The organism is candidate division WOR-3 bacterium (genome assembly GCA_016867815.1).
GTDB lineage: Bacteria > Hydrothermota > Tepidihabitantia > Tepidihabitantales > Tepidihabitantaceae > UBA2258.
In genome coordinates, this window is the sequence record VGIR01000009.1 from 1 (window position 1) to 55,831 (window position 55,831).

The 55,831-nt window shown below is 63.1% G+C and carries 44 protein-coding genes and 1 pseudogene; 24 read left to right on the forward strand and 21 right to left on the reverse strand.

Annotated elements, in window-relative coordinates; all coding sequences use genetic code 11:
- The first annotated feature begins 1,423 nt into the window (after positions 1-1,423).
- The 8 genes from FJY68_02500 to FJY68_02535 all read left to right on the forward strand — a co-directional run bounded on the left by FJY68_02500 (position 1,424) and on the right by FJY68_02535 (position 14,475).
- The gene (locus FJY68_02500) at positions 1,424-1,729 is read left to right on the forward strand and encodes a hypothetical protein (protein MBM3330706.1); all 306 of its coding nucleotides are present in this window, start codon (positions 1,424-1,426) and stop codon (positions 1,727-1,729) included.
- Between the two features lie 61 nt (positions 1,730-1,790).
- Positions 1,791-2,840 (forward strand): hypothetical protein, encoded by a 1,050-nt coding sequence (locus tag FJY68_02505; GenBank protein MBM3330707.1) that lies wholly within the window; start codon positions 1,791-1,793, stop codon positions 2,838-2,840.
- A 21-nt stretch (positions 2,841-2,861) separates the two neighbouring features.
- A complete protein-coding gene (locus FJY68_02510; protein MBM3330708.1) occupies positions 2,862-3,956 on the forward strand; it encodes a hypothetical protein in 1,095 nt (364 codons plus the stop codon).
- Between the two features lie 377 nt (positions 3,957-4,333).
- On the forward strand, positions 4,334-5,416 hold the full coding sequence (locus tag FJY68_02515) for a hypothetical protein (GenBank protein ID MBM3330709.1): 1,083 nt from the start codon (positions 4,334-4,336) through the stop codon (positions 5,414-5,416).
- Between the two features lie 15 nt (positions 5,417-5,431).
- Positions 5,432-8,326: a TonB-dependent receptor gene (locus FJY68_02520; GenBank protein MBM3330710.1), complete on the forward strand. Its 2,895-nt coding sequence runs from the start codon at positions 5,432-5,434 to the stop codon at positions 8,324-8,326.
- Between the two features lie 9 nt (positions 8,327-8,335).
- A complete protein-coding gene (locus FJY68_02525; protein ID MBM3330711.1) occupies positions 8,336-11,239 on the forward strand; it encodes a hypothetical protein in 2,904 nt (967 codons plus the stop codon).
- 10 nt (positions 11,240-11,249) lie between these two features.
- The gene (locus tag FJY68_02530; GenBank protein MBM3330712.1) at positions 11,250-12,314 is read left to right on the forward strand and encodes a UPF0164 family protein; all 1,065 of its coding nucleotides are present in this window, start codon (positions 11,250-11,252) and stop codon (positions 12,312-12,314) included.
- Positions 12,315-12,354: 40 nt separating this feature from the next.
- Positions 12,355-14,475: a hypothetical protein gene (locus tag FJY68_02535; GenBank protein ID MBM3330713.1), complete on the forward strand. Its 2,121-nt coding sequence runs from the start codon at positions 12,355-12,357 to the stop codon at positions 14,473-14,475.
- Here the strand turns inward: FJY68_02535 and FJY68_02540 are convergent.
- From FJY68_02540 to FJY68_02585, 10 genes are all read right to left on the reverse strand, one after another.
- The gene (locus tag FJY68_02540; protein MBM3330714.1) at positions 14,472-15,881 is read right to left on the reverse strand and encodes an FAD-binding oxidoreductase; all 1,410 of its coding nucleotides are present in this window, start codon (positions 15,879-15,881) and stop codon (positions 14,472-14,474) included. The two genes, FJY68_02535 and FJY68_02540, sit on opposite strands and share 4 nt — an antisense overlap.
- A gap of 106 nt (positions 15,882-15,987) precedes the next feature.
- The gene (gene trxA, locus FJY68_02545) at positions 15,988-16,314 is read right to left on the reverse strand and encodes a thioredoxin (protein MBM3330715.1); all 327 of its coding nucleotides are present in this window, start codon (positions 16,312-16,314) and stop codon (positions 15,988-15,990) included.
- Between the two features lie 8 nt (positions 16,315-16,322).
- Positions 16,323-16,661 carry a winged helix-turn-helix transcriptional regulator gene (locus tag FJY68_02550; GenBank protein ID MBM3330716.1) on the reverse strand — a complete coding sequence of 113 codons (339 nt, stop codon included), beginning with the start codon at positions 16,659-16,661 and terminating at the stop codon, positions 16,323-16,325.
- Position 16,662: 1 nt separating this feature from the next.
- Positions 16,663-17,475, reverse strand: coding sequence for a DUF4097 domain-containing protein (locus FJY68_02555; protein MBM3330717.1), 813 nt, complete (start codon positions 17,473-17,475; stop codon positions 16,663-16,665).
- Between the two features lie 10 nt (positions 17,476-17,485).
- Positions 17,486-18,190: a hypothetical protein gene (locus FJY68_02560; protein MBM3330718.1), complete on the reverse strand. Its 705-nt coding sequence runs from the start codon at positions 18,188-18,190 to the stop codon at positions 17,486-17,488.
- Positions 18,191-18,350: 160 nt separating this feature from the next.
- On the reverse strand, positions 18,351-19,022 hold the full coding sequence (locus tag FJY68_02565; protein MBM3330719.1) for a hypothetical protein: 672 nt from the start codon (positions 19,020-19,022) through the stop codon (positions 18,351-18,353).
- Positions 19,023-19,207: 185 nt separating this feature from the next.
- Positions 19,208-20,212, reverse strand: coding sequence for a hypothetical protein (locus FJY68_02570; GenBank protein ID MBM3330720.1), 1,005 nt, complete (start codon positions 20,210-20,212; stop codon positions 19,208-19,210).
- A gap of 12 nt (positions 20,213-20,224) precedes the next feature.
- The gene (locus FJY68_02575; GenBank protein MBM3330721.1) at positions 20,225-20,710 is read right to left on the reverse strand and encodes a GNAT family N-acetyltransferase; all 486 of its coding nucleotides are present in this window, start codon (positions 20,708-20,710) and stop codon (positions 20,225-20,227) included.
- 5 nt (positions 20,711-20,715) lie between these two features.
- On the reverse strand, positions 20,716-21,282 hold the full coding sequence (locus FJY68_02580) for a flavin reductase family protein (protein ID MBM3330722.1): 567 nt from the start codon (positions 21,280-21,282) through the stop codon (positions 20,716-20,718).
- A gap of 13 nt (positions 21,283-21,295) precedes the next feature.
- Positions 21,296-22,060, reverse strand: coding sequence for a creatininase family protein (locus FJY68_02585; protein ID MBM3330723.1), 765 nt, complete (start codon positions 22,058-22,060; stop codon positions 21,296-21,298).
- 423 nt (positions 22,061-22,483) lie between these two features.
- On the opposite strand from FJY68_02585, the gene FJY68_02590 reads away from it, so the two are divergent.
- From FJY68_02590 to alaS, 5 genes are all read left to right on the forward strand, one after another.
- Positions 22,484-23,335 (forward strand): transporter, encoded by an 852-nt coding sequence (locus FJY68_02590; GenBank protein ID MBM3330724.1) that lies wholly within the window; start codon positions 22,484-22,486, stop codon positions 23,333-23,335.
- A gap of 283 nt (positions 23,336-23,618) precedes the next feature.
- On the forward strand, positions 23,619-24,074 hold the full coding sequence (locus FJY68_02595) for a thiamine-phosphate pyrophosphorylase (protein ID MBM3330725.1): 456 nt from the start codon (positions 23,619-23,621) through the stop codon (positions 24,072-24,074).
- Positions 24,075-24,227: 153 nt separating this feature from the next.
- Positions 24,228-25,325 carry a recombinase RecA gene (gene recA, locus FJY68_02600; protein MBM3330726.1) on the forward strand — a complete coding sequence of 366 codons (1,098 nt, stop codon included), beginning with the start codon at positions 24,228-24,230 and terminating at the stop codon, positions 25,323-25,325.
- A gap of 9 nt (positions 25,326-25,334) precedes the next feature.
- On the forward strand, positions 25,335-26,018 hold the full coding sequence (locus FJY68_02605) for a hypothetical protein (protein ID MBM3330727.1): 684 nt from the start codon (positions 25,335-25,337) through the stop codon (positions 26,016-26,018).
- Positions 26,019-26,071: 53 nt separating this feature from the next.
- Positions 26,072-28,693, forward strand: coding sequence for an alanine--tRNA ligase (gene alaS / locus FJY68_02610; protein MBM3330728.1), 2,622 nt, complete (start codon positions 26,072-26,074; stop codon positions 28,691-28,693).
- A gap of 92 nt (positions 28,694-28,785) precedes the next feature.
- Here alaS and FJY68_02615 read toward each other — a convergent pair whose 3' ends face one another.
- The 3 genes from FJY68_02615 to der form a co-directional block, all read right to left on the reverse strand.
- Entirely contained in the window at positions 28,786-30,219 is a 1,434-nt protein-coding gene (locus tag FJY68_02615) for a hypothetical protein (protein ID MBM3330729.1), read from the reverse strand.
- 172 nt (positions 30,220-30,391) lie between these two features.
- Positions 30,392-31,549: a hypothetical protein gene (locus FJY68_02620; protein ID MBM3330730.1), complete on the reverse strand. Its 1,158-nt coding sequence runs from the start codon at positions 31,547-31,549 to the stop codon at positions 30,392-30,394.
- A gap of 107 nt (positions 31,550-31,656) precedes the next feature.
- Positions 31,657-33,018, reverse strand: a complete 1,362-nt coding sequence (gene der, locus FJY68_02625) for a ribosome biogenesis GTPase Der (GenBank protein MBM3330731.1) — start codon at positions 33,016-33,018, stop codon at positions 31,657-31,659.
- A 153-nt stretch (positions 33,019-33,171) separates the two neighbouring features.
- On the opposite strand from der, the gene FJY68_02630 reads away from it, so the two are divergent.
- From FJY68_02630 to FJY68_02655, 6 genes are all read left to right on the forward strand, one after another.
- The gene (locus FJY68_02630) at positions 33,172-33,864 is read left to right on the forward strand and encodes a hypothetical protein (protein ID MBM3330732.1); all 693 of its coding nucleotides are present in this window, start codon (positions 33,172-33,174) and stop codon (positions 33,862-33,864) included.
- Positions 33,865-34,090: 226 nt separating this feature from the next.
- The gene (locus tag FJY68_02635; protein MBM3330733.1) at positions 34,091-35,536 is read left to right on the forward strand and encodes a CpaF family protein; all 1,446 of its coding nucleotides are present in this window, start codon (positions 34,091-34,093) and stop codon (positions 35,534-35,536) included.
- Between the two features lie 9 nt (positions 35,537-35,545).
- Entirely contained in the window at positions 35,546-36,172 is a 627-nt protein-coding gene (locus tag FJY68_02640) for a hypothetical protein (GenBank protein ID MBM3330734.1), read from the forward strand.
- Positions 36,173-37,052: 880 nt separating this feature from the next.
- The gene (locus FJY68_02645) at positions 37,053-38,255 is read left to right on the forward strand and encodes an alpha/beta hydrolase (protein MBM3330735.1); all 1,203 of its coding nucleotides are present in this window, start codon (positions 37,053-37,055) and stop codon (positions 38,253-38,255) included.
- Entirely contained in the window at positions 38,249-39,055 is an 807-nt protein-coding gene (locus tag FJY68_02650; protein ID MBM3330736.1) for a hypothetical protein, read from the forward strand. The genes FJY68_02645 and FJY68_02650 overlap by 7 nt, the downstream gene beginning before the upstream one ends.
- A 111-nt stretch (positions 39,056-39,166) precedes the next feature.
- On the forward strand, positions 39,167-40,444 hold the full coding sequence (locus FJY68_02655) for a diaminopimelate decarboxylase (protein ID MBM3330737.1): 1,278 nt from the start codon (positions 39,167-39,169) through the stop codon (positions 40,442-40,444).
- A 202-nt stretch (positions 40,445-40,646) separates the two neighbouring features.
- Here FJY68_02655 and FJY68_02660 read toward each other — a convergent pair whose 3' ends face one another.
- Positions 40,647-42,098: a hypothetical protein gene (locus FJY68_02660; GenBank protein ID MBM3330738.1), complete on the reverse strand. Its 1,452-nt coding sequence runs from the start codon at positions 42,096-42,098 to the stop codon at positions 40,647-40,649.
- Positions 42,099-42,187: 89 nt separating this feature from the next.
- On the opposite strand from FJY68_02660, the gene nikR reads away from it, so the two are divergent.
- The 5 genes and pseudogenes from nikR to FJY68_02685 all read left to right on the forward strand — a co-directional run bounded on the left by nikR (position 42,188) and on the right by FJY68_02685 (position 46,873).
- Positions 42,188-42,646 (forward strand): nickel-responsive transcriptional regulator NikR, encoded by a 459-nt coding sequence (gene nikR, locus FJY68_02665; GenBank protein ID MBM3330739.1) that lies wholly within the window; start codon positions 42,188-42,190, stop codon positions 42,644-42,646.
- Between the two features lie 12 nt (positions 42,647-42,658).
- Positions 42,659-43,123: pseudogene (locus tag FJY68_02670) on the forward strand (TonB-dependent receptor).
- Positions 43,124-44,461: 1,338 nt separating this feature from the next.
- Positions 44,462-45,268 carry a hypothetical protein gene (locus FJY68_02675; protein MBM3330740.1) on the forward strand — a complete coding sequence of 269 codons (807 nt, stop codon included), beginning with the start codon at positions 44,462-44,464 and terminating at the stop codon, positions 45,266-45,268.
- Positions 45,265-46,059 carry an ATP-binding cassette domain-containing protein gene (locus FJY68_02680; GenBank protein MBM3330741.1) on the forward strand — a complete coding sequence of 265 codons (795 nt, stop codon included), beginning with the start codon at positions 45,265-45,267 and terminating at the stop codon, positions 46,057-46,059. The genes FJY68_02675 and FJY68_02680 overlap by 4 nt, the downstream gene beginning before the upstream one ends.
- Positions 46,049-46,873 carry a metal ABC transporter permease gene (locus FJY68_02685; protein ID MBM3330742.1) on the forward strand — a complete coding sequence of 275 codons (825 nt, stop codon included), beginning with the start codon at positions 46,049-46,051 and terminating at the stop codon, positions 46,871-46,873. Before FJY68_02680 ends, FJY68_02685 begins: the two co-directional genes overlap by 11 nt.
- Here the strand turns inward: FJY68_02685 and FJY68_02690 are convergent.
- The 7 genes from FJY68_02690 to FJY68_02720 all read right to left on the reverse strand — a co-directional run bounded on the left by FJY68_02690 (position 46,870) and on the right by FJY68_02720 (position 55,617).
- The gene (locus tag FJY68_02690) at positions 46,870-47,262 is read right to left on the reverse strand and encodes a four helix bundle protein (GenBank protein MBM3330743.1); all 393 of its coding nucleotides are present in this window, start codon (positions 47,260-47,262) and stop codon (positions 46,870-46,872) included. The two genes, FJY68_02685 and FJY68_02690, sit on opposite strands and share 4 nt — an antisense overlap.
- Positions 47,263-47,310: 48 nt before the next feature.
- Positions 47,311-48,966 carry a phosphoenolpyruvate carboxykinase (ATP) gene (locus tag FJY68_02695; protein MBM3330744.1) on the reverse strand — a complete coding sequence of 552 codons (1,656 nt, stop codon included), beginning with the start codon at positions 48,964-48,966 and terminating at the stop codon, positions 47,311-47,313.
- Positions 48,967-49,094: 128 nt separating this feature from the next.
- A complete protein-coding gene (locus tag FJY68_02700) occupies positions 49,095-51,833 on the reverse strand; it encodes a pyruvate, phosphate dikinase (GenBank protein ID MBM3330745.1) in 2,739 nt (912 codons plus the stop codon).
- A 90-nt stretch (positions 51,834-51,923) separates the two neighbouring features.
- Positions 51,924-52,172 carry a DUF2007 domain-containing protein gene (locus tag FJY68_02705; protein MBM3330746.1) on the reverse strand — a complete coding sequence of 83 codons (249 nt, stop codon included), beginning with the start codon at positions 52,170-52,172 and terminating at the stop codon, positions 51,924-51,926.
- 123 nt (positions 52,173-52,295) lie between these two features.
- Positions 52,296-53,465 (reverse strand): saccharopine dehydrogenase, encoded by a 1,170-nt coding sequence (locus tag FJY68_02710; protein ID MBM3330747.1) that lies wholly within the window; start codon positions 53,463-53,465, stop codon positions 52,296-52,298.
- A 957-nt stretch (positions 53,466-54,422) separates the two neighbouring features.
- Positions 54,423-55,073, reverse strand: a complete 651-nt coding sequence (locus FJY68_02715) for a DUF2225 domain-containing protein (protein ID MBM3330748.1) — start codon at positions 55,071-55,073, stop codon at positions 54,423-54,425.
- Positions 55,074-55,194: 121 nt separating this feature from the next.
- On the reverse strand, positions 55,195-55,617 hold the full coding sequence (locus FJY68_02720) for a hypothetical protein (GenBank protein ID MBM3330749.1): 423 nt from the start codon (positions 55,615-55,617) through the stop codon (positions 55,195-55,197).
- Positions 55,618-55,831: the final 214 nt, after the last annotated feature.

Consider the following 55,831-nt stretch of genomic DNA (forward strand, 5'->3'; position numbering starts at 1 on the left):
CGATTCAGGCCTATCTCACGGCGGCGGTGATGAACTTGAAGTGCCTGGCGGCACTCCTTCTCATGCTCCTCAGTTGGTTCTTCAGGCCGAGGCCAACATCAGACCAGCCGATACCAGCATCGTCACCAATCTAAGGGTGGTTTCTCAACAGCCCCAGTATCCCTGATTCGCCCGAGGAAGGTCGCTCGGTTGCCAGCACCGCACCTCCGATGTGCTTGTGCACGAGTGAGAACATTAGACCGGTAGCCCGCTTAGTCAAGCTGGTTTGTCAGACGCGTGTGCGTAGGACGGCGATTCTACAACGCTGTAGGATGGCGCGGAAGCCGAGAATCGGTCTTAAGTTCAGCACTCTCAATTCACTATTCGCTGCTGCCCCGAGATGACTCCCCCGCCCCCCGGACAGTATACAGGATTCAGTAGACAGGAGTCAGGGAGGCTGTCTCGGACATTGTCTGGCGGACTCCTTCGTCCTCTGTCCGGAGAGGAGTCTGGAGAAGAGCCTGACCGGGAGTTCCGGAGTCTGTGTGCCAAGCAGCAGGGGATGCAACTCGCCGGTCTGCAGTCCGGGTTCTTCTCCACTGAGTCCGGCCGCTTGTGGCCCGAACAGCAGTCGAGGCAGCAGTCCGGGTTGCGTGCGGGTCAATCTCCGGACTTGCCTGCCGGTCTGTTTCCCGTTCAGTCTTGTTCGCCGGCCCGCCAACGCGGGTGGATCGACTGCCGTGTGTGCCGTGAGACGTGCTGGTTTCGGGAGTAATGCGACTTCGTCCATATGTAGTGGTTTAACCGTTTCTGACACAATTCTGCCGTGGGGGGGATGACCCGGAGGCTGCCTGGTGAGCTGCAGTCGCCGACGCAGTGCCGGATGCACTGACTCATGGAATCACCGGTGCCTTGGCCCGAGAAATGACCCAAGCAATGACGCGAGCTTTTGCTGGTGCAATGACGCGAGCGATTTCGTGAGCTTTGACTTGTGCAATGTCGCGCGCAATGAACGATGGAGGTTGAGGTCGAGGTTAAGGTCGAGTGCAGGACGGAATCGCCGATGCAGTTGAGTACGCGGTGAACGATGGGTCTGCCGGTGCTTCGACCCATGCTTCGCCGTGTGCCTAGCGAGGTTCAATCGCGCTTGCGGCGCGAGCTTTCCAGTTTCCGGCCGATTCTGATGGAATCTCAGGTGTTTGCTCCGAACAACAGAGGTCGGCTCGCGCGCCAGGCGTGCCGGGCGACATCGGTCCTGTAGTGTCCTGATTCACCGCTACTTAGCCGCGTCGGCGGCTCGTATTGACACGGTGATGCCGGGTACTAAAATGTACATGGGAGTGGCGGTTCGCCGCCTTTCCAAGCGGTAAGCATATATCTATGTATGAAACCGGTCATGCTTATACCAAATCGCGCCTCAGCGCATAACCACAGAGGAGGAACTGTGCGCAAGTTCAAGAGGCTCTTTCCCGTCTTTCTGGTCACAATTCTGCTGGCAGGTTGGACTATGGCTCAAGCCGCGGGAGCGGCCGGAGTCGTCCAGTGCCAGGGCGCAGGGATATCGAAGACGCAGCCAATTCCCGGCTACAGCCACGCCCCTGGCCCGCTACGGCTCGACTTCGGGACCGTGGTCAGGGACACCGCAGACGAGCATAGCATTGAGCCGGGCAAATGGGAGGCCCCGCGCTACGGCTCCCTGTGGAACTCGGTCTTCACCTGGAGCTGGTTCAGTCTGCTGATTTCGCGATAGGATTCGACCCGTGGCCTGAGAAGGTGCCATGAAACCATCCAGCAGCACAGGAGGCACGGCGATGTCGCCGCTTCTGGCTGAGATGGAACGAGTGATAACCGGGATCGCCGACCTGAACCGGCGCAGCGCCTACGCCGCGCTTGAATCCGCCTTCGGCGGCTTGAAGGCGGCGTCCGCGAGGTTGAGCGAAGCCGAGACTTCGGAGTTCATCGAGATGGTCCACCTGGTCCTGCTGCAGTTCGCGCGCGGCGAGACCATCCGTGTCTCCGGTCCCCGGCAGGCCCGAGAGTTAGACGTCTGCCTGAAGTATGACGATGTCTACGAGGCCGCCCTGTACCGGGCGATGGAATTCCCGGCCCGCAATCTGTTCGACCACCTGGAGGAGTACACGCCCCACCAGTACCTGCATGCCGCCCTGCGGGTCATGGGCAAGGAGTACTACCGGGTACTCAAGGATTCTTACCACACCGACAGCATCCTCGAGGAGGCGGTGGCGATGAGAGATGACGAGCCGGGCGCCCCGGCATTCGCGGGACCTGAGGAAGCCGCGGGCCGAGCCGACGGCGACTGCTCTCCGGAGGCACTGACTGTAGTCGGGCCGGAAGAGGAGATACCGACTGCGCACCTGCCCGAGGACCTGTCCGGGCAGTCAGCCGACGAGGAGCTGTTCTACAACTGGCATGACGGGAACCTGTCGCGCCTGGAATTGACGCGGTTCTACGGTCTGACCATGGAGCGGGTGAACCAGGCACTGCTGCGCGTCGCGCTCATGCACGAGAACGGCCGGCACTACGGTATGGTCAAGTGGCTGATAGAGATGGGCGAGGACGGTGACATTATCTGGCTTCTGTCCAAGGGTATGACGGCCGCGGACGTCGGACAGAAGGTACACCGGAACCAGTGGGTCGTGTACAAGCACCGGGACGCGGTGCTGAGGCGTTTCAAGGTGCTGCGGCTGGCGGGCGCGGAGGGGAGGGCCTTCTGCGCCAGGCTGTTCGGTCTGCACGCCGGTGCGGACCCCGGGAAACACGTCCCCCCGGCTTCCCGCGACTGGGCGGTGAAGATGGGCCTGATGGCATCAGGAACCGAGGCCACGGCCCCACCGGGCTAGGCGCACGCTGAGAGGATATGTGTGTCCGCGGACCCGGTGATTCGCCCCCAGAACTGCAGCCTGGTCCGGACGCTGATTGCCGACTGGGCAAAAACCAAAGGCAAGCCATTTCCCTACCTGCAGGTCGGTGAGCACCTGGCGCAGTGTCCCGCCTGCCTGTCGTGGGCTACTGCCATCGCCTATCAACCCACCGACCATTACGTCCGCGCCCTGCGCCTGCGGCTCTCCTGGGTAATCAGCATACTCGGTCAGTCGGTCCTCCGCGCCTGGTCCAATAACCAGGACCTGAAGTTCGACCTCGTGCGCGCGCAGGACCCCGCAGGGGTGCGGGACAGGGTCGGCCGACGCCTGTCCCAGTGCGAGAGTTTCAATCCCGAGATGAAGGAGCAGGTGTCCCAGATCCGCGAGTTGATGCCCGATCTCGCCACCGGCGCGCCGCCCGGCGGGCTGGAGCCGTACGCGCTGGCGCGCTACTTCCTTGAAACCGCGCTGGCGATGGCGCCGCAATCCGAGCAGCGCCTGAAGCTCCTGGATCAGCTCGGTATCGTCGAGTTCACGCGGGCGGTGGGCGAACAGCGGGCGGGTAGCAAGGAGAAGGCAGACCGTCATTTCCAGCAGGCCAAGGAGCGCTACCAACAAGTCCTGGCGGCAGACGTCGGGGATGGCACGCAGGCCAGGGAGCTGAAGGTCGGCGAGAAGATCGACCGGGTCTCGGCCCGTCTCAGCCTCGCCCAGGTTGAGTATGTACAGGGCGACCACTCCCCGGCTGCCCTGCAGAAGGCGATCGAGCACTGCATCGGTGCGCAACGGCTGGTCTCCGAGCTGGGTCTGGCCGAGGAGGAGTTCACCCGCATACAGAGCAATCTGCTGATCTGCTACCTGCGGCTGTTCCTCGACCACGACCAAACCGAAGGGTACGCCCAGGCGCAGCGGCTGGCCAGGGAAACGTGCGCCGAACCCGACGTCGCGCGAGTTTTCCTGAAGCGATGGGTAGCAGACGGCGAAGATCCGGAACTGGCGCAGCTGCTTTCGTCCCCGCGGGCAAGAGACCTGTCAGATTATCTGCGGGCCGAGGCGCAGCGAGTCCTGCGCGCCGAAGCAGTCGCGGCGAGCTGAGAGCGATGGCACAATCGGCGATTCCCGGCGCGGTCGGGCGGCCGCCCGGAACCGGTGCTCTGCTTGACACTCGGGTTTTCCGGCCTAAAGTTCTCCCTGACCCGGGCCTTGGCTGGCCCGAGTCGGTGGCCGGTATCGCGATCGGGCTCATGGAGATGAGCCGGCGCGGTTTGGCCGGTTGACAGCCTGACGGTTGCCAACCGGACTGTCCGTTGAGGGATCCCGGCGGACGCGAGGCGCTCCAGAGCGAGGCCGAGCTGCCGGGCTCCAAGTGAATGGTGTATAGTTAAAGTTGCCGCACAGCCGGTAAAGGGAAAGTTCCCGGTAGGGGACTCGTCCCGGGACGGCGACGCGGCGAGTGAGCAAAGGGAGGCAGAATGAGTCTGTGGTGTGTACAGAGCGGGCGCCATCGGCGGCAGCGGCTGGCCGGGGCGGCGCTGTGCGCGCTGCTGGCCGTAGCTTTTTTCGGCTGCGGCCGGACCGCGCCGGAGGGATTCTGGGAGCCGACCAAGGACGACACGGCCGGAATAAAGGCGGTGATCGAGGCGAACAAGGGCTACTTCCGGACCGGGCTGGCGGAACTGGCCATGATGATGTGCGACACCGCTCTGCCGGGCACGACGCGTATGATCCTCGGCGACGAGCTGCTGGGCAACCGGTTCAAGGGCAGGTACCGGCTGGATGCGATGGAGCACGTGCTCGACTCGCAGGCATTCAAGTACACGTTCATCGCCGGGCTGAACCTCGACAGCCTGATGCGGGTTGACTCCCTGCGGAACCCCTGGGAGACGACCTGGGTCGAACCCGGTTCCGAGACCACGTGCACCGTGACCATGGCCGAGACGATCTTCGGAACGCTGGTCACCCACGCGTGGAAAAAGACCACCTATCTGTATGATTCGCAGATCGTCATCTCGCCGACGGAGACGCTGCGTCTCCCGTTCTACTCGGCCGTGATGGATTCTTGCGACACCACCATCACCAAGCCGATAGCCGGCGCCTCATTTGAGGGCTGCGTGCTGAAGAAGGAGGACGGCGAGTGGACGCTCTGGAAGATGGCCGGCGGCGGGCGGTTCTATGCGCCCGGTCCGGACGACGCGCCCTACATCGTCCGTTTCGCCCTCAAGACCGCGGATAACCGGGTGGACACGGTGAACCTGCGGCCGGACACCACCCATTACGGGATCCAGCGGTTCTACTCCGTCGACGACCAGCTACTGACTTATTCCGTCGGCGACCGGGTGACGGTGACAAGCCTGTTCACGAACATGGGCGACGCCTTTGACTACCTCTACTTCAACGGGAAGCGGTACGAGTTCCGTGATACCTTGAAGTTCGATTCGCTGAGCCCCGGCAGCATCTACCGGTTGTCGCTGGAGCATATTCCCGCGCCCGTGCTCTGGGACGTGGACGGCGACTACAGCGCCACCACCTGGGGCATACCGATCCGGATTCAGTAGGAGAGGAGGCTGGAGATGAAAAGCTTAAGACTTCGTACTTCGTTCCTGGTCCTGGCCGTGCTGGCTATCGCCGGCATCGCCCTGGCCGCCAACACCGGGACTGTCGCCGGCCGGGTGACTGACAGGCAGACCGGCGAGCCGCTGATCGGTGCCAGCGTAGTGGTCGACGGCACCGAACTCGGGAACGCCACCGACCTCAACGGTCAGTACCAGATCATCAACATACCGCCCGGCACGTACAGCTTGACGGCGTCCTACACCGGCTACAACGATCTCAAGTCCACGGGCGTGCTCGTCGTCCAGGACAACGCCACGACCGTCGACTTCAAGTTGTCGGTGACGGTGATCGAGCTCAAGAAGGTGATCGAGGTCGTCGCCAAGAAGAAGGAACTGGTGACACGTTCCGCCGTGTCGGTGGAAAGAGTCATCACTTCCGAGGACTTCAAGCGGCTGCCGGTGACGAGCCTTTCCGACCTGGTCGGGATGCAGGCGGGCGTCTCCCAGTCCAATCGCGGCGGGTGGACCCACATCCGCGGCGGCCGGTTCAATGACGTGGCCTATCTGGTCGACGGCGTGTCCGCCCAGGACGCGCTGGTCGGCACGCTTTGGTCATCGCCGAAGCCGACCACCGACGCTCTGCAGTCAGTCGTCGTGATCACCGGCGGTTTCGACGCCGAGTATGGTTCTGCCATGTCCGGCATCATCAAGGCCGTGACCAAGGAGGGCGGGACCAGGACGACCGGTCGCCTCGGTTACACAACCGACGACGTCTTCCCGGCCAACTCCGGCTACAACTACGGCTATAACCGGCTGACGTTCTCGCTGGGCGGGCCGACGCCGATCTGGAAGCGCCTTCGCTACTTCCTGTCGACCGAGTACCTGAAGACGGACGATGCCTCGGGAATCCGCTACAAAATCAACTCGCCCCGCGGCGAGTACGCGGTCGAGGGCAAGCTCACCCTGCAGATGCCGAAGGAGTTCGGCCTGACCCGGGAAGGGCTGAAGTTCACCCTGGACGGCTACCACTCGAACTACCAGTGGCAGAGCTGGGGCAACTCCTACAAGTACTACCTGGCCGGGCTCTTTGCCAACCGGGTGCGTTCGCAGAAAGCCAATTTCACCATCAACCACCTGCTCTCACCGACAACGGTCTACGAAGTGAAGGTCGGTGCGTTCCAGACGTCGTTCATCCGGACGGTGCGCAACTCCGCGGCCGAGGCGGCCGACACGGCCGGGTTCTGGGGTACGCTCCGGAAAACCGGTATCTGGAACCGCTACATCTTCCGCGCCGAAGACTGGGTGTTCAACTACCAGAAATACTCGGACTACGAGCTGGCTCACGGTGGGACCGATACCATCAAGTCGATGCGCGACGCGGTGCTCAAGCTCTACCGGTCTTTCTGGCTGGACGCCAACGGCAATCCGGTCTACGCTCATGCCGGGAAAAAGAACTTCTCGTCCGGGTACGCGATGATCGACAACCCGTGGGGCGTGGCCGGGCTCTTCGTTACCGAGGGCGATGAGCGAACCTGGCACTACCGCTCGACCGAACAGGTCCTGGGCAAGATAGACCTGACCCACACCGTGTCGAAGATCCACGAGATCAAGACCGGCCTTGACGTGACGTCGTACTCGCTCTCCGAGTACACAAACTCGCTGCCCTGGGACATGAACCCGTTCTGGGATGCCTATAACTACAAGCCGCTGGTCGTGGCCGGGTACGTGCAGGACCGGGCCGACTTCGAGGACCTGGTGGTCCGGGCCGGGATCCGACTCGACTACCTCGATTCGAAGGCGAAGGTGCGCGCGTTCCCGGAAAGCCTGGGCGCGCAGCCAAACATCGCCGACTCGCTGCTGCCGGTGCCGGCCAAGTACCGGCTGGCGCCGCGCCTCGGCCTCTCCTACCCGATCACCGAGCGGATCAAGTTCCGCTTCAGCTACGGCCACTTCTACAAGAACCCGTCTTTCTCCGACCTGTACACGTACGCGGACCGGACCGCAGCCGAGCTGCGGAGCCGCGGCAATGTCATCGTCGGCAATGCCGACATGGGCGCGGAGAAGACCATCGCCTATGAGATGGGTTTCGATGCCCAGTTGACCGACATCTTCGCGTTCGACCTGACCGCGTTCTACAAGGACGTCTTCGACCTGTCCGGCGTGCGCACCGTCCAGGCACTGCCCCAGCCCTACACCATGTACTACAACGTGGAGTACGCGCGGATCCAGGGCCTGGAGGCGACGATGACGAAGGTGCTCGACCAGTACTGGTCGAGCCGCATCGGCTACACGTTCCAGATAGCGAAGGGCACGGCTTCGACCGCCGACGCCCAGTACCAGCGCTCGACGCCGCGGCAGCTCGACTACTTCCTCGACCAGGACGTCCGCCACTCGTTCCACGGCGACCTGGCCTTCTCGTTCCCGTCCGACTTCGGCTTCGTGCCGATGCGGGACTTCGAAGCAGCGGGCGTGCTCAACTACAGTACCGGTACGCCCTACACGCCGACCGACCAGAAGGGCAACCAGATCGGGCTGTCAAATTCCGCCCGGCTGCCCAGCACCTACCAGCTTGACGGCCGGCTCGGCAAGGACTTCACGTTCGCCGGCATGTCGCTCTCGATCAACTGCGACATCACGAACGTGCTGAACACCGAGATCATCACGGGCGTGTTCGCTGCGACCGGCAAGCCCGACAACACCGGCCGAGTCATCACCCCCCTGGAGTTCAGCGCCGCCGGATTCCTCTTCGGCGACCCCTTCTATCACCCCGCGCGCGACTACGACCACGACGGGTTCATTACCCGTGAAGAGCAGTTCGTTTCCTACCTCAAGGCCTACGATGACGCGAACATCTCGCCGACGCGCTACGGCCCGCCGCGCAAGATCAAGCTCGGCCTGAGCCTGGCGTTCTAAGGAGCAACCATGAAATCACGTCTAAGCAACCGCAAGTGGCAGACCGCCGGGCTGCTCCTCGTGCTTCTCACGATGACGGCCGGGCTGGCGTGGGCGCGCAGCGCCACACCTCCGCCCGCTGGCCAGCGTGTCTACAACAGCCAGTGGCTGAACATCAACAAGTGGGAGTGTCCCTTCTACAACGACGGGCGCTACGGTCTTGACATCTCAGTCGCCACCGGCGTGGCCGGCGGCGCCTGGCCCCAGCCGCTCCACAACTGCTACATCTTCGGGGCCGGGCTCTGGTTCGGCTCCATCCGGGCCAGGGCCAATGACCCGAGTATGGAAGATACGCTCGTCACGTTCGGCTACAACCCGAACTCGGGCGGCACCGAGATGTCGCCGGTCACGGTCGAGAACGTCGCGGAGGGTACGGGCAGTGCCGACGACCGTATCTTCGTTTACCCCGCCGACTATCCCCCCGCGCCCCGAACTCGCTGGGAGACCGGGGACGCACAGGTCGACTCCATGCTGATCCCGTACGAGAACTTCTCCCTGATGGACATGTGGTGCGCGTATTCCGACGTGCTGTCGGAGAACCACATCTCGCCGGGCAAGCCCCAGAACATCGACGTCTACCAGACGGTCTACGCCTGGAACTACCCGTCGAACGAGGACATCTTCTTCATAACCTACATCGCTCGGAACGCGAGCACGACGGACACTTTGAAGAACTGCTTCATGGGCGCGGTCTGCGACGCGGACGTCGGCGATGCGACCGATGACATGGTCGGCACGCTGCTCAACACCTACGTGCCGGGAGTGGGCACGGTCACGAACGTCGGGTACGTGGGTGACAACAACAACCAGGAGAACCCGGGTCGGGACTGGGAAAGCGGCACCCCCGGGGTTTTCGCCTACAAGTTCCTGGAAAGCCCGCGCGACACATCCGGCGACCCGCTCGGAATGACCGCATTCAAGAAGTTCACCATCGACATCGACCCGGTGACCGACGCGGCCCAATACCTGACCATGGCCGGGTTCGACTACCGCACGGGCGTCTATACCCCGTACGATTCCGCGAAGGACGTAGACCCCAAGGACAAACGGTTTGTCCAGTGCTCGGGCCCGTTCACGCTGGCGCCGCAGCAGATGGTACGACTGGTCATCGCCTGCATCGCCGCTCCGTTCGGGGGTCCGAACCAGAACTGGCAGGACCGTCCGATCGATTCCCTGATCCACCTGGCCAAGCTCGCCAACCAGGCGCAGTTCATCTATGACCAGGGCTGGCTGCTGCCCGGCCCGCCGTTGGCCCCGAACATGACGCTGGTGCCGGGCGACAACCAGGTCCGGATAGTCTGGGACAACCTGCCGGAAGTTACTCCCGACCCGTACTGGCTCAAGGTTGCCAGCGACACGAGCAAGCCGGGCTGGGACCCGCTCTACCGCGGCTACGACTTCGAAGGTTACATCGTCTACAAGTCGAAGAACGGCAGCGACTGGGAGATCCTGGGCCAGTGCGACCGGGTCAACGGGGATACGTTCAACTACCCGCCGGGCGGCGATTCGGTCAACACGCCCGACAGCCTCTGGATCAAAGCGACCGACGCCGGTCTCTACTACAACCTGGTCGACAGCAACGTGACCAATGGGTTCACGTACTACTACAGCGTGGCGTCGTTCGACTACAACTTCCAGACCACGCAGTGGGATTCTGCTCACCAGATCCCGCTGGACTCGACCGTAATCATCCTCCGCTCCGGGCTGGTGGCCAACTACTACACCACGCCCCGCTGGGAGGCGGCCAACTACGTGATGCCGACGGTCAACGTCGCCACCGCTGTCGGCGACACGACCAAGCCGGGCCTGAGGTGGAAGCCCGAAGTCGTGGTTCCGGCCCAGGTCACTGCCGATACCTACGAACTGCGTTTCCTGGCTCCGGCGTACGGCGGCAGCGCCTCCAAGCCGATCTACAGCTACGTCGTCACCAACCTGCGCAACGACAGCGTGGTGATCGAGTCGACATCGCTCAGCTACACGATCGGCAATACGCTGACCCGCGCGCTGCCGGTTTTCAATGGCCTGGCGCTGAACTGCAGCCTGAAGCTGACGCTGCCGGCGAGCGGGATCGAGACCGCGTACGTCCAGACCGGCACGTATCCGGCGGAAAAGGTACGCGGCAGCGGTACCGCATCGCAGGGACTCTGGGCGCTCCGGGGCGCGGACTACGAAATCGAGTTCTCGGTCAGCCCCTATCTGACCGCGAAGGTCTATGATGTCACCCACGGTCGCATCGAGGTCCCGAAAACGGAGTTCGACAACCTCTCCGGATCCAAGGCACAGGCCAATGGCTGGTGCTTCGTGGACAGGACGGCAAGGAACCCGAGCGACACTCTCAAAGGCAAGATGGCCAGGATCTACGTGTGCGGCGTCTACGCCGAGATCAACGCCGGCGACTCCATCGCCGGCAACACGAGCCTGATCCAGGACGGCGACAGGTGGGTGCTCATCGGCAACAAGTCGGGCGGCACGGCTCCGTCCTACAACGTGTACCACGTGCTGTCGGTGCCGGGCGTGTCGCGGACCGACACGACCTACAAGCTCAACGTCAAGGTCGTACCCAACCCCTACGTCGTCTTCAACGCCTGGGAGAAGTCAACGGAGCAGCGCTACGTCAGGTTCACTCATCTGCCGAGCGAGTGCATCATCCGCATCTACACGGTGGCCGGTGACCTGGTCAAGGTCATCAGACACACCGAGACGATGACCCAACCGCTCGACCAGGCAGGCACCGAGACGTGGGACTTCACCAACGAGTCGCCGGGCATGTCACAGACCGCAGCGTCCGGCCAGCTCATCGCATCGGGTGTCTATATCTACCACGTCGAGTCGAAGGTCGGCGAGGCGGTCGGCAAACTGGCCGTCATTTACTAGGGAGGCAGCCATGAAAAACGGAATCACGATTCTCCTGACTCTGGCACTCCTGGCGTCGGTGGCGTTCTTCTCTCCGGCCCAGGCAGCGTTCTCGAAGGTCGGCACCACCGGGGCCGCGTTCCTCAAAATCGGAGTCGGCCGGTCAACCGCGATGGGCGACGCATTCTGCGCCATCGCGGACGATGCCTCGGCCAGCTACTTCAACCCGGCCGGACTGGCCCGGGTGGAGCGGCAGGTAGCGCTGAACCACGTCGACTGGATCGCCGACGTCAGTCACGAGAACCTCGCCATCGTGCTGCCGATGACCAACTTCGGTACGCTGGCATTCACGGTGACTGCCCTGTCCATGGGCCAGATCGAACAGACGACGATTGACAACCCCAATACCGTGACCCGTGAGGATGAAGGCACCGGGCTCTTCTTCGGTGCTTCGGATATGGCCTTCGCGGTGAGCTATGCCCGGATTATCACCGACAAGCTCTCCTTTGGTGTCACGACCAAGGTCATCAATCAGAGTATCTGGGACATGTCGGCAACGGCGGTTGGCTTCGACCTCGGCCTCTTCTACAATACCGGCTTCAGGTCTCTTCGCATCGGGGCGGCGGTCACCAACTACGGCACCCAGCTCAGCTTCACCGGACGGCAGCTCGACTACAGCTTCTTCTGGACCGACTCCGGCCCGAGCCAGCTCCGCGGTTCATACAGCACGACGCCGGCCGGCCTGCCGACGTCGTTCCGCTTCGGCGTCGCCTACGACATCATCGAAGCCCAGAACCTGGACAAGGACTCCCGCCTCACCGCCGCACTCGACATCACCCATCCTTCGGACGTCAACGAAACAGTGAACTTCGGACTTGAGTACGGACTCGCCAACGTCTTTTTCCTGCGGGGCGGATACATCCTGAATGCCGATAACTCCTATCAGGAGGAACTCGGCTGGCTTACCGGTTTGTCTGCCGGTCTCGGTGCCCGCGCCAAGCCGGTTCGCGGTCTGAGCCTGGGGCTTGACTACACTTTCCGGTACATCAAGTACTTGAAGCCCACTCACCGTCTGCAGTTGACAGTCGGGTTCTAGACTGACGGTCACGCGTAACGTTGCAGGGGCACGGTCGTCCGTGCCCCTGCCGGCTATCCTCCCGGTCTGCCTTTTGCTGCTGTTGGCGTCCGCACCTGCGGCCAAGTGGACCGTCGGGGTGTACATGTGTGCGGACAACGGGATGAACTACGTCGCCGGCGGCGACATCGCCGAAATGGAACAGGTCGGGTCAACGGACAACGTTAGCGTCGTGGTCCAGGTCGACCGCGCCGCCTTCGACCCCCGACCCGGCTGCTACCGCTACTTCATCAGGAAGGGTGGAGCGGACACGCTGGCCGCCCTCGGCGAGGTCGACATGGCAGAAGGTGCAACCCTTATCGGCTTTGCCGAGTTCCTGCGCAGCCGCTATCCGGCCGACAACTACCTGCTGGTTCTCTGGGACCACGGAAACGGTTGGTACCCGGGCTACCGGGCCAGCGCTATCTTCATCGACCAATCACACGGCCACGAGATGGGAGTTGCGGGCGGGGAACTGGCGCGGGCGATGAGGGGAGTGAGGCAGGCCCTGGGCAGGCGGGTGAGAATCCTCGCCTTCGACGCCTGCCTGATGGGTATGGCCGAAGTCGCGGCCGAGGTCCGTGATGACTGTGACTACATGCTGGCGTCCGAGGCGCTGGTCCCGATCAATGGATTGCCCTACGACAAGTTCCTCGCGCGGCTGACAAACCGTCCCGCCACCCGTCCGGCCGACTTGCTCGCCGGCGTGTGCTCCGACTTCGTCGAGGAGTATCCCGGGCAACAGGTGGCGATGTCCGCGCTCGAGATGGCGAAGCTGGCGCCGGCGCTGGATCTGATGGCGGCGACCCTGCGCGACGGCATCGACCCGGCAAGCCCGGACATAGGCGCAGCCCGTGCCACGGTGCAGACTATGTCGGGCAACTCCTTCCACATCGACCTGCTTCACTTCCTCGAGCTGCTGGGGGGGAATGCCTCCGATTCACTCCTCGCCTCGTTCAGGGCCGCAGTGACAGCCAACGAGCGCAGCGCGGGCTTTGAGAATGCGTCCGGTATCGCCATCTGGTTCCCGGACAACTACCTCGCCCTGAAAGCGTCGGTAGAACCGTACATGGCCCTCAACTTCGCCGCGGAGTCGGGCTGGCCCCATTTCCTGAACCGTTACTTCGGCACGGATGACGTGAAGCCGGTGCAGCCCGCGATCGCGCTGGTGCGGCAGGGGCACCGCAGTGACGCCCGGCTCTGGTGGAACTCCTGCTTTGACCTCGCGCCCGTGCGCTACGACCTCTACGAGGCGAAGCTGCCGGCCGAAGTTCTCAAGGACGACGGCAACGATCTCTCTGGTTGGACAAGCTCGGGCTGGACTGTGAGCATGCAAAGAACCCATTCAGACCCCAACTCTTTCTTCTCCGGCTCCGCCAGCGATATCGAGAACTCGCTGGAAAGCGCCGAACCATTGTGCCTGCCCGGAGGCGGGTTGCTCTCTTTCTATGCCTGGTTCTCTACGCAGGAGGAATGGCATTCGTCCGCCGGCTTCACTCGGGACATCTGCTATGTCGAATGGTCGCCGGACCACGGTACGTGGCATGTGCTCGATTCGCTGTACGGCGATGACCGGTCATGGCGCGAGCGGCGTTACCTGCTGCCGGCTGCCGAAAGTCTCGACCTGAGGTTCCGTTACGTGACCGACGCGAGCGTGAACGGGCAGGGCGTGTTCATAGACGACATCCAGGTATCCGCCTTTGCCGGACTCCGGACCGCGGCAGCAAGCGTTCCGGACACAACCGCTGCCGTCTTCGGTGCGCCGCGTGACTCCGCCGGCTATCAGTACTTTGTGACGGCGACCGACTCGTTCGGCAACGTCTCGATGGCGAGTCAGTTCGCCCGGGTCCAAGTCACCACCTGGGCCGAGCCGTACACGCGCCCTGCCCCGTTCGCTGGGGAATGCGAGCTTGTCCTGGACTTTCCGGACGGAGAGACGCCGGATGTGCTTGTCTACACACTGTCCGGAACGCTCGTTCGCCGGTTCGAAGACGTCGGCAAGCGCGTGCTTGGGTGGGACGGCACCAACGACTCAGGCCGGCCTCTCGCTGACGGCCTCTACCTTGTCGTGGTGCAGGGCCGAGACTTCAGGAAGCTCGGCAAGATTGCCAAGGTAGCTCGGCCGACGGGTTCGTCCCGCTAGTCTTCCGGCAGGATCTTCCCCGGATTCAGGGTGCTCTCCGGGTCCAGCGCCTGCTTGAGCCGGCGCATAACACCGAGTTCGGCCGGACCGAGCGCCCGCTTCATAAGGTGGCGCTTGGCTGAGCCGACTCCGTGCTCGGCGGTTATCTGCCCGCCCCGCGCCAGCACGAAGTCAACCAGTTCGTCCACCACCGCTGCCCGAGTCCGCTGCCATTCACCGTCGTCGGCCATGTTGCGACAGATGTCAACGTGGATATTGCCGTCGCCGATGTGGCCGAAAGGGACAATCGGGATGCCGTGTTTCTCCTGCAGCCGGGCGACCAGCTCAACCGTCGCCGGCAGCTCCGACAGCGGCACGACCACGTCCTCGGCAGTGACCTGCGTGTAGACCTGCTTCAGAGTCTTGGCGATGGAACGGCGGGCCGTCCAAAGCCGTTCCTGGTCGGTGGCATTGTCCGCCACCAGCGGCTCGCGCGCACCCAGTTCCATCGCGGTTTCACCGAGCAGCACGCATTCGCTCAGGACCTGCTGCCGGTCGTTGCCCTCGAGTTCGATGAGCACCTGGACTGCCGCGTCGGCAAAGGGCAGGCAGGTGCCCAGCACCTGGCTGCAGGCGGCGATGCCGCCCCGCTCGATGAATTCGACCACTGCCGGCATCAGCCGGCTGTCGCGGATGACACGCAGGCAGAGTTCGACGCCCTGTTCGAGCCGGTCGAACGGTACCAGTACGTCAACCTGGTGCCTGGGTCTGGGTACGAGCTTGAACGTGATTTCGGTGATGATGCCCAGCGTACCTTCGGAGCCGATGAGCAGCTTGTTCAGGTCATAGCCGGTCACGTTCTTGTGGAGCTTGCCGCCGTAGCGGATGATGGAACCGTCGGCGAGAACCGCTTCGACGCCACGTACATAGTCGCCGGTGACGCCGTACTTGTAGGCTCGGGCGCCGCCGGCATTGGTGGCTACGTTGCCGCCGATAGAGCAGTCTTCGAGCGAGGCCGGGTCGACCGGGTAGTAGAGCCCGAGTTCGGCGCACGCCTGCTGCAGTCTGGCGGTACGGACTCCGGGTTGGGTGCGAACCATCAGGTTGCCGGCGTCGACTTCGATCACCCGGTCCATCAGTTCGGTGGAAACGACGATGCCGCCCCTGGTTGGTATCGACCCGCCCGCGAGGCCGGTCCCGAGCCCGCGCGGCGTTATCGGCACCTGTTCCTCTCGGGCTAGGCGGATTACCGCAGCGACTTCCCCTGCCGACCGTGTCTTCACCAAGGCCTCGGGCAGACGGTGTGGCTCGGTGCTCTCGTCATGCCCATAGTCGACAAGCAGCGCCGGGTCGGTGATAGTCCTCTCGGGTGTGCAGATCTCAGCCAACCGTCTTGCCGCCGGGTGTGAAAACGGTCTGCAGGTCACGACTTAGCCTATCTTCGCGGGGTCACCAGTCAAACGCGGCACGGCAGCCAAACGAGCAAAAAAGAACCCGGCCGAAGCCGGGTTGGTCAGTTGATCCTGGTATCGATTAGGCCAGGTGCTGCTCGATCTTGGCGGACAGGACGTTCTCCGCGGCGTATCCCACGTGCCGCTCAACTTCCTTCCCGCCTTTGAAGATGATGAGCGTCGGTATGCCGTGAATGTCATACCTGCCGGGCGTCGCCGGGCTCTCGTCCGTGTTCAGTTTGCAGATCGTCATCTTGGCTGAGTACTTTGCTGCCAGCCCCTCGACTACCGGTCCCAGCATTTTGCACGGACCGCACCAGGGAGCCCAAAAATCTACCAGTACCGGAAGCGCCGACTTGATGACTTCCGCTTCAAAGTTAGCATCATTTACCTGCTTCACATCAGCCATTTTTCCTCTTACTCCTTCTGTGCCTTGGCGACCGTGCTCACCAGCTGACGGAGCCAGGGGCTTGTCACCCGGTAACAGACCTGGTTTCCTTTTCTCTCGTACGTCACTACTTCGGCTGCTCTCAACACAGCCAGCTGCTGCGATACCGTAGCCTGGGCCACTCCAAGACACTCGGTCATGTGCTTTACGTTACATTCCTGCTTCATCAGCCCCGCCACCAACTGCAGCCTCATCGGGTGACCCAGCGCCTTGAAGGTGCGAGCCAACCTTTCTGCCCCGTCACGATCTATGCAGCTTTCTATATATGATTTCGACGCTCTTCGGCCGGTGTGCGATTCCCGCTTCATCTCACGACCGCCGGCGGACCACGACATCGGCATTCGTAGTGGTAATGGTGATGTCCGACGCACCGGAACCGATGCGGGCGCGCACGTGGTGCTCGGTCTGGGTCTCGTACGTCACCGTGAAGTCGTGGATCGTGATCATACCGGTGGAGTTCGTCACTTCAACCACAGCCGAGACGTCGGCGGGGAGCAGTAACGTCACCTTGCCGTTCGTGGTTGCCAGCCCAACGTCCTCGGCGACGTCGAGGACCGCGATGTCGCAGTCAATCGCGCCGTTGGTGGTGGCTCCGTAGAGTGCGCCGCTATGAACGGCCACGTCCAGCTTGCCGTTCGTCGTCGACACGCTGGCAGTTCCCCTGGTGCCGATCAGTTCGATACCGGCGTTGGTCGTATTGGCGTTGATGCTGCCGACCGTACTCGTCACGCTGATCTCGCCGTTGGTGGTCGACAGGGCAAGATCGATGGTATCCGGGGCGGTGATGGTGAAACTGGCGCCGTACGGCCGGCTGCCGCCCAACGTATCTTCTGCCTTCACCCGCAGTTCGTTGCCGACAACCGTGTCGCTGTAGATGACATTGGCAATATACTGCTCGGCGTCCGCAAGGTTCCGGCCGTATGCGTATGTCGACTCGACGACGACGAGGACCGTGTCGGTGGACGCTGTCACGCGGATGAAGCCGTTCTTGGTTGAGGCATTGAGGCCGCTGATTCCGGCGGCTGGATACGTGTGGGTCTTCGCAACGTCCAGCCTGTACGTATACAGACAGGCAGCTGCCAACAATAGAGCGGGAAGGAACCGGCGCAGTTGGTATCTCACTGAATCCTCCTCAGTCTGTTTCGCTAGTGGTTTGCGCCGCCGGCATCAGCAGCACGCCGACGGAGAAGAACCAGCCCCCGAGGCGATCCGCGGGTGCGTTCTTCACAACGATGCCGTTGGCTATTCGCCAGGTCGGGCTGAACGGAGCATACAGGTAGCCGCCGCGCAGGGCCACCCCTATTCCACCGGACTTGGTGTTCGCCGTGAGTCCCAGCTCCAGCGCTGCCATCCCGGCGAGTTTCGTGCCCGAGGATAGCAGGATGTTCCTGGGCACACTGCCAAACAGAGAGTCGAACCGGATAGTGTCGCCCGCCGTCTTCTGGCGCAGGTTGAACGACTGGCTAAGTCCGCCGACCGCCACCATCGGCACAATGGTCAGGAAGTTGAAGGGAGCGATCTTGAGTCCCACCTCTCCAAAGATGCCCGTCGCATCAGTCCTGAGCCGGAACGCATCGTTTTCTCTATCGTCCCAGGTCTTGAAGAAGAGCGGGCCGATGAGGAACGAGCCGGTCAGCGTTCGCAGTTCGAGTCCCCATCCGAAGTGGCGGCTGCGTGCCTGTGGCATGTTGTTGACCGGTTTGGCGAACTCGGCGTTGAAGCCACCTACCGGTGGCTGGTAGGCCGCGGCAAACGGGATGAACCATGCCTCGGGCGCGTCGGCTGCCATGGCCGGCGCCGCCGTGGCGAGCAGCAAGGCAAACAGCGTTATTCGCATATTCGGGATTCCTCGACAGCTAGTATAGAGCGGTTGCTGAGGGTGTCAACTGGCGGGGAAGGCAGGGAACGCATGACACTTCTCCTCATCCCCGACATTCCCGCAGCAGACGAAGCCGCCCGTGATTCATCCCGGGCGGCTTCGATCGCTGCGGAAAGAGCTAGTGCGTTACCAGTACCTTCCGGACGGCAACAAGACCGGAGGAGGCGTACCGGCAGAAGTACACTCCCTCGGGCACCACGCGTCCGAAGTCGTCTTCGCGGTTCCACGTCGCCGTGGCGACACCATCGGCACCGACCGCGCAGTCAAGCGAGCGAACCACGTTGCCGACGGCATCGTGCATCTCGACCACGGGGCTGCCGGTTCCGGCAGGCTGCAGCCGGATCGCCATCTGCGCCGTCACCACGCTCGGGCTCACCTGCAGGCGCTGTGAGTGTCCCGTCGCGGTCCGGGGTTCTGCGACGTTCACGACCCCGCTGTAGAACAGCGCCCGGGGTTTCCTTATGCCGCCGGACGTGAAATCGTACCAAGTATTGGCCACCGGGGAGGGGAACATCGAGACATTGGGCATGGGACCAATCGACGATATCAGCTCAACCGAATCCGGCCAACCGGCGATGTCCGCGATGTGCCAGGTATCCTGGCTCGTCCCACCCCATCCCGCGGTGGGGTAGGAATCGATGTCCGGCGACACGAACACGACAGCCGTCTGCACTTGGACGTCGAAGGTATTGGGGTCGACGACTCCGTAGAAGGCAATCTGCGCCCTGCCGACGCCAAAGGCGCCGAGCAACAGCACTACGACTGCCAGTCCAGCATAGCGCTTCTTCATAGTCTGCTCCTGTTATGCGTTTGCCAATGCCGGGCACACCCGGGATGAAACAGAATACCCCCCGGCCCTCCCTTGTCAAGTGCCATTGACCCCGACGACCTTCTGCGACGGCAGGGTGATGGTCGGCACACGCCTGGGTTCGTAGGCTTCGCGGCTCGAACGGCCAATGGCGCCGTCATGGGCCTTCAGATGTGTTGACCGCGCGTCTCCAGCAGGCTGTTGTCGCCCACGACTTCAAGTCCCGCGTAGCGGCCGCTGTCGGCAAACACCCGGGAAGCCTGGCAGTGGTCCTTGCGCGACAGGCAGACCTCTATCTCGGCCGTTATTGCTTCGGCAATCCGTCCGGTCATCGCGCCAAGGGCGGGTGCGGCGAGGATGGTGCCCTCCTGGCGATGGCAGCCTACTTCCAGCACGTGTCGCCGGTCTTCGACTCGCAGCACCAGTCTTTGCGGTGTCACCTCCAGTTTTGAGATGGTGGTGCCGGTATAGGTGGCGAAGCGATAGAGCCGGCCACGCAGCCACAGCCCGATGATGCAACCGGTGAAGCTGCTTCCGAGCCACGGGATGTGCGCGACCGACACGGTCAGGCTGGCTTCAGATTCGGCGAAGTGATTGGTCTGTATCCAGACCCACGCTTTTGGGAAAGAGCGTCCCCAATCCTTCTCGACGTAGCCTTTGCCACCGGTGAAATCGGTTGCCCGGCCCGCGATGGTCAGTCTTCCTTCAATCCGGTGGTTGAAACTGAGAACGCCATGATAGCATTCCATGGCCGGGACCAGTGAGTACCAGCCCATTGCGCCCGGGGACAGCGGGCGTACCGGCCAGGGGTGGATACCGGTGAAGCGGAGTTCGCCCCGAAGTGCATCCTTGCCTGGGAGGTCGAGTTCGATGCGGTCGAGTGAGAAGCGGTTTGGGCCGACTTCGATGTCGAAGCGATCACGCGCCGCGTGGAACTCACTAAGGTCATAGCGGTGATAGGAGCTGGTTCGGTTAGGTCCGTCGAGCACCTGCACGAAGGCGTGCGGTTCGCCCGTATCCGGTAGCGACACCCCCGGTATGATGGCGAGAACCGCATCGCCCGACGGCGCAACGCTCTTGAAGTACCAGCCCTCGAAAAACCGGCGGCGCCTGCCGAATCCGTGGTACTCCGCCTGGTTCCAGGTCGTCCGTAGCTGGCCGAGTAGGCTCAAAGTGATTGTCGCTCAGCCGCTCAGGCGGCGGACCAGGCGGTGGCTCAAGGGAGCGAGGCCGAGCGAAGCGAAGAAGGCGGTGGCAGGCTGGTTGAAGTCGTAGACGTTGGCCTGCACCTCGGCAGCGCCCTGCTCACGCGCCCACTCGATTGCCTTGCCTACGAGCAGTGCGGCAATCCCTCTACGCCGCAGTTCGGGTCGCACCACGACGCCGCGTACGAGCAGTGAGGTGAGCGGGCGCTTCTGCGGGAAGTCATCCATCCGGAGCAGGCCGCAGTTCGTCACGCCGACGACGCGGCCGTCGAGTTCGGCGACTGCCAGGAATGTGTCGGGGTCGTGCATGAGCTTCTCGGTCCGGTCACGCAGGCGGACCGGGCCCGAGGGCTTGCGGAAGCGGTCAGGCAGGGCTTCACGTTGAGGCTGGTCCATCAGGTCAGCCAGCTCGCAGATGGCTTCGTAGTCACCCGGAACGGCGCGGCGGATTGTCGGCGTCGGCACAGGCCTCAGGGCCGGACGAGTTCCCTGCCTGCACTCCACGCTCGGGCCAGCTCATCGCCCACCGCCCAGTAGCGGTTGTCGGGCATTGTGAGCGTGAACGGGCTCAGCTTCCTGACGTCGGGCTTGCCGTCAGTTAGGATTCCTTCGTCGGCATAGGCGGAGACTATCTCGCCGATGAAGAGCTCGTCGACCGTCAGTTCGACCACCTGCACGAGGCGACACTCCATCGCGAGCCCGCAGGCTTTGGCCATCGGCGCGTGTTTGAGGTCGCCGCTGAAGGTCTCGAACAGGCCGGATTTGTCGATCCGGGCCCCGGAGACCAGCCCGGCATAGTCGACGAGCTTCAGCATGGCAGCCGAGGGGATGCTGATGCTGAACTCTCGGTGTTCTCGGATGCCGCGGTTTGTGTGGTGCATCTTGCCGAGCGCGGCGAGCACCATGGGCGGGTTCGGGTTGCAGCGGGTGACCCAGGCCGCAGCCAGGAAGTTCGGCTTGCCGTCGACTTCGGCGCCGACCACGGTCATCGGCATCGGATAGGGAAAGACGTTGTTCGATATTCTGGCTTTGCTCATGCTGCCTCCGGAGTTATCGGTGCTCTCCACCAGTGCCGAGCTGTCTCCAGCGTCTGAACACGTCGAGCAGCGTCGCCTCGACTTTGGCACAGACCGCGGTCATCAGCTTTCCGGCTTTGGCCGGATCGAAATCGGGATAGCCTTCGTCCTGTTTGTACAGGATGATCGAGCCGGGGAACGGGACGGCGGCGAGGCCGGGCTGGACCGTGAACGCGAGGTCCTTCGAGTAGTCCTGCTTGCACACGTCTCCGGGATGGTCGACCTGCACCATTGCCGTTTCGTCGGTACCGGCGTGTCCGCCCACGTGACCGTAGACCTGCTTGATCTCCTCGACGCAGAGCGTCCACCAGTCGATGACTGCGCTGTACGTCTTCTTCTCTCGAAAGAGCCGTAGCGAGACATTCTTCAAGGCCTCGGTGTTCCCGCCGTGGCCGTTCAAGAAGACGATACGGCGGAAACCCGCGTCGGCCAACCCGGCAGCGACCTCGTATGCGTAGCGCTCGAACGTATCGGGCAGCACGGTGACTGAGCCGGGATAGGGCAGAAGGGACTTGGTGATGCCGTAGGTGATGCCCGGCGCAACCAGCGCGTTCACCCTCTCTGCGACCCGGTCGCAGATCGAGGCCGGTATCTGATTGTCGGTGCCGAGCCCAGTCACACCGTGGGCCTCGATGGTGCCGACCGGGACGAGCACGGCGTCGGTCTTCTTCGGAACAAGGCGCTTGAACTCCATCCAGTTCAGCTCTTCGAGCTTGCGGGTACGGAAGGTAGTCCTCATCGCCGTGAGAATAGAGCCTTTGATGCTGTGCGTCAAGCAGCACGCCGGACCCGAGGGCGGAATGCAACCAGAGGGGGTCGGGCGCGGAGCTCACCACAAAGACACAAAGTCACCAAGCGAACAGCGGAATCTCCGGCCCCGGACCCGACATTGACCACCAAGACACCAAGAACACCAAGTCAGAGCAGTCGATAGCTGTCCGTATCCTCCTTGTGTCTTGGTGCATTTGTTGTGAATCCCAATGTCGGCTTCATCCGTGCTCTCTTTGTGCCTCGGTGTCTTGGAGGAGAAGTCCGATCCGATTCGCTTGCCGTCCTTCGTGACTTGATTCGGCATGGGTTTTGGCTAGGCTGGCAGGGCGAGGAGCAGGGAGCAGGGGCTGGAGAACGGACCTGAGGCGTTTGCGACAAAAGGAGGCAGTGCGTGAAGAGACCAACAGTGATGGTGCTGGCCCTGGCTGTGCTGGCCGGGAGTGCGATGGCGACGGCTTTCATCGGCCGTTCGTCCGCGATGAACAAGCAGTACCAGTTCTACGGCTGGGCGAACTTCGGATACAACCAGACTGCGCTGAGCTACAACTGGACAGCGGGCAAGTACGAAGCGCCGGCAGGGTTCGTCGCCACGCAGACGATATCCTGCGACCTGACGCTGGGGTTCGGGTTGTCCAAAGAGTTCGACATCGACGTGGTCGCCCCGCTGGCGATGAAGCAGAAGGGCGATGCGAAGTCTACCGGTCTGGGCGACCTGATGGTCTACGCGCGCTACGGAATTCTCCAGGACCCGGACAAGCCGCTCAAAGCCGCTCTCATACTCGGCGCCAATTTCCCTACCGCGGACAAGAAGGCGAGCCCGGCGCTCAGTGACCGGACTACGGACTTCGCGTTCGGGCTCTCCATGAACACGAAGAAGCTCGGCAAGTTCGGCGGCCACGTCCGGGCCGCGTACTGGTTCAACGGTAATCTCCCGGACGTCGAGGCGCCGACGAAGGTCGGAGATATGTTCGAGTATCTACTGGCCGGGGACTACTCCGCCTCGAAGACCATCACGCCCCAGTTGGGCGTGTCCGGGTACATACGGGACCAGACTACGTTGGGTGGGACATGGGTCCCGAAGTCTCAGGTCAGCCAGCACCTGGTTAGCGCACTGCTGATGTGGAAGCCGATTTCGGCGCTGACAATCCGGCCCAAGGTCTCCCTGCCGCTGACCTCTATCTCCGAAGGGGGCGCGATGGCCAACTGGTACGCCGGATTGGACGTGTGGGTGTTCGTGCCCTGAGAGCCGCCCGGACTTTGCGGAAGTCTCAATAGTCACGAGGATACATGAAGAAAGGTGATAAGCTGGTCTGCGGACTGTGCGGCATGGCGGTTACCGTCTGTGACGAGTGCGGGTGTGAAACCGATCAGCTCATCTGCTGCGGGGAGCCGATGAAGGTGAAGAAAGCCAAGCCCGCGAAGAAGTTCAAGAAACGCTAGCCAGGCAAAACGGACGCGGCCCGGCCGACAGGTCGGGCCGCTCTCGCTTTCTTGACTTGCGGTTGGCGTCATTCTAAGCTGGCACAGTGACGGACCAACGCGCCGCCCGTATCATCGACGTCAATATCAATCGACTGACCGAGGGGCTGCGCGTGGTCGAGGACGTGGTGCGGCTTGCGCTGGAGGACCGGAGGTTGCTCGTCGGCGTCAGGAAGCTCAGAACCCAGGTCGGACGGGACGTGCGGGTCCTGCGGCGGCAGGTGATTCCCGGCCGCAAGAGCGAGACCGACCTCGGCCGGGGCGACGGCTTCGACCGGGCCAGACGCCGGAGTCTTGAGGACGTGCTTCTGGCAAACTTCAAGCGTGCCGAGGAGTCGGCGCGCGTGCTGGAAGAGGTGCTTAAGGTCACGGAGCCGGGGCTGGCCGGCAGGTTCAAGACCCTGCGGTTCAGGCTGTACGACCTTGAACGTGAGGCACTGGCCGCAAGTGACGAAGCTCGTGCGCGGCCAAGCTCGAATGACGAAATCCCGAAGCTCGATTGAAACCTGGATGGAGTGGAATCTCCAATTCGGACTTCGGGTTTGATTCGTCATTCGTGCATCGGGTTTCGAGCTTTGTCCTGAGGGTGGCTTGACTTGGCGATGGTGAAATCTATACTCTGCGAGCGTCGATGATTCCCGAACGCAGGAGGCAAGATGGCAAAAGATGACGAGAAGACCAGAGCTCTTGGCAGCGCCCTGGGGCAGATTGAGAAGCAGTTCGGCAAAGGCGCGGTGATGCGCCTGGGCCAGGAAACCCCGGCGGTGAGCGTCGAGGCGATTCCGACCGGCTCGATCGGACTGGATGCGGTGCTTGGCGTAGGCGGAGTGCCGCGCGGCCGGATTGTTGAAGTCTACGGGCCCGAGGGGTCGGGCAAGACCACGCTTGTCCTCAACATCATCGCCCAGTGCCAGAAGCTCGGCGGGACCGCGGCGTTCATTGACGCCGAGAATGCGCTCGACCCGAACTACGCCAAGGCGCTCGGCGTGGACCTCGACAGCCTCCTCGTGTCCCAGCCGGACTCAGGCGAGCAGGCGCTGGAGATTGCCGAGATGCTGACGCGCTCCGGCGGGCTCGACCTGTTCGTCGTGGACTCGGTAGCGGCCCTCGTGCCGCGCGCCGAGATCGAAGGTGAGATGGGCGATGCGTTCGTCGGCGTCCAGGCGCGGCTGATGTCGCAGGCGATGCGCAAGCTCTCGGGCGTGGCCGCGCGCTCCAAGACCTGCGCCATCTTCACCAATCAGATTCGGCAGAAGATCGGCGTGATGTTCGGCAACCCGGAAACGACGACCGGCGGGCTCGCCCTGAAGTTCTACGCGACGATGCGATTCGACATCCGGCGCATCGCCGCCATCAAGAAGGAAGAAACCGTCGTCGGCAGCCGGACCCGCGTCAAAGTCGTGAAGAACAAAGTGGCGCCGCCGTTCCGCGAGGCCGAGTTCGACCTGATCTACGGAGAGGGTATCTCGCGCGCAGGGGAACTCGTGGACATCGGCACCGAGCAGGGCGTCTTCACCAAGTCCGGCACCTGGTACACGTTCGGTGACATGCGCATCGGCCAGGGCCGCGACGCGGCCGTTGACTTCCTGAGCGAAAACGCACCGGTCATGGCCAAAGCCGAGACCCAGCTCTACGAGAAGCTGAGGATACCCAAGGCCAGCAAGATCGCTCAGCGCGAAACCGGAGCCGAGGTGGAGCAAGAGGCCACGAAGACGAAGAGACAGGGAGAAAGGGACAAAGGGAGCAAGGGATAGAGTGAGGGAATCCGATTCCGGACACTCTGTCCCTCGATCCCTCCATCTCTCTATCCCTTCCAACCGGCGGTGAGGATAACCGCGCTTGAGCCGCAGAAGAAGAACAAGCGGCGGGTTTCCGTCTTCCTCGACGGCAACTTCCTCTTCGGTCTGTCCAATGACACGGTAGGCGCGCTTGGCCTTCACGTCGGGCAGGTAGTAGAACGCGCCGACCTCGACCGCATCGCCCGCGAAGAGCAGTTCTACAAGGCCCGGCAGTACGCGTTCCTGCTGCTCTCCTACAAGGCAAGGACTACGAGCGAGCTGCAGCAGCGTCTCACGCGCAAGGGTCTTTCCCCGGATATCGTCGCTGCAACCCTGCAGAGGCTAGCCGAGCTGAAGATGGTTGATGATGCAGGATTTGCCCGGCGGTTCGCCGAAGACCGGATAGCCATCGGCCACAAGGGCAAGTGGCGAGTACGCGGCGAACTGCTCAAGCGTGGCGTGGCTAAGGAGCATATTGAAGATGCCCTCGCCACCGCACCGGACGAGAAGGAGGCGGCCCGGGAGGTGGCGGAGAAGTACCTGAGCCGTAACCGGCGGCTGGATCCGGATGTCCTCAGGCGTCGCTTGTACGCCTTCCTTGCCCGCCGCGGCTTCTCGCCGGACACGATTCGGCTCGCCATCAACGTGGACGATAGCGAATCCACTTGACCGGCTCTGCATTCTGTTGCGTCAAGTAGGTATATCCGTACAATAGTGCCGCAATGAACCACCGCGAGCTGCGCCGCACGTTCCTTGAGTTCTACGCCCAGCGGGACCACCGGGTCGTGCCGAGCTCGTCCCTGATACCGAGGGATGACCCTACCATGCTCTTCACCGCCGCGGGGATGGTGCAGTTCAAGCCCTACTGGGCGGGCACGGTCGAGCTGCCTTACCGCCGCGCCACGTCCATCCAGAAGTGCCTGCGCGCGTCCGACCTCGACCAGGTGGGCAGGACCCCGCGCCACGGCACGTTCTTCGAGATGCTCGGCAACTTCTCGTTCGGCGACTACTTCAAGCACGAAGCGATTCCCTGGGCGTGGGAATACCTGACCCAGGTCGTGAAGCTCGACGCGGAAAGGCTGTACGCGTCGGTCTTCGAGGAAGACGATGAGGCCTACAACATCTGGCGCACCAAGGTCGGCCTGTCCTTCAAGAAGGTGGTGCGACTCGGCACCAAGGACAACTTCTGGGGCCCGGTCGGCGGCGGCGGCGCCTGCGGCCCGTGTTCGGAGATCTACGTCGACCTTGGCGCCGAGTTCGGTTGCGGCAAGGCAGAGTGCGCGCCGGGCTGCGACTGCGACCGGTTCAGCGAGGTCTACAATATCGTCTTTCCGCAATACAACCAGTTGCCGGACGGCACGCGGGAGCCGCTGAAGAACCGCGGTATCGACACCGGTATGGGCATGGAGCGACTGGCGATGGTCTCCCAGAAGAAGAAGACCATATTCGACACGGACCTGTTCGCCCCGATTATCAAGGCGACCGCCAAGATGCTCAACCTGGAGTCGAAGGCCATCTCGGGACACGAGCCGAAATCCTCGGCGGATTTCGGTCATGTCCCTTCGATGCTATACGTCGCGGCGGACCACGCGCGGGCGCTGACCTTTGCCATTGCCGACGGAGTGATCCCATCCAACGAGGCGCGCGGATACACTTTGCGAAGTATCCTGCGCCGGGCACTGCTTTTCGCCCATCGTCAGGGCGTGGTCGAACCGTTCCTTTACAGGGTCTCGGGCGAGGTCGTGGAACTGATGCGGCAATGGTATCCGGAGGTCGTAGCCAAGCGCGAGCAGGCCGCACTTATCATCAAGTCGGAAGAGGAGCGGTTCCTGCGCACGCTCGATGCGGGCTTGGAGCGCTGGCAGGACGTTCTGGAGGCGCACAAGCGCGACGGCCTGGTTCCGGGCGAGGATCTGTTCAAGCTGCACGATACGTTCGGGTTCCATATCGAGCTCGTGAAGGAACTGGCCGAAGACGCCGGGGTGAAGCTCGACACCGACGGGTTCGAGCGGGCTATGCAGGAGCAGCGCGAGCGGAGCCGTAAGGAGACCTTCATCAGCACGGCAGCCGGCCCGGCGCACGAAGGAGCGGCCGACTGGAAGTTCGTTGGCTACGACAGCGATGAGGCCGACACCGAGCTGGCGAGCTTCGTGCAGCTCCCGGACGGCCTGTTCGAGGTCGTGCTCAAGAGGATCCCGTTCTACGCCGAGATGGGCGGACAGGTCGGCGACACCGGCCGGGTTATCGGCGAGGGATTCGAACTTGAGGTGCTCAACACCTACTACAAGCAGGGCTTGCCTGCTTGCAGGGCGAAGCTCGTGCGAGGTGAGATCGCCTCCGGCAAGGTCTTTGCCGCCGTGGACAAGGAGCGGCGACGCGAGATTGAGCGGGCACACACTGCTACTCACCTGCTGCACGCCGCGCTCCGCCAGACGCTGGGCGACTACGTCAAGCAGGAAGGTTCGCTGGTCGAGCCGGGACGGTTGCGCTTCGACTTCGCGGCGTTCGAGCCGATGGCGCTTTCGCAGGTCTTGGCGGTAGAGCGGCTGGTGTACGAGCAGGTCGTGGCCGACGTCCCCCTGGAGCGCGCCGAGAAGAGTCTCGAAGAAGCCAGGGCCGCCGGCGCGTTGGCTTTCTTCGGAGATACCTACGGCGAGCGGGTGACGGTTGTGAGAATCGGCGAGTTCTCGAAGGAGCTTTGCGGCGGCACGCACCTTCGGTCGACCGGTGAGATCGGCCTGTTCCGTATCGTCTCCGAGACCGGCGTGGCCGCTGGCATCCGCCGCATCGAGGCGCTGGTCGGCAAGGCGGCGTTCGAGTGCGCGGCATTCGAGCGGGCGACCGTCACCGAGCTGCTCGGACAGCTTGGCGGGACCGAGGAGACCCTGACCAAGAAGGTGGCAGGCCTGACCGAGGAGATGAAGCGGCTCGGCTCGAAGCTCGCGAGTCTTTCAGCCCAGAGTGCCCGGGCTGCCGGGGAGAAGCTGGCAGCGGCGGCCGACGAGGTTGGTGGGATGAGAATCGTCGTCGGCCACTACTCAGAGTTTGAGACCAGCGAGTTGCGACTCGTTTCCGACCGCGTGCGGGAGTTGTTGAGAGAGAAGTACGCAGGGCTGCTTACCGGTGGCGAGGGACCGCGCATCCGCTACGTCGTCTTCGTCAGTCCGGACCTGCAGTCGTCATTGCCTGCAGGCAAGCTGGCCAAGACCGTGGGCCCGGCCATGGGCGGCGGCGGTGGCGGCAAGCCGGACCTGGCTGAAGGCGGCGGACAACTCGACAAGCTCGGTGCGGGACAGGAAGCGTTCCGCAGCGTCCTGAAGGCGCTCGCCTCTCCGCAGGCTTAGGCTGCACCCCGGACAGACCTGCGGTCAGTAACCCGAGACCGGAGTGTCCGGACGCGGCTGGTGAGAGCTACTCCCCATTGTCTGCATGGTCCCTACCTCTTAACCGCGACCCTTCGAGCTGCCTGGGGCCCATGGCCTGAGGCTTGCGGCTCTTCTCGCACGAAGTAGATGCCCGGTATCGGGTGCAGCACGCGCCTGCCCATCGCGTCGAACGCAATCGCGCCCCGTGGCAGGCTCCCTACCACCGTCGGTTCGAACCTGCGGCTTCGGACCTGAGGCTGTAGGCTCTTCTCCGCCAGGCCCACGAAGCCGTCGGCGTCCGTCTTGATCAGGTAGACATCGGAATTCCCGGCACCGAAGGACGTGGTGCTGCCGGCGATTACCCAGCCGCCGTCGCCGGTCGACTGGACGGAGTTCCCTGCATCGTTGCCTGTCCCCCCAAAGGTCCTTGTCCAGACTGTGTCGCCCGAGGCATCTGTCCTGATGAGATAGAGGTCCTGGCCGCCCGCGCCGAACGAGCGTGTCACGCCGGCAATCACGTAGCCGCCACCGGCCATCGGCTGGACCGAGTTGCCCCAGTCCCGTAGGTTCCCGCCAAAGGTCCTTGTCCAGACTGTGTCGCCCGAGGCATTCGTCTTGATGAGATAGAGATCCTGGCTCCCGGCGCCGAATGAGCTCGTGTAGCCCGCGATGATGTAGCCACTATCGGCTGTCTGCCGCACCGAGTGACCTTCATCATTGCTCGTCCCTCCATAGGTCCTGGTCCAGTCTGTATCGCCCGCGGCGTTCGTCTTGATCAGATAGACGTCTGCGATCCCGGCGCCGATTGAGTGAGTCACACCAGCGACGATATAGCCGCCGTCCACAGTCTGCTGGACTGAGAGCCCTTCATCTCCGCTCGTCCCTCCATAGGTCCTGGTCCAGTCTGTATCGCCCGCGGCGTTCGTCTTGATCAGATAGACGTCCGCGACCCCGGCGCCAAATGACCAGGTGTAACCGGTGACTATGTACCCTCCATCGGCAGTCGGTGCGACCGAGTTGCCCTGCTCGCCGTTTCCTCCACCGTAGGTTCGAGTCCAGACCGTATCACCCTCGGCATCGGTCCTGATCAGCCAGACATCATGTCCCCCGGCGCCATAAGAGCCGGTATAGCCGGCAACGACGTAGCCGCTGTCAGCGATCTGACATACCGAGTTTCCCCCGTCCGGCATGGAATCGCCCCAGACTTCGGCCCAGACCTCCTCGCCTGTGGCATTGGTCTTTACCAGGTAGACATCGGTGACTCCCGCGCCGAACGATGCGGTCGAACCGCCGATGACGTACCCGCCTTCAGCAGTCTGCAGGACAGCGTTGCCGATGTCCGACAGGGAATCGCCGTAGGTTTTCCACCAGCTCGACTGGGCAGACGCGACGGAAGCAAGGCAACCGGCGAACAGCGCAGCAGCGAGCCCAAATGCGAAGACCGTTTCCTTCATCTCTTTCCTCCGGCAAGTGCAATCGATGGTTCTCCTCGGGCGCCGGGCCATGGCCGGATTGTAAGACCGGCGGATAGCTCTGTCAAGCCGCCAACTGCGCCCCGGCGAATAACGTTCAGCCCCGGCCGCATCGGAGATCCTGATTCAGGCGTCCGGTCATGCCCTTCCACCCCACGCAAACCCGAGAATCGACGTGAGGGGTTGAGGGTGAGAGCCGGCGCTCCTAGCGCTTCCCGGCAGTATCGACCGCGGTAGTCTCCGGTGTCAGCCTGTACGTCCTCGCCCTGCGCACTTCTTTCAGCCGGGTTGACTTGAGCTGCGTGTCCATGCCGGTGGTGTCGAACGGCAGTGGCGGGAGCGAGTCGGCCGAATCCCCGGCCGTCACGTAGTTCTCGAAGAGGTATCCGGGTGCGCGGAACTTCTCCTGGGTCATGAAGTCGAGCGCGGCCACGTCCTGCTGGTCCAGCAGGAAGCGGTTCACCTGCTTCTCGATTTCTGCGTACGCCGGCAGGTAGCAGGAAAGCGTCTGGTCGTAGCGCTTCAATGTGACCTCGGCGCTCTCACCGATCAGCACCGCGGTTTCGGTCCTGGCCGGGCTGAACCCGGCGCGGCGCAGGCCGTCAAACAACTGGTGAATCTCATCGGGAGTCAAATCGGTATCCTCGCCGACAATCGTGACCAGCCTCTTGACGACCATGTCGCCGAGACGAGTCGTGCCCAGCCGCCACGTCCGGGCGACTATGCTGCGGATGAGCGAGACCGCGTTGCGGCAGCGGTCCGTGTCGTCGAACTTCAGACCGTAGCGCTTGCGGGCGAACTTGAGGGCCTCGTCGCGCTCGGTCAGTTTCACACCGCCGACGCGCAGCACGCCGATGAAGGGCTTGAGCATCTCGAACGCCATCCGGAACGAGTCGAAGTCGAACGCGATGGAGCGGTGAATCGGGACACCGAGCAGGTGGGTGATGGTCCTGCGCAACAGCTTGTCGCCACCGATGGCGTAGGTGTGGGCGATCTTCTCCATGTGGGTGAAGTCGGTGTTCGAGGCGGCGGTGGTGTAGCCCGGTACCTCGACCAGCAGGTCGCGGGGAATCGCCACCAGGCTGACCGAGGGTGCCTCGAAGTTGACGTGGCAGACGATGATGACGTCCGAGTGGGACTGCTCCTCGCGCTTGTTCCGCTGCCTGCCTTCGTTCAGGACCGGACCGACCGCGCGGGCGTCCTTGCCGATGATGAGGATGTTCACAGTGCCGGTCGGCGTGGGTTCGAGCCCGGTGGGCATGACGCGGCGCGCCCGCGGTCCGACCAGGTAGAAGCTGGCCAGGAGGACAAACAAGATGACTGCGGCAACAACCAGCAGGGCGGGGTTCAGGCGGCGAGACACGGTGTAGTGGTCATGTGGTCAAGTGCGCAAGTGGTCCGGTGACCGAGCGGCCGGACACGAACTCTGGTCCGACGCTGGACCACCAAACCACTGGCCCGCCGGGCCACTCATCTTGTGACTCTGATGCGGATCGGGTACCCGACGAACTTGTACCGTTTCCTGATTTCCGCAATCACGAAACGCTCGTAGGCCGGCGTGAGGACTTTGGGCCTGGTCACCCGCAGCCGGAAAGTTGGCGGTCGCGTGCCCACCTGTGTCAGCGCGACTACGCGGCAGTCAAACCGGGGTTGGTTCTGCTCGAGCAACGGGAGGATCTGCTCGCGGAGCTTCGTCCCGGGTACCTGCCGCCCGCCGTTCTCCCAGACCCGGCGTGCTTCGTGCACGGCCGCGGTCACACCCAGTCCCTGCAGCACCGAAGTGTACATCACCGGGGCGTAGTTGACGAAACTCAGCTCCTTCTTCACCCAGTCGCGCACCTTCTCCTTGAGCTTGTCCGGCACGGTATCCATCTTGTTGGCGATGACCACTAGTCCCCGGCTCCGTTCCTCGACAAGGTTGACGATCCGTTTGTCCTGGTTGTTCGGGCCGTCGAACGCGTCGAACATCACCAGGGCGACGTCGCAGTGCCGGATCTGCTCGATTGCGCGGGTGACCGAGTAGTACTCGACCGGCTCGCTGACGCGCGGTTTCCGGCGGATACCGGCGGTGTCGAGCAGGCGGTAGGTCTTGCCCTCGAGTTCGAACGACTCCTCAATGACGTCGCGCGTGGTGCCGGGCGCAGCCGTAACGATGGCCCGGGAATGGCCGAGCAGGTAGTTCATCAGAGACGACTTGCCGACATTGGGACGGCCGATGATGGTGAGTGAAAGCACGTCGGCCCGCTTTGCCCGTTCGTTCTCCGGCAGCCGGGTGAGCACGGCGTCGAGCAGGTCGTCGACGCCGGTCCCGAGCTCAGCCGAGATCCGCACCAGTGCTGCTCCACCCAGCCGGTGATACTCGGCTTCCTCGAACTTCCGTTTGATGTCGAGTTTGTTAACCGCCACGACGAACTCCCGACCGGCCCGGCGCAGGCGCGCTGCAATCTCCTCGTCGAGCGGCTGCAGTCCGAGCGAACCGTCCACCACCACGACGATAACTCTGGCCTCGTCGAGGGCAATCTGCACCTGGCGTTCCACCTCGCGGTTCATTTCGACCTTCGAATTCGGGATCAGACCGCCGGTATCCACGACCCTGAATCGGCGGCCGAGCCATTCCGCCTCGCGGATGACGCGGTCGCGCGTGATGCCCGGTTCCTGCAGGGTGATGGAAACCCGGCCGCCGACCAGGCGGTTGAAGAGTGTTGACTTGCCGGTATTCGGCCGGCCGACGATAGCGACCATGGCGGGTATTATACCACAAATCGAGACACGCCGGTAGTCAGAATTCAGCAACTGCATCCGGCAAGAGTGGGTGCGCAGCTCAAGAACCATGGAGGTGCTCCCGGACAAGAGCTATTGGTCAGTGTCGCCTGGCTTTGGCCGTGCGACTGAACCGAAGCGCCGGCCCGGAGGTCTATCGGTGTTCGCATGGAAGCTGGAAACTGAGAGAATGAGATCCGCAGAAGGCTCCCAGATGGAGGAGTGATGAAAGTCAGGGTTTTGTCTCAACGACTGCTCAGGGATGCGAGAGGACTTGCAGGCCGCAGCGTCGGTGCGGCAGTGCGTCGCCACTTGGCCGACGACCGCGGAGTAGCCGCTCTCGAGGCAGTACTCGTGCTGCTGTTCATCGCCGGCGTGCTGTTGGGGATCGTGCTGCTGGGCCAATGGGGTACGCACCTGCAGTACTCACAGATGGGAGCCCGGTTGCTGGCGTTCGACGCCGGCGATGAGACACTCGCAAAGAGCGGGAGAGCAGGGGACTCTGCCATCCAGACCTTCTCGATCAGCAGCTGGGATCCGTATGGCGGCTCCCTGCCGGTAGGCTGGCTCAACGTGATGTTCGTCCTGCCCAACCAGCGATTCTGCGGCCGCGTGAGCGGCGTGCAGTCCGGACGGCTTCTGGGCCAGAGTCCAGTCGCAGTTCCTCGGTATCGCCTACTACGTCGGGCGCTACCGTACCGGCCCCGAGGGCCTCGGTTCTGTTCCGTCGATCCCGCCCGGAATCCCGCTGGTCGAGACCATCCTCGGTCGCGTGGGCGGGGTCAGATAGGACCCGGCAACCCCAGGGACCCGGCAGACGCCGCGATGACCGGCGACCGACTCGGACGTCGATACGAGACGCGGCCGGAACAGACCGCGACCGCGCAGCATCCCCCAACCCACCAGGACACGGCCTGACCGGTCACTGAGTCCCCCCCGTGGGTGACGGAACGGTCAGGCGGCCTGCCGTCAGACCGGCCCGAAACCAGAATCGATAATCAAAACCGCGAGTCTGAGTAAGGTCTTGTGAACACGGAAAACATGTAGCGGCGATTCTACCGGGGTCACGAGGTAGGGTCCCAGAGACGGTGACCTAAAGCAGGATGCCTGAGACGGACCCCGGCAGGATGAAAGGAGATGCCTCATGAACGTAACAGAGAACAGCACTCTAGTGAAGAACGAAACTAACGATGACCTGATTCACCTGCTCGACGCATCCGACTACCTCCCTTCTGTAGCCAAGGCAGATACTCCCAACGGTCTCCTGGAGGAAGAACTGCTGCGCTCGGTCAACAGGCCGGGATCTGCGGAAGACGACATTTTCGACTTCAAGCAGCGGGTCCAGAACGAGCTTGTGGCGCGGATCAACAAACACAAGGCCAGCTTTGACGGACTCAGTGATGCCGAGTTCCAGGCCCGGGTGCGGGAGATAGTTGTCTCGATACTTTCCGCGCCCTCTACCGCGATACCGCCCGGCTGGACCCCGGAGAAGCTGCTGGCCGAGCTGCTCCACGATTTCCTGGGGCTGGGCGCGCTCGAGCAGTTCCTCGCCGACGACACAATCACCGAAATCATGGTTAACCGTCCCGACCAAATCTACATCGAGCGCGACGGCCGCCTGGAGTTGAGCAAGGCGCGGTTCCTGAACGAGGCGCAGGTCCGGGCAGTGATACAGCGGATAGTTCAACCGCTGGGTCGGCACGTGGACGAGAACGTTCCCTTTGTTGATGCCCGGCTGCCCGACGGCTCTCGCGTCCACGCGATCATCCCACCGCTGGCCCTCGACGGCCCGAAACTGACCATCAGAAAGTTCTTCAAGAATCGGCTAACCACCGAGGATCTGCTGCGGCTGGGTTCGCTCAACCGCCAGATGGCCCGCTTCCTCGAGATACTGGTTCGCAACCGGGCGAACATCGTGATCTCGGGCGGAACCGGAACAGGCAAAACCACCCTGCTCAATGTACTTTCTGACTTCATACCGGACAACCAGCGGATAATCACTGTCGAGGATGCGGCGGAGCTGAAGATCAACAAACAGCACGTCGTCTCGCTTGAAGCTCGCAACGCCAATACCGAAGGCACCGGCGCGGTCTCAATCCGCGAGTTGGTCAGGAACACACTCCGCATGCGGCCGGACCGGATCGTCGTCGGCGAAGCCCGGGGCGGAGAAGCCCTGGACATGCTGCAGGCGATGAATACCGGGCACGACGGGTCGCTCACCACCATCCACGCCAACTCATCCCGGGACGCCCTGTCCCGGCTGGAAACCCTGGTGCTGATGTCCGGCGTGGAACTTCCGTCGCGTGCAATCAGGGAGCAGATTGCGTCAGCCATCGGCTTCGTGGTCCAGCTGTCGCGCCTGCCCGACGGCTCGCGCAAGGTGACCGACATCACCGAGATCTCCGGAATCGGCGAGAACAACATCTTCCTCACCCAGGAGATATTCGCCTTCAAACAACAGGGCTTCAATGCCGCCGGGCGGGTCATCGGCCACTTCCGTCCGACCGGCACCGTCCCCAGAATGGTAGAACAACTGCGCGAGCGTGGCATCAGGTTTCCGATGGAGCTGTTTGCCGCGCCCAGCGTCTAGAGGTGACTTATGAACCACGATTCTGACTATGGTGAACTGGAATACTCTTCCGGCGAGCTGGTGAGAGCAGAAGACCCGGTAGCCCGCCGGCCTGCCGCCCGCACCGGATGGCTGGCTGGCATGGCCATGCTTGCCCTCGTACTGGTGGTCGGGGTTGTCCTCCTGACCCCCGGCCTGCGAAGCGAACTCCTGTCCTGGTTTAGCGCAGGGGACGGCCACGTGCGCGTCGCCCCTTCGCTGGCTGCCGCCGAGCCGCTGCCGGAAGTGCCGGCGCTGTGGGTGAAACTGGACCTCGATGCCCTGCCGGAAGAGGCGGTACAGGCCCTGAAACAGGGCAAGTACTACTACGACAAGAGCCAGCCGGGAAACTTCGGCCTGGCCATCGACTACTGGCAGAGGGCGCTGGCCATGACCCAGGGAGCGAAGCGGGAGGCGGTGCGGCGGCTCGTCGCCTCAGGAGAGAAGGAACTGGCGCGGAGGTTCAGCGCCGACTCGGCCGACGTGTTCGTGCTGCTCAAACAAGGTCGGCGCGACGACGCCTGGGCTTTGCTCGCGACCATGCGACGTGACTACCTCGACGTCAATGCTCCGCAGCACGTCTGGGCGTCGAAGCTGCTCTACCGTCGGCGCAGCTAGCCTGCGCCGCTGCTGACGCCGCGCCGCACGACTGCGGCAGGCGTCAGCCGCGGTAGTGGACGGCAGATCGCAAGGCACCTGCGCGAGCACGCCTGCGAAGTTCCATGGACCTATCCCCATTTCCGCCGCTCTTAACGCAGCCTTGGCTCCAACGAACCCTGCCGGCTAGCGGGGCGCACCCACCAATACTGACTCCATCGACACGTCACACTGCCAAGTGACTGGCAGTACATTTGCGGAAGCAGATCTCCGGGCAATCCGCCGTGCAATGTCCGGAGCCACGTCTGGGTCACCGAGGACGGCGAGCCGCGGGGCCAGTCGGGCCGCAACGGGTGGACTAGCAGTGACTGCGCCCTGGACAGCAACGGGTGAAGCAACCGTGCAAATAACGGAGGCCGCTCATCCGGGAGTTGCAGCGTAGATGGCCCACCGAACGATGTATGAAACAACGTCGTCCGGAACCGCCTCGACGACGCGGGGGGCTGTCCCCCGAGCAGTCCCGGGGGCGGGGGGCTAGAGCTTCAGGTCCAGGGCCCAGTGCTGCAAACAGGTAGAGCAGAAGACACCCCTTCGCGTCACTACCCAGCACGCTAGAATCGCTGTCCGCCGAAGAACGGGAACTCGCCCCATTCCCGCCACAGGAGGACCTGCACATATCCCGGAGACGTTGCCTGCCGGAAGTTCGGAAGAGGCTAGACCCGCGCCCGCATCAGTGCCGGTCTCCCCGCGAGCGGCAGCGCGGTGCTATGCTGTCACCCCCGGTGGCGTCAGACCAGGATGGGTAGATGGTTGCGGATAGAACGGAGATGGGACGCTTCCCGTCCGGTGCGGATTTCCTGCATTCATCCATTTGACGTCCCTTCGTGCTTCCACTACGTCTTTGCGACGTGACGGAGCCAAGCGCAGGTTTGATTGCAGCACGAATCACGAGGAGCAATGCGTACGGCTTCTCTGCAGCTCCGGCATGGGCGGGGCCGCGGGAAGAACCGCGACGTTTGCAGAGACGAATGGGAAGGGTAGAATCTTGGCCGTGACGAAGACAACACCAGCAATCAACGGCGAGTTCGTCCGCGTCGTGACTGAAGACGGCCTGGAGCTCAATGGGCTATACGTAGGACCAAGTCAAAACGCAAGGGCCAAAAGGCAAAAGTCAGAATCGGCGGGCCCAGACTCTGGTCCCAAACCCCCGGTCCCTGGCCCCTTCTGTCTTGTCCACGTTCATGGTTGGGACGGGAACTTCTATGAGAACCGGTTCATTGACCACGCGGCAGCCGTGTGTGGACGGCTCGGCATTGGGTTCGTATCGGGGAACAACAGAGGGCATGACTATGTTGCGGACGTTTTGAGGAGCAGGACAAGTCAGAAGGCAAAAGGCAAAAGCCAAAAGGCAAAACCGACCGACAGGTTCGACTATGTGCAGATTGGGGGAATGTACGAGAAGCTGGCCGATTGCGTGCCGGACATCAAGGCATGGGTCGACTTCGCAGTTGGACGCGGCGCGAAGCGAGTCATCCTGCAGGGGCACAGCCACGGGGCGATCAAGGCTACACACTACCTGACAACAACCAGTGACCCGCGTGTCTGTGGTCTGATACTGCTGTCGCCCTCGGATGATATGGGCCTGGCCAGGAGGCAACTCGGCGAGCGGTTCTCGTGGGTGCTGTCGCGGGCGAGGGAGATGACGAGCAAAGGCAGCGGCAGGAAACTGCTCTCCGACAGAGACTTCTCTTACCCGGTTTCGGCCGCGACATTCTTCGACTGCCACAACAAGGACTCGATAACCGGTGTCTTCAACGTGAGCCGGACCGACCGCAGGGAGTTCCCCGAGCTTGCATCCATCCGCGTTCCGGCCCTGGTGGCAGTCGGCACGGTCGAGGAGGCATTCATCGGCAAGCCGGACAAGTACGTTGAGGAGATTCGGACATGCATGGTCAACTGCCCATCGTTCACTGGCGCTGTCGTCGAGGGAGCGCCGCACAACTACCTTGGGCGAGAGACACAGCTTGCCCGATTGCTGGAGAAGTGGTTGAAGTCAAGGACTCAAGGGGTCAAGGATTCGAGGACTAGAGAGAAGTCATGGTAGACATTTTCGGAGTGTTGCGGGAGCGGGCGTTTGAACGAATGGTGAAAGCTCCGCCGGAGGATTTCCTGGTCAGGGGCATCTGGAAGGTGGAGCTGGCGTTCAAGCCGAACCCGGCCGAGCGGACTTTCAAGTACACGTTCTGGATTGCGATGACCCGCGGTCAGGGCGCCTGCTACTGCACCGGCGATGACCAGCGGGGTCGGGAACTGGTCGGGCACGACGTACGTGAATTGGTGACGGGGAAGACCTGCATCTCGATTGCGGCGCTCGATTCGCTCTACGCGACGCTGGAGCGCAGGCCGGCAGCTACCTACCAGTTGGTCGGGACGCCGATTGACAAGACTGACGCGCGGACCGAGATCATCCTGCACGAGGCCGAGCGCCTGGTTTCCGGGATCTGCGCGCGCCCGGCTCGAGTGGTGAATGTCGGGCTGGTCGGGAACATAGTCCGCGACCTGGTCGCGCGGGGGTACGACGTGCGGGCGAGCGACATGGAGCGCGACACCGTGGGGACCCATGTTCACGGGGTGCTGGTCGAGGACGGGACTCGGACGTTCGACCTTGTGCGTGACTCCGACCTCGCCATCGTTACTGGCATGACCATTGCCACCGATTCGCTCGAACTGATCGTGGAGGAAGCGCGGAAGGCCGGCACCAGGCTGCTCGTGTTTGCCGAGACCGGTGCCAATTTCGGCGAGGAGTACTGCCGGAGCATCGGAGTCGACACGGTCGTATCCGAGCCATTCCCGTTCTACATCTTCCAGGGGACGAGTACGATAGAAGTATACCGGAGGACCTAGAACAAGTCCGAAGCACGAAGCCCTAATGACGAATCAATACGGGCAGGGATCGAAATCCGAAACACGAATGACGATTGAATACCGAAAGACAAAGGTACGCCGGCGGTTTGTATGGGCTTGTTCGAGCTTGAATCGAGCTTCGAGTTTCGGGATTCTAGCTTGCGGCGGCTGAGCATGCGCTTTGACGAGTTCTTCGTGAAGGACGGGCGGTTCGTGGCGGACGACGTCACGCTGGAGGAAATCGCGAAGCAGCAGACGCCGCTGTATGTCTACTCGGCCCAGGCCATTCGGACCAAGTACCGCCAGCTTCATGACCACTTCCGCGACTTTGGTATCTGCTACTCGCTGAAGGCGAACCCTAACCTGGCGGTCTGCGAAGTGCTGGTGCGCGCCGGAGCAGGGGCCGAGGTGAGTTCGGCCGCGGAACTTGCGACCGCGCTCGCCGCCGGCTTCGCGCGGGACAACATCATCTACGTCGCGCCGGTCAAAACCGCGACCGACATCGAGCGGGCGCTTCTGTCCGGAATCCACGCCGTCGTCGCCGACTCGGTGCAGGAAATGGAGACCATCGAGCAGCAGGCGGCAAGGCTGGGCCGGACCGCGCGGGTGCTGCTGCGCATCAACACGTCGGAGCAGCAGCCCGAGGCCAAGGAAGTGATGGTCGGCGGGCCGAGCAAGTTCGGGTTCGATGAGGAGCGGGTGGTAGCGGAGCTGGGCGGGCTCAAGCTCGAGCACGCGCGCATTGCGGGGATCCAGGTCTACTCGGCGAGCCAGGTGCTCGACCTAGTCTGGCTCGAAACGCACATCGAATACGTGCTCAGGCTGGCACGGCAGTTGAGCGGGGAAATCGGATTCAGTCTGGAGACCGTCGACTTCGGCGGCGGGTTCGGTGTGCCCCAGCACGACGGTGACCCCGACCTGGACCTGGCCGGGTTGGCCGGGGCAGTGGCTGAATCGCTGAACGGATTCCGTACCGAGTATCCGAACTGCCGGCTGCTCTTCGAGAGCGGGCGCTTTCTCGTGGCTGAGGCGGGCGTGTTCGTCACGCGCGTGTTCCGGGTCAAGGAGTCACGCGGCCGCGTGTTCGCGATCTGTGATGGTGGCATGAATGCCTTCTCGCGACCGGTGTTCATGCACATCAAGCACGAGGCCCGGCTGCTCAACCGTCTGGGCGAGCCTGCAACGGCTCAGGTGGATGTGTGCGGACCGATATGCACGCCGCTCGACTGCATCGCCAAGCAGGTTTCTCTACCGATGCCGCGGTCAGGGGACCTGGTCGGTTTCCTGAACGCGGGCGCATACGGATGCACGATGAGCCTGGTCGACTTCATGAGCCGGGGACGACCAGCTGAGCTGATGGCTGACGGCGGAGAGTTGCGCAGAGCCTAGCTCGTAAGCCAGCTTCGGCCAATAGAGCCGGTCCGCAATTCCGAGTGACATAATCCGAATGGCGACCGGATCCCGAAGTCGGGATGGTCGTGCCGCTGAAGAAGGTGTCCATCAATCTGGGGGCATCCCAGTCAATTCACAGCTCACTTCCCAACTAGACACGACGAGCTTCCCTTCTCTTAGCGACAATTCTGGAGTCCGGCTAGCGGATCAGGACCAGTCTGCAATACTGCCCGCCGTCGGACGCACACAGGAAGTAGACGCCGGGTGCCAGACTGTGTACGTCATTCGCGCCGGGCACGAGGTCCATCACCTTCCGGCCACCCACATCCATGAGCGAGCTTGGGCTTGTGCTCTCGTTGTGATAGAGGATGCCGCGCACGAACGTGGCGACCGTGACAGGGCGTAGGACGAAGGGCGCGGGACGGGGTTCGGCGACGCCGGGGCCCGGCAACGTACCGCGCAGGTAGTAGACGTCCTGGTTCCCGGAGCTGGCATCGTACCAGACGACGTGAATGCCTGAGTCCGCATGACAAGCGACTGACGGGTGGCTGACGCTACCGGAGTCGAGGCCGGTCAGTATCATCGCCGAACTCCAGACGCCGTTTGTGTCCCGCTGGTTGTAGGCAAGCTGGAAGTTGCTGCCGCCGGCCTGGCTGCACCAGACTGCGTGACAGCGCCCCATGGCGTCGCAGGCGATGGACGGATGCTGCTGCTGGTAGGGGCGGGTTCCGCTGATGGTGTCGATGTTGGACCAGCCGCCATCGCCGTGCATCCGGTGAAACACCTGAAAGTAGCCGCTATTCAGAGTCCTGCCGTACCAGACGGCATGGACTGCGCCTTCCGGGTCGAACGCAACGGAAGGTGCGTACTGACTCAATGCCAAAGGAATGTCGGAAACGAGTTCGACTCCCTGCCAAGCACCAACGACGCGACGCCGACAATAGACCTGGTTGTAGTCACCGCCGAAGTCCCTACCGACCCACACAACCGCAATCTCCCCATTCGCACCGGCGGCGACGGAAACCTGGTCGTGGCTGGTCGCCGCCGAGGAAACCTGCATCGCCGAGTCCCAGCCGGTCGCCGGGTGCCGCTCCTTCAGAAAGACCTGGTAGAACATGCCCGTGTCAGGCAACCCGTACCAGGCGACGGCGGCGTCGCCCGTGCCGGGCACGCACGCGACTGACGGATATAACTGAGGATTGCTGGTGCTCGTACTGTCGATCAACGTGTCCGCCCGCCAGTGACGGGTGCCCGCGTTGTAACGTTTGGCCCAGATCCCGGTGCCCATCGCGCTCCCGATGTGCCAGACAACGTGCACGTTACCAGTACTGTCACAGGCTATGCTCGGTTGGAAGCAATTGGCGGAGGGCGTGCTGAGCGTTGTCTCGGCAAGCCAGCTACCGGAGTCTGGGTCGTATCGGCGATACCAGACTTTGTACGGCATCGGGGCGCGTTGGTCCTGCCAGGCGACGTGGACGCTGCCGGCACCGTCAACCGCAACGCTGCGCTGGCCCGTATAGCCGGTTACCTGGCTCGATGGGTTAGTCGTGAGCCGGATGATGGTATCCCAAGTGACCTCGGCCCCGCCCGCCGTCGCGAGCGCGGACAGAAGGATAGGACCTAAGAGTCCTGCGGGTCCTATGCGCGCCATTGCCGGCTTCAGCATAGGGCTACGCCGGCTGGCTGTCAAACCGCGCCGCCCCGCTTGACCGGTGGCCCCGCCGGTGTTACGATTTCCAGATGCGTAACACTGACATTGAAGCCGATGAGACTGGCGCGGTGCGGTTCAGCGTCTCCATGGAGCCGGACCTGCTGGCCGGGTTCGAGGCCCTGCTCCGGAAGACCGGGTGGTCTCGCTCCAAGGCAATCCGCGACCTGGTGCGCAACCGGCTGGCTGAGTCCGAGTTGGAACGCGGTTCCGGCCCGGCCGTCGGCGTGCTCGCCTACGTCTACGGGCACGACCAGCCCGACCTTGCCCATCGCCTGATGCACGTTCAGCACGACGCGCACGCCGAGGTCGTCTCCTCCACTCACGTCCACCTCGACCGGCACGACTGCCTCGAAGTCCTGATACTGCGCGGGCCGGCAGCCCGTCTGCGCCGGCTCGCAGACGCACTTCTCGCACTCAAGGGCGTACGCCAAGGACACCTGACCCTGACTCCGGCCCGCTGCCCACTTGCCAGCGAACACAAACACTAGAAGGAGAACCAGATGAACCTGTTCCCTGTCCTGCTACTGCTCGCTGCCCTGGGAAACTCGTCGGTTATGACCGTTGACGAGGTGGTCGTGACCGCGGAGCGTATCCGTCACCCGGTGCGCGACGTGGCCGCATCGGTGAGCGTCGTCACCGCCGTTGACCTTGAGCGGACGACGGCCCGCACCGCAACCGCGGCGCTGGCATCCCTGCCCGGCGTTTTCGTGCAGCACACTGGCGAGTTCGGTCGTTCCGACATCGACATCCGAGGCGTCGGCGACCGGGGCTGCCGCGTCCAGGTGCTGGTTGACGGCCGGCCCGAGAAGATGCCGATCTACGGTTGCGTGGTCACGCATACTCTGCCCTTGAACAACGTCGAGCGCATCGAGGTCGTGCGCGGCCCGCTCTCAGTTCTTTATGGCTCGGACGCGATGGCCGGGGTCGTGAACATAGTCACGCGCCGCGCCGACAAGCCACTCGATCTCTACACTCGCGTGGACTACGGCTCGTTCAACACCCGCCACGCGGTTGTCAGCGCGGGAGCGAGGCAGGGCGCGTTCAACGCGCTCTTCTCCGCCGACAAGGCGATGTCGGACGGCCACCTGCCCAACTCGCAGTACAACGGCAACGACTTGTCGCTGCGTGCGGGTTATGACTTTTCATCCGCCTTCAAGCTCGACTTCACCGGCAAGTACTTCACCGGCGTCAAGCACGAACCGAAACGTACGACCGACCCGGACACGCTGGCTGCGACCGGATGGAACCAGTACGACCGCGGCGGACTGGACCTGACCGCGACCCTCGGCAGTGAATCGCTCGGCGGCTTCGCCAAACTCTATCGCACCTTCGGCGAACACGTCTTCGACCCGAAGGACGGCTGGCATTCGACGGACTTCACCAACGGTGCAATCGTCCACGGCCACCGCCGCTTCCAGTTCAACAACCTGGCGCAGGCCGGAATCGAAGCCGGCATGCTCTCCGGCACGTGGATGAAGTCGGACACGAGCCGGCCGACCTGGACTCGCAACCAGGTCGCGGTCTTCGCGCAGGACGAGCAGACTCTCGGCCCGGTCACGGCCAACGCCGGGGTAAGGCTCAGCTACGACGCCATCAGCGGCCCGGCCCTCACCCCGAAGGCCGGATTGGTGGGCCGCATCGGAACGACTACGCTCCGGGGCAATGTGAACAGAGGAGTCCGCTACGCGCCCCTCAACTATACGTCGGTCTTCCCGCCGAAGAACGAAAGCCTGCAGCCTGAAGTCTGCTGGAACTACGAGGTCGGCCTGAATCAGCCACTGGTTACGGGTTTGAACCTCGATGTCGCGGCCTTCATTCTCCAAGGTCAGGACCTCATAGAAGTCGTTCCGGTGCCCGGCCGCGTGCCTCCGGTTCAGTTTCAGAACACGGGCAGTTTCCTGTTCAAGGGTGTCGAAGCCGGTGTTGAGTTGCGGCGTGGCCGCTGGCGCTCGAACCTCGCCTACTCGCTAGCTGACTTCGGCGCAAACACCCGCGCCCGCGCCGGGTCCAAGCTGAACCTCTCTGCCGGCGCGACGCTTGCGAAGCTCGACCTTGACGTGTCCTTCCAGCACGTCGCCCGCTACTTCGCGGCCGAGAGCTCGCAATCCGCTGTTCCTGCGTACTACACGTTCGACCTGCGCGCCGGGTACCAGATCCTCTCCTGGCTCGGTGTCTTCGCCTCGGTCGAGAATCTCCTCGACCGGCAGTACGACACGTTCGCCGACCTGCCCGGGTCTCAGGCCGGGCTCTACCGGATGCCGGGCCGCTCCTTCACGCTGGGGCTGAACCTGGAGAAGCGGTAGATGAGCCGGTCCCTTCGTCTCGCTCTTGCCTTTGCGGTCATGGCCGGGCTGGCCGGCAACTGCGCCCGAAGCTCCTCGCGCCGGCCGAGTATCGTCGCCTCCACGACTCTCATATCGACGATTGTCGAGGCGGTGGCTCCCGGCCGGTTCGCGGTCACCACGATTGCACCGGCCGGGCTCTGCCCCGGCCACTTCGACCTGAAGCCGTCAGACCTGGCCGCAGCGAACAACGCCAGGCTCATCCTCAACCATGGCTGGGAAGCCTGGTACCCGGCGTTGGAGAAAGCCATCGTTCCACCCGGCCCGCGCAGGGTGACGTTTGCGACCAAGGGCAACTGGATGATCCCCGAAATACAGAAGCAGGCTGCCCTTGAGATAGCAACACTGCTGGCAGAAACAGACACGGTGCGCGCTGACACCTACCTGCGGGCGGCCGCCCGCTACTCTGCCGACGTCGACTCTGCCGCTGCGCTCGCACAGAACATGCTGTCCGGGAAAGCTCTGCCCGCCGTCATCGCCGCCCAGCAACAAGCCCCGTTCCTGGCGTGGCTGGGGATCAGGGTCGTCGCTACCTATGGCCGGGCCGAGGACTTCACCGCACAGGAACTGACGCGTCTTGCCCGAGTCGCGCAGGACTCCGGCGTCGCGTTGATTGTCGACAACCTCCAATCCGGGCCGGACACCGGCAAGCCGCTGGCCGAGGGATTGAAGGTGTTGCACGTCACGCTGTCCAACTTCCCGCTGCATGGCTCCTACCCCAAGGCGCTGCTCGACAACGCAGCGGCGCTAGCGAAAGCTGTTGAGTGACTGCTAGCCGGCAGGGCTTGGGACACGATCCGAATTGTGAGACAGTTCGGTCATGTCCCGCGCCGGCGGTTTCGCTCCGCTCGGTCACGGTCAGCTACCAGGAGCACATCGCCCTCCGGGGCGTCTCGCTCGACATTGACAGAGGAGATTTCTGCGGAGTCATCGGCCCGAACGGCGCGGGCAAGACCACACTTCTGACCATCATCAACGGTCTCGGCCGCATCCACTCCGGCGCGGTCACCGTCCTCGGCGAGCGAGCGACCGCGGCGACCTTCGGCCGGCTCCGCCGCCGCATCGGCTACGTCGCCCAGCAGGAACGGGTTGACCCGCGCGCCCCAATCTCCTGCCTCGAAGCCGTGCTGGTCGGCCGCTGCGGCCGCGCCGGCCTCTTCCGGGGGTTGAACGAGAAGGACCGAGAACGCGCCCGGGCGACGATGGCGCTGACCGGTGCACAGCACCTCGCCAGCCGGCCAGTCGGACAGCTCTCCGGAGGTGAGGCGCGCAAGATTGCGCTCACGCGTGCTTTGGCGCAGGAACCAGAGATACTGCTACTCGACGAGCCGACTTCAAACCTCGACCCGCGCGCGGTCAACGAGCTGAGCGAACTCGTGGTCAACGCCTATCGCCGTTTCGACCTCACCGTGGTCATGGTCACGCACCATCTCGACCACCTGCCGCCGGTCGCGAACCACATCATCATGGTCAAGGACGCCCGCGTCACGTTCACCGGTGACCGCACCGCGCTGGGCGACGCGCGCCGGCTGGCCGAGCTCTTTGCCGATGCCGCCTGAACTCGCGATCCTATGGAAGCCGCTTGTGGCCGCGGTGCTCGGCGGGCTGGTCTGCGGCGTGGTCGGGGTCTGGGTGGTGCTGATGAACATCCCCTTCGTCGGCGTGGCGATGTCGCACGCGGCCTTTGCGGGCGCGGTCTCCGGACTGCTGCTCGGCGTCAACCCGCTGCTCGCGGCCGCAACCTTCTGCCTCGCCGCGTCGTTCCTCATCGGCCCGATGGCGGAGCGCGCTGACATCGAGCCGAACGTCTCGCTCGGCATCATCTTCTCGGTCGTGCTCGGCTTTGCCTTCCTTGCCATCGGCCTGATGCGCGGCCCGCGCGCCGACGCGCTCAGTCTCATCTGGGGAAGCATCCTGCTCGTTTCCACGCGCGACCTTGCCCTGATGTCCGGTGCCGCGGCCGCGGTGCTCCTCTTCCTTGGGCTGTTCTACAAGGAAATCCAGGCAGTGCTCTACAATCGGGAGATCGCCCGCGCGGTCGGGATACCGGAGCGGGCGCTCTTCTTCGCGATGCTCGTGCTGTGCGGTCTGTCGGTGACCGCGAACCTGAGCACCATCGGCGGCCTGCTCATCTTCAGCCTCATCGTCAACCCGCCTTCAGCGGCGTACCAGCTAACCTATCGACTTCGGACGATGTACCTGCTCTCGGCCCTGTTCGGGGTGCTCTCCTGCCTGGCGGGGTTGTTCGTGTCCTGGTTGACCGACGCGCCTGCCGGCGCAGTGATAATCGTCACGTCAAGCGTTGTATTCGGACTATGCCTGGTTTTCTCGCCGAAGAGGCATACAGGCAAGGGGCTAGGGACTGGGGGCTAGGGACTAGGGTTAGGAACCCGAGGTGGCCGACGAAGCGCGCGCACGAGTGCGCTCAGCAGTCGGCCCACGTCCCCGATCTTACTCTGGACCTCATCCACCTGTTCCTGCCGTACGAAGCCTAGCCTCACGACGAGGATGGTATACGTTTCCAACTCGACCAGTGATCCCTGGCTGATGGACAGATGATTCAGGAAGACGCGGCGGTGCTGGCAGCCATGCCCTTCAGCGATATTCGCCTGCACCGACACCGCAGCTCGAGTCATCTGCGATACCGGACCGAAGCGTTCGCTCGCCGGCAATCGTCGCGCGAGCGTGTATGTCAGCTCGACCAACGCAGCGGCCTGCTGCCAGACTACAAGGTCCTTGTAGCTCCGGATGGTGGTCGCCAAGTTTCCTGTACCTCCCTAACCCCTATCCCCTAACCCCTAGTCCCTGTCTCACTTCCCCGGGCATTCTGCCGCGATGTGCGCGTCGATGTTCTTCCTGCCGTAGGCTTTGTCGAACTGGGTGCAGAACTCGGCTGCGAGCTTCTTCGCCCGCTCATCGTAGGCAGCCTTGTCCGCCCAGGTGTTGCGCGGGTTGAGCACGGCAGGATCGGGCACGCCCGGGCAGCTCTTCGGGATGTCAAGATGGAACACCGGGTCGGTGTAGCATTCGACCTCGGCGAGCGAGCCGTTGAGCGCGGACTCGACGATCTCACGGGTCAGATTGATGTCCATCCGCTTCCCGACGCCGTAGGGTCCACCGCTCCAGCCGGTGTTCACGAGATAGACCTTGGTGCCGTGCTTGTCGAGCTTCTCCCCCAGCATCCGCGCGTAGACATCCGGGTTCAACGGCATGAACGGCGCTCCAAAGAAACGCGAGAAGGTGCTCTTCGGTTCGACGATGCCGGTCTCGGTACCCGCCAGCTTCGAGGTGTAGCCCATCAGGAACCAGAGCATCGCCTGGTTGCGACTCAGGCGCGCCACCGGCGGCAGCACCCCGTTCGCGTCCGCGGTCAGGAACAGGATCGTCTTCGGGTGGCCGGCAACCGGCGGCGTCTTGATGTTAGGAAGGAATGACAGCGGGTACGAGCCGCGCGAGTTGGCTGTGTAGCGCTCGTCATCGAGGTCAAAACGGCCGTCCGGGTACATCATCGCGTTCTCCACGATCGCGCCGTGCTCGAGATACGGCGCCTTGTGGAAGCAGGCGTTGTAGATGTCGGGCTCCTTGGTCGGGCTCAGGTTGATGAGCTTGGCATAGCAGCCGTTCTCGAAGTTGGCTACGCCGTCATTGCCCCAGGAGTGCTCGTCGTCGCCGAGGAGCGACCGGCGCGGGTCGGCCGAAAGCGTGGTCTTGCCCGTACCGGAGAGCCCGAGCAACAGGGCCACGTCGCCGTTCTTCCCTTCGTTGGCCGAGCAGTGAATCGAGAGGATACCGTCCAGCGGCAGGAGGTAGTTCATCACCGTGAACATGTGCTTCTTCACGCTGCCGCAGTAGGCAGAACCGTAGACGACTCCGAGGCGGCGGTCCATGTCCATGGCAATGACAAGCTTCGACGTCCTGCCCGTCTTCGGCAGCTTCCGCAGCCGCCCCTCGTACCGGGCCGGGTTGAGCTTGTCGTACGGCAGGACGATCAGCGTGTAAGGTCGGGACGCGAACCGTGACTTGGCGATGTCAGCAGGCACCGGGCGGAACATGTTGTCGGCGAAAAGCGTCGTCAGGGCCCGGTCACTCACGACCCGCACCGGCAGGGCGTGACCGATCTCGGCGTCGAGGGTACGGTCGGCAACGTAGAGCGTCGGCTTGCCGGCCAGCGTCGACAGCGCGTCGGCGAACACCATGTCGAATGTCTCCGGATCGATCGACAGGTTGTTCGGCGCGTCCCAGTCGATGTTCTTCTCCGACTCGGGCCGGCGCACGATGACCGTATCCTGCGGGCTCCGGCCGGTCGACTCCGGCGGGGTCCATACCGCGAGACATCCACACGCAGCAACCAGCGCCTCGCGCCGCGCCACCGTGTCCGCAATCACCGTCTTCCGATCCGGGTTGACCTTGACGTCCACATGCCGGCCAAGAACCTCGCCAAGCTGCTTCTGGAGCTCGCCGGTCATCTCCTAGGAGTGTGTCGGAGAACCTCGTCTCGACAGATGGTGGATACCATTAGTTGACCACCACGCCCCGTCCGGGCACAACATCTTGTATGCTCGAAGGCATGTCAAGGGGGTTCTCCGACAGGCTCCTAGCTCCTTTTCTCTATCCCGGGGTTAGCCTCGTCCTCGATGGTGGCCTGCGCCGCTGCCAGCCGCGCAATCGGCACGCGGAACGGCGAGCAGCTCACGTAGTCCATGCCGACACGCCAGCAGAACTTCACCGATTCCGGGTCCCCGCCATGCTCTCCGCAGATGCCGACCTTCAGGCCGGGCCGGGCCGCGCGGCCCTTCTTCACTGCCATCTCGATGAGCTTGCCGACCGAGGGCTGGTCGATGGTCTGGAACGGATCGGCCTGGAGCAGCCGCTTGTCAATGTACTCCGGCAGGAACGCGCCGATGTCGTCGCGACTGAAACCGAAGGTCATCTGGGTCAGGTCGTTGGTTCCGAACGAGAAGAACTCGGCCGCGCGAGCCATCTCGTCGGCGAGCAGGGCCGCGCGCGGTATCTCGATCATCGTACCGACCAGGTGCGGTATCCGCTGCCGGCCCGCCTTCTTGCAGACCTCGTCATGCACCCGCGCGATGATGGCGTTCTGGTGCTCGAGCTCCTTCGCCGCGCAGGTCACCGGCACCATAATCTCCGGCACGGGCTGCTTCTTCGCGGCCAGCAGCTCGGCCGCGGCCTCGAAAATCGCCCGCGCCTGCATCTCGGTCACCTCGGGATAGGTGATGCCGAGGCGGACGCCGCGGTGACCCATCATCGGGTTCGCTTCGTGCAGGTCCTCACCGCGTTTGCGCACGTCATCGACCGTCACGCCTAGCGACTCTGCCAGCGCCGTCTGTTTGTCTGCTGCCTTCGGCACGAACTCATGCAGGGGCGGGTCGAGCAACCGGATTGTCACGGGCAAGCCGTCCATCGCCTCCAGCGTTCCCTTGACCACTGCCTTGACGTGGACGAACAGCTCATCGAGCGCGGCCCGCCTCTCTATCGTCGTCCGCGACAGGATCATCTTACGCAGCAGGAAGAGCGGCACGTCGCTGCCCTTGCCGTAGAACATATGCTCAGTGCGGAAGAGCCCGATGCCGCCCGCACCCAGCCGCCGCGCCAGCGCTGCGTCGGCCGGCGTCTCGGCGTTGGTGCGAACTACCATCCTGCGGTACTTGTCGGCCAGTTCCATGAACTGCTGGAACCGCGGCTGCTCGGTCGCGTCCATCATCGCCACCTTTCCCGCATACACGCGGCCCCGGGTCCCGTTCAAGGTCAGCCAGTCACCCTCGGTGAAGATCTTGCCATGGATCGTGAGCTTCTTTGCCGCCGCATCGACCTTCGTGTCCTTGGCGCCGACGACGCAGCATTTGCCCCAGCCCCGCGCCACCAGGGCCGCGTGCGACGTCATCCCGCCGCGCGCCGTCAGGATGCCGGCGGCGGCCCGCATCCCGTCGATGTCCTCGGGTGACGTCTCCTCGCGGACGAGGATGACCGGGTCCGGCTGGACGCGACGTGACCACGCAACCGCCTCGGCCGCCGTGAACACCACGCGGCCGGACGCGCCGCCCGGCCCGGCCGGCAACCCCTCGCCCAGCAGCGCCGCGTCTTTCTCGGCAGCCGGGTCGAGAATAGGGTGGAGCAGCTCGTCGAGCTGGGACGGCTGCACGCGCCGGAGCGCGGTCCGCTCGTCGATCAACTTCTCATCCAGCATGTCCATCGCGGTATTCAGCGCCGCGACCCCGGTGCGCTTGCCGGTCCGTGTCTGGAGCATGTAGAGCTTGCCGTTCTCGATGGTGAACTCAAGGTCCTGCATGTCGCGGAAGTGCTTCTCCAGTTGCGTCCGGTACTTGTCCAGCTCTGCATAGAGCTCTGGCATCGCCGTCTCCAGGCTCTCCATCGCCTCGTTGCGCACGTTGCGGCTCGCCGAGTTCAACGGGTTGGGCGTACGGATGCCGGCCACGACGTCCTCGCCCTGCGCGTTGCGCAGCCACTCACCGTAGAACTGAGCGTCCCCGGTCGCCGGGTTGCGCGTGAACGCCACGCCGGTCGCCGAAGTGTCGCCCATGTTGCCGAACACCATCGCCTGCACGTTCACCGCCGTGCCCCATTCGTCGGGCAGGTTCTCGATGCGACGATAGGCTACTGCCCGCTTGCCGTTCCAGCTCCGGAAGACGGCGCGGATGCTGCCCCACAACTGCTCCTCGGGTTCCTCCGGGAACGGCTTGCCGAACGTCGCGGCGATGAGCTTCTTGTACGCGTCGCACAACCCCCTGAGGTCCGCGGCAGTAAGATCAGAATCGTCCTTGCGCCCGGTCCGCTCCTTCAGTTCGTGCAGCAGAACCTCCAGCCGGGCCCTGATGCCCTTGCCCTCAGACGGCTCGATGCCCTCGGCCTTCTCCATCACAACGTCAGAGTACATCGTCAGCAGTCGGCGGTATGCATCATAAGCAAACCGTTCATTGCCGGTCATCGCGACAAGCCCGGGCAGGGTGCGCTCGCAGAGCCCGATGTTCAGCACGGTTTCCATCATCCCGGGCATCGATGCCCGCGCGCCTGAACGGCACGACAAGAGCAGGGGCGCCTTGGGGTCGCCGAACTTCCGTCCCGCCTGCTGCTCGATGTGCTCAAGGCTCGACTTCACCTGACCGGAGAGGTCCGTCGGGTAGTTTTCGCTCTTCATGTAGTGGACGCAGACCGTAGTGGAAATCGTAAACCCGGCCGGAACCGGCAGGCCGAGATTGGCCATCTCTGCCAGGTTCGCGCCCTTGCCGCCGAGCAAATCCTTCATCTGCGCCGAGCCGTCGGCCCGGCCGCCGCCGAAGCGATAGACCGATTTCATGCGATAGACTCCGTTCTGCGGTCGCTGCTCATCGAACATCAATAGCTAGTCGTATATCCGTCTGTGCGGCGCCGATGCCGCAACGGTGGGCTACTCCTGCTTGCCGGCTTCGCCGGCATCCGTGGAGAGAAAGGCGTCGAGGAGTTCCTTGGCCTTGGCCATATCCTCCTCGTCCACCAGCACCTCGCCCCAGACCGGGCGCATGATACGGGCCAGACCGTCATAGGCCGGAATCTGGAACGAACGTATCATCGCCGGAATCCCGTTCTCTTCGAACAGGTCGCGGACCGCGTTCGCCATCAACTCATCGGCGGGCCGGTAGATAGCCTTAATTGCCACGGAGTCAAGAGTATAGGTCGATTTCCCTCGATAGTCAAACCCGCCGAACCGGTCCAGCAAACTCCTCACCCGCGCTTCGTTCTCCCTCTCCTTTCAGAGGAGAGGGTTGGGGTGAAGAGTCAGTCAGGCTTGGCTCACGCGCAGGCGCAGGCCGCGCCGGCGCAGCTCGCGTATGTAGGCAGCCGACGGGACACAATTCTCCCCGGTGAATGCACCGGCACACTTGATCTGTCCACGGCCGAGCATCAACGCCACAATCGCTGCCGAGAAGCCGGTCGTCCGCTCCATCGCCGTCAACCCGCTTCGTTTGTCCGCGTAGTCCACGAGTTCGTACCTGATCGTTCTTCCGCCACTAGATCCCTCTATCCCTTTGCCCCTCTGTCCCTTCCCTTCTACCTCCACCCTGAGCAGCACCACGTCATCCTTCTCCCAAGGTAGCACCGCCTCCAGTCGCTGAATCAGCAGGTGGCGCGGGATGACACGCTTGCCGTCCACCTCAATCGGCTTCATGTCGGTCAGCCCGAGGTCGAAGAGCAGCCGGACTTTGGCGCAGTGGCCCGGGTAACGGATCGTCTTGTAGTCAAGCGACTTCACCTTGCCGCGGTACGTGTAGGGCAGTGTCGAAGAGCCACCCGAGGTGTTGAATGCCTCGAGCTTTCCGAAGGGCTTGGGGAACGCCAGCTCCTCAACGTCGGCCAGTGGTTCACGCCACGCCAGTCTGCCGTTTCGCAGCACCAGGCATGACTCAACGTACTCGTTGATTAGTCCGTTGGCCGAGAACACGAGCGCGTAGTTGAGCGGCGGCCTCGGCTTGCGCGGCAGCCCGCCCACGCGGATCCGGATCGAGTCGGTCCGCCTCAGCCGCGCGACGCCGTCCGCGGCCAGGATACTCACCATTCCCGGCGCCAATCCACAGTCCGGCACGATAGTGACGTCGGCCTTCTTTGCTTGGACGCCGAGCGCCAGCTCCGCATTCACCACGTCATTGTTCCCACCCAGATCGCAGAAGTGCGTCTGGGTCGCGACTGCCGCGCGCGCCAGACCAAGGTTGAAGAAGTACGGGACGCAACTGACCGCGACGTCACAGGGCTTCATCAATTCGGTCATGCGCTGCCGATCCCCGGCATCGGCCTTGAACGTCCTCACCTTCCCGCTGCGCAGCCATCGCTTGAGACTGCTCAGCCGCGCTGGATCAACGTCGCAGACTCTGACCTCGTCAACGTCCTCCTGACGCACCAGATCGTATGACACAGCCCGCGCCTGCATCCCGGCTCCAATGACAAGAAACTTCATAATTGTCCTTTCATCGCTGACTCTCGGTGCAATGCTACTCCTGCCCGCGCGCCGGTCAACGACGACCAGTCGTCGCCGCTCGACGTCCGCATCCCTTCCGCCACTCGATCCCTCGGTCTCTCGTCCACTACCCCGAGGCCCGATTCCGTTTCACTTCTGCGTTCTGGCTTCTGAAGTCTGGCCTCCGACTTCGCCAGATCCTAAGGATCATCCCTCTCTTCAAAGCTCCCCCGAAAGCTCGTCTCAGAGCTCGCGGGAAGGCATCTTAAGTTGCATGCTCAAGAGTGTGCTTCACAGCATTTTCCATTGCTCATCTCAATGCTCGTCACATCGCATCGCGCATCGCCCGTCTCAAAGCTCAGCGCATTGCTTCTTTCATCGCTTGCCTGAAAGCTCAGTCGCAAGCTCGCGTCAAAGCTCCTCTGAAAGCTTCATTCAAAGCCCATTTCAAGGCTCGTTTGATGGCTTCTTCGAAAGCTCCTCAAAGGGCTAGCCCCCAGGCGACCCCTATGTGCGGACTTCCCGCTACCTGGCAGGGCTTAATCGACTGATTGTGCTGAAGTTATGCTCTATTGCAGAGAGACGCTAATCCCCCAGTTCTTTCTGCCAATCTTGGCCCGAAATCCGCCCAACCGAGCGATAGAGATCGCCTGTTGTGTCACCGCGGTTATTGCGACTTTGCGCGGCAGCTTCACCGCCTTTCGCGGATTCGAACCATCTCAGGCTCGACGCTCGCGAAGTAGGCTCAGGTGCTGCTTGAGAAGTGGCAGAGCCGCGGCCTCAGCCCGTACGTGCTCGCCGCCATCCGCACCACGGTGATGAATGTCCGCGCGCCAGCGCCATAGTGGATGGTCGCCTTCCGCTTGGCCAAGGGGCGCAAGCTGTGAGCTGAGAGCCATCGGCCCAACTGCGCTTGAAAGCGCGTTGCCCCGGGAGTAACTAGATGCGTCGCAGAATTCATGTCCGAGCTTCCTCGTCCACGAACTCCTTGGGCTCGGTCGACTGTTGAATCGCGAGGTCAATCAACCACTTCTGCTCAGCATTGTCGCCGACCGCTTCCGGCACGCGTGAAAACCAAAGCCCGGCCTTGTCCTGGTTCCCGATGCGGCGGTGCAACTCACCGATGAGGTAAGTGGCAATCGCCAGTTCGTCTCTCGGCACCAACCCCTTGTCCATCGCCGCCTCGAACCTCGTCACTGCCTCACGTCGAAATCGGACACCCGCTTCACTTCCCTGAGATTCGCACCATCCTGCCCTAAGCCATATATTGGCGACCTGAAAGGCAGACGCACCTCTGTGCTCCGCAATCCGGGCCGAGTTCTCATACCTCGCGCCCACGTTGCGGTGGTCCACTGTCGGCATGACGTTCTGCTGCACCCACTCCTTCAGCGCCGGGGTCACGGCCTCCGAGCTGAAGTCACCCTCAAGTCCCGAATACCCGCACTGAGAGCAAGAGTGGACCATGAACGGCAAATGCGGCAATCCGCGCGCGTGCCGGTACAAGTCAGTCGTCAGCGGGCCGCACGTGTTGGCGGAAAAGAGAGACGTCGCCTTGAACTGGTTCCCACAGCACGGGCAGTTCAGAGCCAGCACCATTGGTCTAGTCAACCGACCTCCTCAAAACGCTGTCCCCAGTCATTCGCCCGCCGTTTCGACCTTGCCACTGGGGTTACTGCTTTCTGTGCCCAACGTTGCGCCCGCCAGTGTCATAGACCCGAATTCCTGTATGCTATGGCTGAATGCAAATGGGTGGCTCATCAACCTGCTTGTAGGCCGTGGAATTCAGGCTAAACCGTCGGAAGAGTTCGTCATTGACGTCTTTACCCAAGAGAGAAATACGTGTTGTGTCGGTCGACCTTCCCGCACGCCAGCCACCGGCGATTTCGACGCCTCCGATATCCGTCAGCAAGTACCTGTCATGAAGCCAGTCCCCGAAGGTCACCTCGTCCCAACGGACAACGCGCACCGCTAGTCCCTCCGGCACAATGTAGCGGCCATGCCAGAGGCATTGCTCCCTAAAGCCATCGTCCACCATGCCTTCCGCGACTTTGCCGTGCCTGACGTGAATCTCGATCTTGTCAACAGAAGGTTCCTTACTTTTCAGGCTGGCGAGCACTTTGAAGATAGTGCTCTGAAAACCGCACTCGAGCATGTCCCTCGGTTAGTTGAAATTCCTAGCGGCTCCCACATCACTTTAGGCAACTCTCTCTGTTGCGTCAATTTCTTTCGGTGACGCGGACCGTTCCAGTGCACTCAGCAATGCGGGGATGTGCCGGTAGCCATCTACGCACCGGAAGTGCTGCTCGGCATGTAGCAGCCCAGCTACACACCAGCGCCAGCGCATCTCGCCAGGGCGCCAGCGCTTC

Excerpts from the sequence above, each read along its gene's own strand:
- FJY68_02505 (MBM3330707.1), top strand. The coding sequence starts at position 1,791 with ATGTCGCCGCTTCTGGCTGAGATGGAACGAGTGATAACCGGGATCGCC.
- FJY68_02515 (MBM3330709.1), top strand. The coding sequence starts at position 4,334 with ATGAGTCTGTGGTGTGTACAGAGCGGGCGCCATCGGCGGCAGCGGCTG.
- FJY68_02520 (MBM3330710.1), top strand. The coding sequence starts at position 5,432 with ATGAAAAGCTTAAGACTTCGTACTTCGTTCCTGGTCCTGGCCGTGCTG.
- FJY68_02525 (MBM3330711.1), top strand. The coding sequence starts at position 8,336 with ATGAAATCACGTCTAAGCAACCGCAAGTGGCAGACCGCCGGGCTGCTC.
- FJY68_02530 (MBM3330712.1), top strand. The coding sequence starts at position 11,250 with ATGAAAAACGGAATCACGATTCTCCTGACTCTGGCACTCCTGGCGTCG.
- trxA (MBM3330715.1), bottom strand. The coding sequence starts at position 16,314 with ATGGCTGATGTGAAGCAGGTAAATGATGCTAACTTTGAAGCGGAAGTC.
- FJY68_02550 (MBM3330716.1), bottom strand. The coding sequence starts at position 16,661 with ATGAAGCGGGAATCGCACACCGGCCGAAGAGCGTCGAAATCATATATA.
- FJY68_02560 (MBM3330718.1), bottom strand. The coding sequence starts at position 18,190 with ATGCGAATAACGCTGTTTGCCTTGCTGCTCGCCACGGCGGCGCCGGCC.
- FJY68_02565 (MBM3330719.1), bottom strand. The coding sequence starts at position 19,022 with ATGAAGAAGCGCTATGCTGGACTGGCAGTCGTAGTGCTGTTGCTCGGC.
- FJY68_02580 (MBM3330722.1), bottom strand. The coding sequence starts at position 21,282 with ATGAGCAAAGCCAGAATATCGAACAACGTCTTTCCCTATCCGATGCCG.
- FJY68_02585 (MBM3330723.1), bottom strand. The coding sequence starts at position 22,060 with ATGAGGACTACCTTCCGTACCCGCAAGCTCGAAGAGCTGAACTGGATG.
- recA (MBM3330726.1), top strand. The coding sequence starts at position 24,228 with ATGGCAAAAGATGACGAGAAGACCAGAGCTCTTGGCAGCGCCCTGGGG.
- alaS (MBM3330728.1), top strand. The coding sequence starts at position 26,072 with ATGAACCACCGCGAGCTGCGCCGCACGTTCCTTGAGTTCTACGCCCAG.
- FJY68_02615 (MBM3330729.1), bottom strand. The coding sequence starts at position 30,219 with ATGGCCCGGCGCCCGAGGAGAACCATCGATTGCACTTGCCGGAGGAAA.
- der (MBM3330731.1), bottom strand. The coding sequence starts at position 33,018 with ATGGTTCTTGAGCTGCGCACCCACTCTTGCCGGATGCAGTTGCTGAAT.
- FJY68_02630 (MBM3330732.1), top strand. The coding sequence starts at position 33,172 with ATGAAAGTCAGGGTTTTGTCTCAACGACTGCTCAGGGATGCGAGAGGA.
- FJY68_02635 (MBM3330733.1), top strand. The coding sequence starts at position 34,091 with ATGAACGTAACAGAGAACAGCACTCTAGTGAAGAACGAAACTAACGAT.
- FJY68_02640 (MBM3330734.1), top strand. The coding sequence starts at position 35,546 with ATGAACCACGATTCTGACTATGGTGAACTGGAATACTCTTCCGGCGAG.
- FJY68_02650 (MBM3330736.1), top strand. The coding sequence starts at position 38,249 with ATGGTAGACATTTTCGGAGTGTTGCGGGAGCGGGCGTTTGAACGAATG.
- FJY68_02655 (MBM3330737.1), top strand. The coding sequence starts at position 39,167 with ATGGGCTTGTTCGAGCTTGAATCGAGCTTCGAGTTTCGGGATTCTAGC.
- FJY68_02660 (MBM3330738.1), bottom strand. The coding sequence starts at position 42,098 with ATGGCGCGCATAGGACCCGCAGGACTCTTAGGTCCTATCCTTCTGTCC.
- nikR (MBM3330739.1), top strand. The coding sequence starts at position 42,188 with ATGCGTAACACTGACATTGAAGCCGATGAGACTGGCGCGGTGCGGTTC.
- FJY68_02675 (MBM3330740.1), top strand. The coding sequence starts at position 44,462 with ATGAGCCGGTCCCTTCGTCTCGCTCTTGCCTTTGCGGTCATGGCCGGG.
- FJY68_02685 (MBM3330742.1), top strand. The coding sequence starts at position 46,049 with ATGCCGCCTGAACTCGCGATCCTATGGAAGCCGCTTGTGGCCGCGGTG.
- FJY68_02695 (MBM3330744.1), bottom strand. The coding sequence starts at position 48,966 with ATGACCGGCGAGCTCCAGAAGCAGCTTGGCGAGGTTCTTGGCCGGCAT.
- FJY68_02700 (MBM3330745.1), bottom strand. The coding sequence starts at position 51,833 with ATGAAATCGGTCTATCGCTTCGGCGGCGGCCGGGCCGACGGCTCGGCG.
- FJY68_02710 (MBM3330747.1), bottom strand. The coding sequence starts at position 53,465 with ATGAAGTTTCTTGTCATTGGAGCCGGGATGCAGGCGCGGGCTGTGTCA.
- FJY68_02720 (MBM3330749.1), bottom strand. The coding sequence starts at position 55,617 with ATGCTCGAGTGCGGTTTTCAGAGCACTATCTTCAAAGTGCTCGCCAGC.